The sequence below is a fragment of the Aliikangiella marina genome (assembly GCF_007004765.1).
GTDB lineage: Bacteria > Pseudomonadota > Gammaproteobacteria > Enterobacterales > Kangiellaceae > Aliikangiella > Aliikangiella marina.
Genome location: NZ_VIKR01000003.1, coordinates 1 through 57671 on the forward strand (window position 1 = coordinate 1; position 57671 = coordinate 57671).

Below are 57671 nucleotides of genomic sequence, written 5' to 3' on the forward strand. Positions count from 1 at the left end.
GACAAAGAGTACGAGCGAGTAACTGAAAATGGTCAGACAACGCACAAGGCTTATGTTGATGATATCGCAGTGGTGAGTCAGGCTGCTGGTTCAAGTTCTAAAACGACGACTTACTTCCATCGTGATCGTTTAGGTTCAATGATTGCGACGGTAAATAGTAGTGGTTATGTGATTAAAGGTCACAGCTATGACCCATTTGGTAAACCGCGCGACCAGCGAATGCGAGATAATGCTTATAGTCAGGTCAGTACTAACATACTTAGTGACACGCAAACCACTCGTGGGTTTACTGACCATGAGCATTTGGATGACGCGCAGCTGATTCATATGAATGGACGGGTTTATGATTATAACCTAGGCCGGTTTATGAGTGTGGATCCATTTATACAAGAGCCGGGAAATTCTCAAAGTATGAATCCGTACAGCTATGGAATGAATAACCCGCTAGCAGGCACGGACCCTAGTGGTTATATCTTTGAGATGTTTGCTCAACAAAGTTCTCATGATCCACATCTTTCATCCAGGGAGGAAAGTAGGCAGTCTGATATACGAGAAGCTTCAGTTGATGCGGCAGCAGAATTTATAGCACAAGCAGTTGTTATTTCTTTAGATACAGCCGATACACTATCTGACATTGGAAATCCAATTAAGGGGGGACTCAAAAAAGCTGCTGGAAACGAAGCTAAAGAAAAAGCATTGGACAAGGTTGGTGGAGCGGTAAAAGATAAAGTTAAGAAAGCCGTTAATAGTGGAAATCAAAAGTCGCAAGGAACTAGGCATAACACCAATAAACAACCATCCGAAATAGGCGTACAGAAAGAGGTGTCCCAGAAAAAAACAGGAGGTTGTAGCTTTATAGCTGGAACATTTATCGCTACACCGATTGGGTTTAGAGAGATTCAGGATCTTAAAGTTGGTGATTTAGTAAGAGCTAAAAACGACCAAACTGATGAAGTTAAAGATAAGAAAATCAATGCCGTTTTCGATGAGCTTCACAAGGAAGTGATTCAGTTAACAGTAAAATTATCTGACGGTAAAGCTGAAACAATTGTCACGACAGCTGAGCACCCATTTATGCTATATGATGGTAAATGGTTACCTGCGGGGGAGCTTGAGGTTGGAGTTTTTGTTGAGACTTTAGATGGTTTTAAAGCTGAGATTGTTGGGTTCGAGGTTACAAAAGAACAGCAAATTGCTTATAATTTTGAAGTTGATGAATTTCATACTTATGCTGTTGGCGAGAGCCAGGTTTGGGTTCACAATGAGTGTGGAAGCACGGCTAAAGAACGTTCAAAGGCAAAAAGGCGCGCTAGTAGGCAAGCCCAACGAAAGGCTGGTATCCCTACTTCTAAATCAGGTAAAAATTCGCAAAGCAAGAATGGAGTTAAGCAACCGCGCCATCAAATCAAAGAGGGAGCAGATGGTAAACCCGCTGGAGTTTTTGATGGTCGAGCAGATACGAATAACTCTGCTGAACATACGTCATATCATGTTGAAGCTGGTAAGATTAAGGAGAATGGACCAACTACTAATAAACATGGTGCACCCAGATTGAAGAATGGTAAGAGCAAAGTAGTGTATAAAGATGATATTAAAAAATAAGTTGAAGAAAGAAATGCTTTTGTTAAAGAGAGAGCGAACGGATAACTATAATTTTTTCCAAGAAAAATTTAAAAGCATGATTCCAGAGGATAGTTTTGAAATCCTTGATTGCGATTTAATGAATATTGTTTGGTTGAACTTGCTATCTTTGGGCATCGAAAGCAGAAAGAAAGCAGTAGAATTAGGAGCAGTTTCAAAAGAGATTACTGAGGAATTCCCTATTGCTTTAAAGCAAATTAGCTCCCTCATTCGAGACTCCAGGCTTGATCCTATTATCGTATTACCAGATAGTTGGCAAAGAACCGGTGGGTTTTCAATAAATTCACAGGAGCTAGCGAATTCGTTGGAGAGAATAATGTATATATACGATGATGACCTGATAGTTATATCAAATGACTTTAGTAATATACTTTACATAAGCGGTGATAGGTCAGGTGAAAAACTATATACTTTAGATGTTATTTGTTTTGGAGATAAATGGAACTCTAAACCAAACAATTAAAACAAGACAGTCTCAAATAAAATGAGACAGGCACTATTTGGTCAATCACTTACGTTGTTTTGAGTGATTGACTGGTTTTCTGTTCTACTGACCATATCCAGACCATCACCATATCCAGACAGTCACAATTTGACAACGACCGACATTGTTTTGAGCAACTAGCTCAGTATATCTATGGGTTAATAGTACGATTAATAGTAAATTCGATGATGCAACTGCTGAGATTAAAAATTTAGAACTTAGCCATGAATTTCGGGCATGGCTCTTTTTTCCAAAACGGAATAAAAGCCATATATAAATTAGTGTATCTATCCTGGAGGCAAATATAGGGAGCGAATATTTGAGATACCCTTTACCCAAGTTTGTTTGATTTTATTGGTATATTCTAATAATAAATGAATAGGGCCAATTGCTCGGTAATAATTTGACCGATAACACTTTAATTCATTTAGCCAACTATCTTTATTGAGATTTAGCCCTTCAAGAGTCGATGAAATATTGGCTGGTATTTTAGCTTTATCGGCGTGAACGATATATTTTCCGGTCCAGTCAACTAGCTCTATATAGTTCTTCAATGGAATAGTCATCGTTCGATTGCGCACTTTGCCGGCAATTGCAGCCACTGACTGGTTCAGTTTTTCCTGGCTAATACTTCTTAGCCGTTTGTGAATGCTGGTAAACTCACTATTTTCAAGGTTTGTAGTGATACCAGCTCTAACCGGATTTAAATCAACATAGGCCATGCATGCCAACGCTGCGGCTTCATCGAGTAATACTTGAGATTTAAACCGGGACTCCCAGAAGTGGCCCTTAACAAAATCTTCTTTATTGCTCCGTTTAGCGATGGGCTCATTAATACATCGCATTAGCCATGACAGCGAACCAAGGCGGATTCGGTATTCGGCAAGTTTAGAATGGTCTTCAATTAGTGCACGTAATTTCAACTCTCTTTGAAGGGCAAATTTAGGATCGTCAAGCTTACCCGGAAATAATCTCAGCCAACGTTCTGCTACCTCTTCATCCGTCCACTTCTGAGGGGCTAAAGGGTCAGAGTAAACCACCAAGTGATAGTGGTTATGCATTACCGCATAGCCATAAACTTCAATTGAAAAAATATCTGCTAGCTCAATGATTCGTTTCTCAATCCATTCTCGACGATGTTCATATGAATGCCCACTTTCCTCATCCACACCACACAAGAATGCACGACGAACGCACCGAGAAACTAAGTGATAGTAGCTTGCGTTTTCAGAGTCAATTAATTCACTGCGCTTAGTAGCCATATAACCTTCCTAGTCAATTCAAAAGATTATCATCGAATCCTTTTCACAGAAAAAGTGGGAATCAGTGATAGTTCGACTAAGACTATGGAGTTTATTGGTGTAAGTATTTGTCGATATTGTGACTGTCACTAATTGGGGAATGAGGCGATAGGGAGTTTAGTTCATGACTTTTGGCACATGTTGAATCGTTTTAGATTGATTAAACTTGCGGGTAGTCACTAATAAGGTATTCCCTATGCAAAACCGAAAAATCTGGCTAAGCGTTATTGTTATTCTCCTATTTCTAGCGACGAACCTCTTGGTCGATTATTTTAGGCCTGATTCTGGTCCATTCTGGTTCAGGTTTATGTTTCAATATTTTTGTTGGCTGCTTTGTATCGGCTTAGGGCTTCGCATCTGTGGAATTCGTCTCATAAAGTTTGCGACTGATATTGGACTCGTCGCGAAACCGCTATATTTCATATTGTGGTCCTTGTTGTTAAGCGCTCCAATGTTAATTGGATTTAGTCTCACTGCCAGTATCTCACCGTCATTAACTATTTCAGGATTTTTTACTTCTTCTGTTTTCCCAGGCTTTTTTGAAGAGATCTTTTATCGCGGGTTCTTGTTTTACTTATTATGGAAAAAGTTCAGTTGGAATTTTGTACTAGCAGCGCTAGCAAGTGCGCTAACCTTTGGACTCGGGCATTGGTATCAAGGGGGTGATTGGATTAGTGCGTTACAGATTGTATTGTTCACAGGGATTGGCGGGGTCTGGTTCGCCTGGTTGTTTAAAGAATGGAAATCAATCTGGCTGCCTATTGGTCTTCATATATTAATGAATGCCTACTGGTACATATGGGAAATATCCGACACTGCAGTGGGTAGCCAAACTGCAAATGTGATTCGCCTGGTGACGATAGTATTGAGTATCGGTGTCACTCTATGGCTTCGTTATAAAAAGCAACTTCCCGTTGCGGTAAAAGATTAAAATATGCCAATCGACAAATAACTGAGGGAAAGTTTGTGTTTGTGCGATGATTGTGTAAAAAAACGCCCCGAGAGGGTCGGGGCAAATGCCAATTAAAGTTGCTATTTTAGTTTTTAGAATTTCTTGCCGATTTTTAAAAATTTAAAAATTTAAAAATTAAAACGGAAATAATGTCGCCGCTTTATCATCCACATCTTGCTGCTCTTTGTTATCACCATATTGATCCCACATTTCCATTCTGCAGCTATTGTTTACGGTTACCAATGCATGCTCATATTGGGTAAAAACTTCGCCATCATTAAAGGTAACGGTTTCGATATATCGCATGCTAACCTGGTTTTCTGCGACATTGACCACGTGATCAAACTCTAGCTCAAAATCAATAAATAGAAACGCACCTAACCAAAAGAAATAGCCAGGACGATTGGTATCGGTGTCTAGTGTATTGTGGTATTTCGCAAAGTTCGATGCGTAACCCGATGCGGCACAAAAAGCATTTTCATTTTCGATACAATTCATAATCCGCATAACAGCAGCAGCAGGGTCATCACAGGCGGCTTGCGCTTTTGCAATCATGTTTGAGTTGATGAGAAGGATTACGCCAACCACCTGTAAGGTTTTAAATAGTTTGTTCATTAGTGTCTCCGAAATTTATTTGGGTGTTTTCTAGTGTCGTTATGGGTGAGGTATACTTTTATATACCTCACTCTATTAATCACTCAATTAATTAGCGGTATGCGAAGCTTGCAAATTAACCCCGCTGAAAGCGTCGTATGCGCGAACCATCACATACCAATCACCCGCTTGAGCATTGCCAATCGTAACCGTCTCGTTGTTACCGAATAGATAAGGACGATAGTCATAAGTCGAAGTGGTTGGTGGCGCTCCGAAGCGAACATAAATATCGGCATCTCCAGAACCACCTTCAATTGCAAAGCGAAGTTCTGCGGTTGCCGGCGGTACATTCTTCAGCACAAACATCAACTCTTCGCCGTCGGCTGCAGAAAGATTACTTTTTATTTCGCCGTTGACGATTTCTGTAATGCTACCGTCTTCCGAAACCGTGATGGTTTGTGAAACCTGATCGGTTGCGTCTTGGTCGTCAGTGACAGCCAAAGTGACGGTATAAGTTCCAGCTGAAACGTAGCTGTGAACCGGGTTTTGTTCGCTTGACTGAGCGCCATCTCCAAAGGTCCACAGTCGTGCGGTAATCGAACCATCACTATCGTTACTATTATCGGTAAACGATGCAGTTAATTCGTTAGACGCGACACTAAATGCAGCAATTGGTGCTTGATTGCCTTCCTCTTGGTAAGATGCATTTAAGGTCACCCCAGAAAAGCTGTTGTAGGCTCTTACCATGATATGCCACACTCCAGCATCCGGCGCTGCAATATTGACCGTTTCATTGTTACCGTTACGGTATGGCCGATAGTCCCATTCCGAGGTTGTAGGAACAGCACCGTAGCGAATATAGATATCTGCGTCGCCAGAACCGCCATTAATCGCAAAGCGTAAATCGCGTGCACCTGCGGCGACATTCATTTTGAAATACTCTGCGTTTCCACGAGATGCAGCCAAACCACTTATCTGTGAAGGATTATTTAAAAAGTCGTTATCAGAATTCACGTTGATCGTTTGGCTGAAAGAATCGCTTAGACCATCATTATCAGTCACTTGCAACGAAACAGTGTAACTTCCTGCTTGAAGATAAGTATGGCTGGGATTTGCTTCAGCAGAGCTTGCGCCATCACCAAAGTCCCATAGCCAGGCGGTTACCTCTCCATCGCTATCACTGCTGGTATCGGTGAAACTCACATTTAAAAAGTCTTGTGCGTAAGTAAAGCTTGCATTGGGTCCAACTGTACCGTCGTTAATCGTAATGTTTTTACTAATCGAGTCTTCATTCAGATCGTTATCGGTAACTGTTAAGCTAACGGTGTAGGTGCCTGCTGCGCTGAATGTATGGTTGGGGTTTTGCTGAGTTGATGATGAGCCGTCGCCAAAATCCCAAGCATAGCTAATGATTTGTCCATCGCTATCGCTGCTGTTATCTGAAAAGGTGACCGCAAGATCATTAACTAAATAATTAAAATCTGCGCTGGGTGGGAGCGTTACAATTGCTTTAATCAGTTCTCCATCATCGTCGGCAATCAATTGTTGGATAAGACTTCCCCCAGGGTAAAAGTCGGGGGTTTGAGTCCCATTAAACATATCCGTCGCCCAACCAGTAGTGAATGTTTTAACGTAGTTGGTATTTTTTACTTGGGGCGTACCGCAAATCCACGTCGGTAAGCCACCTGTTGAACTTCCTTCAACATCAAAGTGTTTGGAGTTATCCGTTAATTTAATACCAACGAAAGCATCCGTTAGGCTTCTTAGTGGCGTTAATGCATTATTGCTTGAATTACACGATCCCGAATTTGCTAAAATTGATAAAACGGGAATTCCTGCATCGACGACCGTCTGCAAAGGCGTTTGCATACCAGGGTTTGCATCAACTGGATCAAACAAGATCGCGCCTTTTAGTTGATCGAAGTTTCTTTCGACTAGTTGCCCACTCACATGACTGACAAAAAGCCCGCCCGCAGAATGCCCTGCAACAATCAATTGATTTGGCAAGGTGATACCATTGGGAGGTGTTGGCGGATTATCGATAATATCGTCGGCAACCTGCAATGCTAAGTTGCGGTTTCCGCCAGTCACACTGCTGTTGATCGTCAAAACGATAAAGCCGTTATCCATTAAGTGAGTTGCCATATCGTCTAGATGACCTTTGTTTCGTTGAAAGCCATGTTGCAGCAATATCCAACCCGCAGCTTGTCCATCAGGTAAGTACCAGGTCGCAGCACGATTACCACCGAGATCGAGGTTGGTATTAATCTTCTCGCCCGCATTTGCGGTGACAACCAGAAGCAGTTGTATACACAACACGCTTATGTATTTAAGAATTTTATTCATTGTTTTGGTCCCTTGAGTTGTATTCATTAATCGCTCACTACTTCAGCTTTTTATCGCATTTAGTAGATGGCGCTTTCTAGTTGTTTTAACTCAACAAGAAATGAAGCTAAAACTTAATTAAATGTTTGCGAAAAGGTTTGTCTGAAAGTTGCACAATGTTGTCCAAAAATTTCTTTCCCGCTGTTTTGACAGCTTACAGATGGAATTTTGGCTATTGTTTGTAAGAGCAACATATTTATAACGCGTGTGATCAAAATTGAACGACAACAAAAAAATATTCGTTAAACAAAAATGATCAAAAAAATAAATTTTATAACACCGTAACTGAGATTTTAGCGATAGTTTCTGCAATTTGTTGTTGACAAAAACCACACGGATTTATTATTAAATTGAGATAGTGGTTTGACCAGAAATGGAAAGTCATAGCAAACTGAAATGCGATATCGAGTCGGAGAAAATCAAAAATAAAGGACGATAAACTAACGAGACCAATAAAAGTCGATTCAAAATATTTCGTTGAATTAAAAATAACAACTCGACATTAAAACAGTCATAAAAAACATAATAAAGAGTCAAAAAAATATGAATGCACACAATCAGAAAAACAAGTACGCTGTTATTTTTATTTGTTGGCTTATCTTATGCGTTAATCAGACTACTGCACGAAATATAAATGAAGACGCTTCAGCCGCTAATGTCAATAAGCCTGCTGAGCACGAGCTGTTAAAAACAGATAGTTCTTATCATCATATTAGTTATCAGTATCGGGATAATTATTATGGCGAACCTTTAAAAGCAATCGAATATTTACAAAAAAAACGAGTTCATTTTGAGTATCCAACAGAGCAAGCCTATTTTACTGATCAGATTAAGCTCATTGAGTTGTTTTTTAAAACTGAGCAATATGCACAAGCAGAAAATATTCTGGGACCACTAGCAATAGAGTTTAAGAATAAACTGCAGTTTCATCCCAAACTTGCACTTGTCAAAGCGCATCTGATGTTACATAACCGGAACATCGATGATTTCTTAGAAACGTTACAGCCCTATGTGTCGGTTTATCAGAAAGCTGGTAACGAATCATTTAACGCTTGTTATTTGTTTTTATTAGGCGCTTATGAGATCAGAAAAAATCAGTTTTCAAATGCTTTTACCCATTTAACGAGTGGATTAGAAAATGCGAAGGGTCTTGGAATTACACATTTAGAAATTGAAATTAGAAATCAATTAGTTCAGCTTTTTTACTATACGCAACGATATGAAAAAGCACTTAACCTTAACGAAGAGATTATCGATATCGCGAGAGCCAACGATGATCGATATAGCGAAACATTAGCCCTTTCAAATAAAATGAATTTGTATTATAGCCGAGCTGTGTATTTAGCAAATTCAATGCCTGGCGAAGATGTTGCCAATAATCCTATTTACCGTTCGTATATTAAAAAAAGCCGGCAATTGCAAAAACAGGTTTACCAATTAGCGAAAGAAATTGGCGCCTACCGAACAATGATTAAGGCATTGATTCTCAAGCAAAGTCATAGCTTTGGCGATAATAACTTTCAGCAAGCGATTATTGCTGGGAAGGAGATTAGTGAAATCGCTAGGCAATTTGGTTTCGATTACGAAAATGCGGTTGCCTCAAATAATACGGCAATAGCTTATCGGGCTTTAGGTGAGTATGACAAGAGTATTCAGGCGTTGGCCGTTGCCGAGAAAAGCTACCTTGAAATGGATAACTTACAGTCTTTAACTTGGATCTATGATGATTATGCAAGAACCTATGAAGAATCAGGAAACTTTGAAAAAGCGCTAGCCTATTTTAAGAAATTCCATGATGCATCAATGAAGTTCTCACAAAAAACAAACAATGAAACATTATTAGAACTACAAGAGAAATATGCTGCCAATGAAAGATCACAAGAGATCCTTCGTCTGACTCAAAAGTCGGCATTAAACACACAACAATTAGAAACCGAAAAAATGGGCCGATGGTTATTATCAGTGATTTTGATGGCGGTTTTTCTAATAGCGCTAACACTTTTTCATAAAAGAAAACGATTAAAGCGCTTATTGAAAAATGAAGCAGCACTCAACCAAAAAATTACTGAAGCAAATGCCGCAAAGCAACGTTTTTTTGCCAATATTTCTCATGAGTTTAGAACGGCTCTCACCCTTTCTATCGGGCCGCTTAAAAAACTTATTGCCGAACCAAATTACTCAAAAAACCCCTTTATCGAGTCAGCCCTTGAAAATAATTTGCACATGATGACGCTGATTAATGAGGTGCTACATATTGAGAAAATTGGCGCAAAGACTCTTCCTATGCAAATTACTAAAATAAACCTCAGAATGGCGATTAATCATTGCTTAAATCGCTTTTTATTACAGTTTAAAGAAAAGCGGATAAATATTTGCCAGCATGGTTTTGACGAGTCGATTTATTTCTATTTTGACCCCTCTCACCTAGAAAAAATCGTCGCCAACATATTATCCAACGCGGCTAAATATTGCTTAGGCGATTGCACAATAGAACTCAGTGTTAAGGTAGAACAGGAGAGAATCAATTTAGAAATTTGTGATGATGGTCCGGGAATCGATGAAGCTGAATTGCCTCATATTTTCGAGCGTTTCTATCAAGGTAAATCCTCATCGGATCAAACTTTACCAGGAACCGGTATCGGATTGTCGATGGTTAAGGAGCTGGTAGAATTACATCAAGGTTCGGTAAAGATGTGTAGTCAAGTCGGTAAGGGTTGCTGTGTCACCATTAGTTTTAAAAGAGGAAAGTCACACTATCCTCAACAATTAATCGTTGATGCAAGAAGTCAACACGAGACCACTCCACGGATTGCTGCGAATGACCGAAAGCTACCAATACCACAGAATTTAAAACGGCACCCGACGCCGCTTAGTCGTAACGCAGGTCATACCAATGAACTGCTCGATAATCAACATCGAAAAGTTATTTTGGTCGTCGATGACAACCCGCAAATTCGCTTGCTGATCAAAAGTATTTTGCAACCAGAATTTCACGTAGTCGAGGCAGATAATGGTAAGCAGGGCTTAGAGTTGGCAGAGACTATTCAGCCAGACTTGTTAATTACTGATGTGATGATGCCTCTGATGAATGGATTCCAATTGACTGAACACCTTCGAGAGCATCCACAGTTATCCCATCTATCGATTATTTTGTTAACCGCTTTATCTGAAACCGAGCAGCGGGTCCATGGTTTAGTCTTAGGCGCTGACGACTACATTACCAAGCCGTTTGACAATGAAGAGCTTAAGGCGAGAGTTAAAGGCCATCTAGCACAAAAACAAAGGCTCTCGAAATTATTATTAAAAAAATACCAAAGTGGGTTGGAAAAGCAGCAGCTTAGTCAAACCTTTGAGGGACAGGATTCAAAGCGAAGTAAACAGTTAGAAAAACTGATTGCGAAAAATTTAAGTCAGTGCGAATTTGATGTTGAGCAAATGTATACTGCAATGAATATGACGCGCAGTTCATTGTATCGTTATACGCAAAAGCATTATGGTTGTTCACCTAAGCATCTGCTAAAAGTTCGCCGATTAGAAATTGCCTATCAGATGTTAACCGATTTACAGGGGACTATTAGTGAAGTGGCTTATGCCGTTGGCTATCAAAGTTTATCTGCATTCAGTCGTGCTTTTCGCGAGCATTTTAACCATCCGCCAACTCAGGTAAAGCAACAGTATTCAAACGAGCCTAAAGTGGAAGTTTAGCGCTGGGCGGAGGAATAAAAAAGCCTCTTTAAAAAGAGGCTTTTAGGGACGTTGAGTTATTCAACGCTAGATATCATTAACGCTCAAAGGTTGAATCGAACGCAATGTTATCAGGTGTTTTAAAGACCAAGAATTAAACGCTCAGGTTCTTCTAACAACTCTTTGATTTTGACCAAGAAGCCGACCGCTTCTTTACCATCGATCAAACGGTGGTCATAGGATAACGCTAAGTACATCATTGGTAGGATGACGACTTCGCCATCAACAGCCATTGGACGATCTTGGATTTTGTGCATACCTAAAATCGCAGTTTGTGGCGGGTTGACAATCGGCGTAGACATCAATGAACCAAAAACGCCGCCGTTTGAAACAGTGAATGTGCCGCCAGTCATGTCATCAATTGATAATTTACCGTCGCGAGCTTTTACACCGTACTCGCGGATGCCACCTTCGATTTGCGCTAAGCTCATGTCATCAACGTTACGCAGTACCGGAACGACTAATCCGCGAGGTGATGAAACAGCAACACCAACATCTTGGTAACTGTGATAAACAATATCATTACCATCGATTGACGCGTTAACCGCTGGGAACGCTTTGAGTGCTTCAACCGCTGCGCGGACGAAGAAAGACATAAATCCTAACCGTACATCATGTTTCTTTTCGAAATCGTCTTTATATTTAGAACGCAGTTGCATAACCGGTTTCATGTTTACTTCATTGAACGTCGTTAACATCGCCATATTTTGCTGAGCTTCAACCAAGCGATTAGCAATTTTTGCGCGCAATCGAGTCATCGGCTCGCGACGTTCGACTCTTTCACCCTGAGCCGCCGCAGGAGCCGGAGCTGCACTTGGTGTTGCTTTTTGGTTAGAGCGGTTTTCAATAAAAGCTTGGACGTCTTCTTTGAGGATACGGCCGTTTTTACCGGTCCCTTGAATTAAGTCAGCATTGATACCATATTCGTTGACCATTTTACGGACAGCTGGGCTAAGTACAGAATTACTGGAATCGTCGCTGGCGGCTTCTGTGGCTGGAACTTCTGCTGCTGGTGCTTCGGCAGGTGCAGCTGCTGCACTAGCGCCGGCTTCAAAGTTTCCAATAACTTCTTCGCTCAATACCGTTTCACCTTCGTCTTTAACAATAGTGCTAAGCACGCCGTCTTCAGGCGCGACGACTTCAATAACGACTTTGTCGGTTTCAATATCAACTATCAGTTCATCACGTGAGAAAGCTTCCCCGGGTTTTTTGTGCCAGGTAGCGATGGTGCCGTCGGCGACGGATTCTGGAAACGTTGGAGCCTTTATTTCGGTAGCCATATTTGTTCCTTTGTTTTGCAAATATAAATTTTTAAATTTGTTAATTAATTGTTAGTTTTTCAATTAGCCTTTAATGGCTTCATCGAGAAATTCGTTAAGTTGTTTCATATGAAGCGCCATGTAACCTGCTGCGGGAGCCGCAGATGCTTCACGACCGACAAAATCAACGTAGAGATCAGGATTATGATTACTCACGACTTCTCTCAAATGATGATGAGAGCTATACCAAGCACCTTGGTTTTTGGGTTCTTCTTGACACCAAACCGCTGACTTTAAGTTTTTGTACTGAGCAATTGCTTCACCCATTTCCTCTGTTGGGAAAGGATACAATTGCTCGATTCTGACGATAGCAATATGGTTGGCTTTTTCTTCCCGTCGCTTTTCGATCAAATCATAGTAGACACGACCTGAGCACATAATGAGCTTGGTCACTTTCTTTGGATCAAGATCTTCTGTTTCCGGAATCACATTTTTGAAGCTTCCGGTTGCAAGTTCTTCCATGGTGGAGATCGCTTCTTTGTGTCGTAATAAACTTTTCGGTGACATAACGACCAGTGGACGACGTAATGGTCGAATAATCTGACGGCGCAATAAATGGAAAATTTGTGCTGGCGTTGTCGGTACGCAAACTTGAATATTATGTTCAGCACACAGCTGCAGGAATCTCTCAAGTCGTGCAGATGAGTGTTCGGGACCTTGACCTTCATATCCATGAGGTAACAACATAGTTAGTCCACATAGACGTCCCCACTTGTGCTCTCCGGATGTGACGAACTGATCAATGATCATTTGTGCGCCGTTGGCGAAGTCACCGAACTGAGCTTCCCAGATAACTAACCGGGCCGGGTTGGTAGTCGCATAGCCATATTCAAAGCCGAGTACTGCGAGCTCTGATAAGAATGAGTCATAGATGGTGAAATCTTTTTCAACCCCTTCAAGATGTTGTAACGGGATGTAGGTCTCACCCGTTTTTTGGTCATGAAGCTGCGCATGGCGATGCGAGAAAGTACCCCGTCCAACGTCTTGTCCGGTAATTCGAACCGCGTTATTTTGTTTGAGGATACTGGCATAAGCTAAGGTTTCGGCAAATCCCCAATTGACTGGTAGCTCACCCTTTGCCATTAACAAGCGATCATCAATCACTTTTTTCACTTGGCGTTGCAAGCTGAAACCCTCAGGCACTTGGCAAAACTCTTCGGCAAGTTTAACGAGCGCTTTTTGGTCATAGGTAGTATCGGCTTGAATTGTCCAGTCGTGTCCTAAGTAAGGGGACCAATCGAAGTAGAGCGCGGTATCTGGATTTTCAACTAGCGTTTTTACGACCGCATTACCGGCATCCAAATGTTCTCGATAGTTATCGACCATTTTGGTTGACTCAGCTTTATCTAACTGAGACTCGGTGACTAATTGCTCAGTGTATTGCGACAACACGCTGGGAAGGCGCTTGATTACCCCATACATGAGTGGTTGAGTGCCAAACGGTTCATCGGCTTCATTGTGACCGCGGCGACGGTAACACACTAAATCGATAACAACATCTTTGTTAAACTGATTTCGGTAATCGGCCGCTAGCTGACTGACAAAGTAAACGGCTTCAGGGTCGTCGCCATTAACGTGAAGAATCGGCGCTTCCACGACTTTTGCCACATCAGTACAGTATTCTGTAGAGCGCGCATCTTCTTTCTTGTTCGTAGTGAAGCCTACTTGGTTGTTGATGATGATATGAATCGTACCACCCGTTTTATAGGCGCGGGTTTGTGACATTTGAAGCGTTTCCATGACCACACCTTGGCCAGAAAATGCTGCATCACCGTGAATGATAATCGGTACAACCGTGTCGTGACTGGTGTCGCGGCGTTTGTCCTGTCTTGCACGAACCGAGCCTTGGACCACTGGGGCGACGATTTCAAGATGGCTGGGATTGAACGCCAAGGATAAATGCACTTCCCCGCCAGGTGTCATCACGTTTGATGAAAATCCTTGGTGGTATTTTACATCACCTGATCCCATTGCGTATTCTGCTTTACCTTCAAACTCATCGATGAGTTCGCTGGTTTTTTTACCTAATGTATTTATCAGGACATTTAAGCGGCCCCGATGAGCCATGCCGATGACGATCTCCTTGGCTTTATAGATACCCGCTTTTTGGATGAGTTGGTCGATTGCGGGGATCAAGCTTTCACCGCCCTCCAGACCAAATCGTTTGGTTCCTGGGTATTTCGCACCAAGGTATTTTTCGAGCCCTTCTGCAGCCGTTAATCGGTCGAGGATGTGTAACTTAGTTTCTTTGTCGTAAGCTGGCTTCGATTGCACAGCTTCCAGTCTTTCTTGGAACCACTGTTTTTCTTCGCTGTTAACAATGTGCATAAACTCGGCGCCGATCGAGGTGCAATAAGTTTTACGCAAATTAGCGACTATCTCTCTCAGTTGCGCTTTTTCTTTGCCGAAATAGAGCGTGTGAGTTTGGAATTCTGTGCCGAGGTCTGCATCGGACAAACCGTGGAAATTGAGTTTTAAATCGGTGACTTGCTCTCGCTCCATTAAGCCAAGCGGGTCAAGTTTTGCTTCTTGATGGCCGCGGCTTCGGTAAGATTCGATCAGTTTCAGGACGGCGATTTGTTTGGTTTCATGCTCAAAAGAAACCGTGCCACTTTTCTTTTGGTTGTTGGCTAACTGATAAAAGTGCGCTCGAATGGCTGCGTGGGATACATCGCTGGTACCCGGACCGGTCTCATCAGCCATTGATTTGAAGTAGTCCTGCCACTCTGTGGGCACCGATTCGTGGTCATCTAAATACTGCTCAAAAAGCTCTTCAACATAAGCGGCGCTGCCACCAGAAATATGACTGGTTTTATGCATCCGTTCGATGTATTTCTCTTGCATTGTTTGTCTCGGGTCGGTTTCGTTTTAAAAGCCTGTTTATGGCGTTTTTAGCGGTTTTGAAAGTGATTCTGTGTCAATTACTAATAAGTAGTTGTTCTCTAATAACAATTGTAGATAGCATTTGATAAAATGCTCGAAAATTGCATGAAAATACGCCAAATATTGTTATAAAAAGGGTATATTTTAGAAAATTAGTTCGTTTTTACTCTCAGTTCTCAGAATATCGTCAATAATTGCCTACAGAATTAAGTGTTTAGGTGTTTTGAAACGCTTTCTTCCACGCGCGCGGATCGTATCTTTTTCGCATCATTTCGTCTAGGTTTTAATCGCTAAATCGTATAAAAAATTGAATTATTTTTGGGCACTACTCGGACACAAAAAAGCCGCACAAAATAGGCGGCTTTTCAGAGTGATTATTGAACCTTACTTTTTAGGGTTGAAGTGTCTATCGAGATAGTAATCGACGCTAAAAAACTTGCCGCCACCGCTAAAAAAGAGTGCGAGTAACATCACAAAATAGGTGACACCGAATTCAATCCCATTGTTACCGGAAATAATACTGCCTTTCTCGGTCAGCCACTCATAATTGCCGTGCTCTCTTAAAATATCTTTTGCACGATCGAGTCGCTCGAGTGCAGCCTCTGCATTGGCGTTTGCTCCCCAGCTTTGCAAGTCATGGATTGCTTGCCAGCCGTTTTCCCAGTGTACCGTAAAAATGGCGACCAGCATGGTTATCATCAGCGGAATACTTATCCAGCGGACTGCCAGCCCGATCGCCAATAAAACCGCTCCGATGACTTCGGTACCAGCAGCAAGCGCCGCCATTAATGTTGGTAATGGTAGTCCAAGCCCCCATTCATCGTTGCCGAACCAAGCGACAACATCTTCAAAGCCATTGACTTTGTTCATGCCTGCAACAAAAAATACTGGCATTAAAAAAAGTCTTAGGGCGAGGGGACCGAGCCCTGCGAGGATATCGGTCTTATTGAAAATGGCATTGTGTAACCGATAGTAACTTTCAACTAAGTTCATCTTATTTTCTCTCTATTTATAATTACTGTATAAGTCAATCAACTAGATAAGAGATGACTCAACCGAGAATTTGTTTCACTCAGCGACCTAAAGCAGGATTATTATTTGCCATACCAGCGTTCGATTGCCAGCTTATCCAGTACAGAGAGTTCAAATCGGGCGTGAATTTTCTTGCTGATGTTTTTTCCTTGGGCGATTTCCATTGGATAATTCATAATGGAGTACTCATCATAAATAGTTGAGTTTGTTGAATATTTTGAAAGAACTTGGTTGATTTCACGACATTTAGTTCTGGCCTGCTGTTCACTGTAGTCAAGTTTTATCATGCCCGGGTAGCAAGCACTAATTTGTTGTTCAATTGGTGCGTTGCCATAAGGCCAGTCTGGATTGCGAAATTCGTGCTCGAAGCCCAGCGCGTGCCCGAACTCGTGAAGTATCCAACGTTTAGCGAAGTTTTCGGGCAAATCTTCTTCATTCAATTTGGCGAGTTGTAAGGTCGGCTGTTGCGAGGAAAAGTCGCCATGATTGCCAAGAACTGATCCGGTCGTGCCTTTAAAACTGACTCTGATATGGGTTTCTGTGGGAGCCGATTTGAAATCATTATAAAAGTGAAAAGACAGGCTCGAGTTTTCCAGCCATAGCGGGGCGATCTTTTTCACAAGTTTTTTTTGTTGTGGCGTGCCATCCAAGAAAACAACGACAAGTTGACTGTGCTTAGGCCACATTTTGTCCTTCGCTAAAACCGCTGCACCAGTTTGCTGGCAATAAAAAGCAGTGCTCAACCCGACTATAAACGCTATCAATTTCAGTTGTTGATGTTTTAAGAGCATGAGGCCTTGTATGAGTTCAGTCGATTAAACCGGTCTTTCGAATTGGTTAGACGAGCTACTATACCTTAAATCGCCGAGCCTTGGGTTTAATTAAACTGAATGGGAGTAAAGTTGAGGGTCTCCGGGTTTAGCTGGTATCCATTTATCAATTAACTTGGTTCATCATGGAGTTCGACAATATTCGAGTAAATTGCCAGTTAGGCTCACAATTAATGTACAAGCTAACGAGCAATCTTATAAAATAGCGCCAAAATCAGATCTTGGGGTCAGTTTAAGCGGTAACCCCAATGAAACCACCAAGTGAGACATGCTATATGAAGTCACCAATTATTGCTCCATCAATATTATCCGCCGATTTTGCTCGTCTCGGCGAAGAAGTTGCTAATGTCTTGGAGGCTGGCGCTGATTGGGTGCATTTTGATGTGATGGATAATCACTATGTCCCTAATTTAACCATTGGGCCGATGGTTTGTCAGGCGTTGCGCGATTACGGTATCACTGCGCCAATTGATGTTCATCTGATGGTAAAGCCGGTCGATCGAATCATTCCAGATTTTGCCAAGGCTGGCGCAAGCATTATAACGTTTCACCCTGAAGCAAGTGAGCATGTCGATCGCAGTTTGCAGTTGATTCGAGATTCTGGCTGTCAGGCTGGGTTAGTCCTCAACCCTGCGACACCTATCCATTGCCTAGAGCACGTAATGGATAAGCTTGACGTAATTTTGTTGATGTCTGTCAACCCAGGGTTTGGTGGACAATCCTTTATTCCACAAACGCTGACCAAGCTACAGCAAGTTCGTCAATTGATTGATCAGAGTGGTTATGATATCCGCTTGGAAGTCGACGGTGGGGTTAAAAAAGACAATATCGGAGAGATAGCGGCAGCCGGTGCCGATGCATTTGTTGCTGGTTCGGCGATCTTCAACCAAGCCGATTATGCCGAGGTGATCAAAACCATGCGCAACAATATCATTGCGGCAACCGGCGCATAAAGACGCTAATTAGGCGGAGTTGAGCGATATGACAAGTTCTTCGCCAAAGCGGATTTTAATGCTTGATAATTATGATTCGTTTACTTTTAACCTGGTTCACTATTTACAGCAACTTGAAATAGAAGTGGTCGTTAGACGCAATGACGAGGTCTCTATCAGCGAGATTGAAGCCATTTCGCCAAGCCATATTGTGATTTCACCAGGCCCCTGTGATCCGGATAAAGCTGGCATCTCACTGAAAGTCATTGAGCACTTCCATCAGGTATTACCGATTTTGGGTGTTTGTTTGGGACATCAGGCGATCGGTCAAGTATTTGGCGGCCAGGTGGTTAAGGCCGAACGCGTGATGCACGGTAAAACTTCTCCCATTTATCATGCTAATCAGGGAGTCTTTGTCGGATTGCCTCAAGGCTTTGCGGCAACTCGATATCACTCGCTGGTTATCGATAAAGCTAATTTTCCTGACTGTTTGACCGTAACGGCGTGGACCCAAAAAACGAACGGTGATGTGAGCCATATCATGGGAATAAAGCACAAGGACTTCCCCATCGAAGGTGTTCAGTTTCATCCTGAATCAGTGCTATCAGAGCACGGTATGACCCTCTTAAAACGGTTTCTAAGTATCAAATAATGCCACGCTGAGTGGTTTCAGATACGCCTTTATTGACAACATTCGAGTTCCGCGCGGCTTCTCGTTAGTCTGCTTTTAATTAATAAAGGAGATAAAGATGAAATTTTACTTAAAACTTGTTTCGCTGGTATTGCTCACTTTGATGATGTCAGGCTGTTTGCATCAGTCTCGCTCTGGTGTCACCAGTAGCCTTTTAGATTTCCTTTACCCAGAGGGCAAAGTCGTCGATCATTCACAAGATGCGATCCCACATTTACGGTTACCTTTGCGCGTGGGACTGGCATTTGTTCCTGAAGATAATCCCCAGTCGTCTTCTTCCTTGACCGCGGTCGAGAAATCAAACTTATTGAAAAATGTGGCGGCTTCTTTTGAGGCTCGAGAGTATGTCGATCAAATTGAAGTGATTCCAGAGCTCTATTTGAAACAAGGCAAAGGATTTACCGCACTCTCGCAAATTGCCAAATTATATGCGCTCGATGTCGTCGCGTTAGTGTCTTACGATCATGTTGAAATGAGAGAGGAAAATGCTTTGGCATTGTCTTACTGGACGATAGTAGGCGCTTACTTATTGCCGGGTGAAACCTCGGATTTGCAGACTTTCGTGGATACTGCTGTATTTGATGTGGAAAGTAGACAGTTGTTATTTCGAGCACCGGGCATCGGTAAAGCCGACGCGATTCACAGCTTTGCGGGTGCTGAAAGAACTATCGCGAAAGCAAGAAACCTCTCGTTTTCGAGAGCCGTGACTCAAATGACTCAAAATCTTGATGCTGAATTGGCAAGCTTTAAAGACAAGGTCAAAACGCAAAAAGCGGCTACGGTAAGTTATCGCCCAGGTTACAGCGGTGGCGGGTCTGCGTCGATTTATGGACTGATTTTATTGATGTTTTTACTGCGTTTTGCTGCGGTAGGTCGAGGTGATGGGAAAAGTTAGACAAAATTTTTTCAATTGATTGATAGCGACTAAACTTATGGCAAACTGAAGCGAGTAGTGATCTAGTTATGTCTAATTTGCGTAATAGATTTGTATAACTTACTAACAGTTTCAGAACGGGGTTTTCTAATGATTAAAGTCGGGATCAGTCAATGTCTTCTGGGTGCGAATGTTCGCTATGATGGTGGGCACAAACAAAATCGATTTTGTCGTCACGAGTTATCAAAAATCTTTAAGTTCGTGCCGCTCTGTCCAGAGGTGGGGATCGGTTTACCGACACCACGAAAAACGATTCGGTTAGTTGGTGATATTGCCTCGCCAAGAGCGGTATTTAGCGATGATTCTAGTCAAGACTTTACCGCGCCATTGCAAGATTTCGCCGACCAAAATGTCGCGAAATTGAAGCAAATGAGTGGCTACGTGTTTTGCAAGGCCTCGCCGAGTTGTGGCGTTGAGCGGGTCAAAGTGTATAGTGAGAAAGGCGGCGCTGAGCGCAAAGGTATGGGCGTGTTTGCTGCTCGCGTGAAAGAACTGTGCCCATTATTACCGATAGAAGAAGATGGTCGCTTAAACGACCCGTTATTGCGCGACAGTTTTATCAAGAGAGTTTATGTGTACCATGAGTGGCAGAGTATGCTCGAAGGTGGGCTAACCAAGAAACGTTTGTACGAGTTTCATGCGCGTCACAAATTAACCTTATTGGCCCATAGCCAACCGATTTATCGAGAGCTAGGTCCTTTGGTCGCCAGTATTAACCAACAAAATCTTGTGGAGGTTGCTGAGCAATATATCGAGAAATTAATGCAAGGTCTTAAGAAAACAGCCACCCGGTCTAACAACACAAATGTGTTAATGCATTTGCAAGGCTATCTGAAAGATAAATTAGAATCTGAAGATCGACGTGAACTGGCTAACTGCATCTTGGAGTATCGTAAAGGCATATTGCCGATCTTATCGCCTTTGACGTTATTGAAGCATCACTTCAATCACCATCCAAATGAATATATTGCAAAGCAATCATACTTAAACCCTTATCCAAAAGAGTTAGCGATTCAAGTTGCCATGCATTAATGAGTGGTCAGTTTGATAACTGTGAAGCGGCTTTAAAAGCAACCGATGTTTGGGTCGGCGATAGTAAATTTAACAGTTGAAAAAAAGATGAATCTAATTTGGTTTCGCAATGATTTGCGCGTCAATGACAATCCCGCGCTATCCTCAGCACTCGAAAATAAACAGCGACAAGTCGTCGCTGTTTATTGTTTGTGTGCCAATCAATGGGCGATGCATGACATGGGCAATAATCAGCAATGGTTAGTGCTTCAGGCGTTAAGTCAACTTAAAGTTGCGCTTGCTAAGCTCAACATCCCGTTGGTGATCCTTGAATCGGAAACTTTTCAGCAGGTACCCAATCGTCTCAGTGAACTGTGTGGAAAGCTCGGGGTAAGCGATTTATTTTTTAATATGGAGTACCCAATCTATGAGCGCCGCCGTGATAAAGCTGTCGTAGAGAAGCTGGCCGATACGGTTAAGTGCCACCGAAAAGTGGGCCAGTCGTTAGTCGCGCCTTGGGAAATTCTTAACGGTGACGGTGGCGGCTATAAGGTTTTCAGCGCTTATGCGAGAAAGGTGCAAGTTTATCTTGATCATAATCCGCCGATTAATCCAGCACCCCCTACTGCCCGGCCCGCAGAAAATAGGCAAATTCCGAAAATATCAGGTGTGGTGAGCCAGTTGCCAAGTATCAAGCCAAGTGCAGAAGTCACCCCGGATATCAGTGAAGATTTCGTCAATAAGCAACTGCAAACTTTTTGCCGGCAACAAATCGGTGAATACAAAGCGAATCGAGACTTCCCCGCTATTCAAGGAACATCAGAGCTATCCTCTGCTCTGGCTGTCGGTACATTATCCGTTGCGCGATGCTATCAAACAGCATTGCAGGCGGGCTATCCAGCCTCCTCAACTTGGGTCAACGAGTTAGTTTGGCGAGACTTCTATCGGTCGGTGATGTGGAACTACCCTCGAGTCAGTCAGCGGCAGGCATTTAATTCGGTGGATAAGTTTGTTCCTTGGAACAACGATCGACAAGTCCTCGAAGATTGGCAGTCAGCCAAAACGGGTATTCCGATTATTGACGCAGCGATGCGGCAGCTAAACACCACGGGTTGGATGCACAATCGATTACGCATGATTGTGGCAAGTTATTTAACGAAAAATTTATTTGTTGACTGGCGGCACGGAGAAGCTTATTTCGCTCAACAATTATTCGATTTTGATTTTGCGAGCAATAATGGCGGATGGCAGTGGAGTGCTTCAGTGGGAACCGATGCGGCGCCCTACTTCAGAGTGTTTAATCCTGCAGCTCAACAAAAAAAGTTTGATCCTCAGGCTGAGTTTATTAAAGCTTGGCTACCAGAATTAAAAGCATATTCGTCTAACGCGATTCATAAATTCGAAACAGCACCGCTTGAGGGCTACCCTCGGCCGCAAGTTGATCTGAAGGCGACTCGTAAGCTCGCGATCGAGTCTTTTAAGCGTGCTAACGCTGCTTAAGTATTTAGACTGTTTGACACTAGAAAACTGACTTTAAGAGTTAGCAAGTGCTAACTCATTGTCTTCACTCTGGGTTTTAACGATCCGAATACTATCGAGAATACCGAAACGAAATTCTAGCTCGAGCGTACAGTCTTGCTTGAAACATAAGGAAAAGGATGGGCCGTAGTCACTCAGTTGAGGATCGACATCAAAGTGTTTGCCAATAAATTGAAGAACCTCTTTTTGCTTTCTACCGATCAAGCGTCGTCCAAAAAGTTCTGCTTCGGGATTATAGATAGTGATTTTGCTGAGTAGAGATTCATTGGATGCATCGAAGCCTAGTTCCATCATTAATTCATTATATTGCAGGCGACAAGCATTTTTGTCGTTCAGATAAACTTTGTCTGGAACGCCCAAGTGCTTGGTCGCATCACTCTCCGATGCGCCAAAACGAATTAAGTTAGTGCCAGTGAATGGCTCGATGATCAATGCTATCCCCAATGGATTTATCTTACACGTGTTGATTATTTTTTAGCCCCGGAAGCTTACTGTCGTGGTTAAATTTTGACAAGTAAAAAATCTCATTATGTTATTTGCTTCACAATTTGAGAAATTAAAGTGGGTGTTTTAATTAGTTGGTATGAGTATTAACCAAAAAAGCCGCATGGGAAATGCGGCTTTTAATTTGAAATTGAGGTCAAATTAGGCCAACAAAATCAACCGGTTAATGTGAGAACCAATTGAGAATTGGTCCTAAAGTACCGGTAAATTTGAGCGGGGCGTTAGTGATTGCAAGGCAAATACAGCCGTTCTCACCGGCGACTGGTGAATGCTCGTCATTTTCGTCTTGCACAATAAATGAACCTGCTTTGTAGTGACCTTGGCTATCACTAAAATCACCTTGCAACACGACTGTGTATTCATCTCCTTCGTGAGTGTGTTGGGGTATTTTAGCGTTCGCTGCAAACTTGAGTAATTCAACTTCAAAGTCAGCATCGTTCATCGCAATCGTGCTCTTCCATATTTTTGGAGAAACTCTTCTCCATTCCATGTCATCAAAGTCCTGTTTGACGAGTTTGTCAACAATGTCGAAATCAGATTCGGCAACCGCTAAGTCTTCGTATTCGCTGATAGTCGCGACCGGCTGGATTTGGTCAATAGCACCTAATAACTTATCGAAGTCTTTGAGCACGATTTGATCTTCATTGTCTGCGACGGTTGGCATAGACTCGAGAGTTTCACCGCCGACGATTTCGAGCTCTGCAACGCGTTCTTGACAAATTTTGCAGTGTTTATGGTGCAAGCCGACGGCTAAAGCCAACGATGGCTCAAGCTTACCGCTTGTATATTTCAATAATAATTCAATGTCTGGATGATACTTCATTTGTCTTCGCCTCCCAGATGGGATCGTAATACTTTTAGCGCACTGCGAATTCGAGATTTCACCACGCCGGGTGTCATGTCTAATTCAGCTGCTGCAATTTGGTGGCTTTTGTCCTCAAAATAGACCTTTTGCAGCACGTTACGTTGCTCTTCGTTTAAGTAGGTAAAAACTTGTTGAACTTGTTTCTTTTTACGTGATAAATCAACGCCTAGATCAAGTTCTCCATCTTCGCCTACATCATGAGTTTCGTCTTGACTTACCTCATCTAAGCGTCTTCGACGTAGATAGTCAATTCGTAAATTCCTGACAATAGTAAAAATCCACGTTGAAACATTCGCTTTTTCACTATTGTAACTGGCTGCTTTTTGCCAGATTTTAATAAATACTTCATGAGTCAGTTCTTCGGCTTGCCTCGCCATGCCCTGATTCAAATAGAAAGATTTTACTTTTGGTGCAAAATGCAAGTACAAAGATTGGAAGGCCGCTCGGTCTTGAGAGCTTGCCACAGCTAGCATGTGCTGTTTCCAACATTGTGCTTGGGGATCGGCAGTTTGCAAGTTTGTCATATTGACTGACTGTCTTTTGGGACTGGATACCGGCCAATATACAAGATTTGTTGCTTGTTGTCTTTCCTGCTGCATAGTTAATCTCAATAGATTGTGGGGCTCTATAGCTCTAATAGAGCCCCATTACTGTCTAAGTTGTGTCTTAGTTAACTGGCGATTCAAAGTCGTCTAGTAAGATGACTCCAAGCGGTGCGCCACCACCTTCACCGTCACGGGCAATAATGGTGTATACGCCGCCAGCGCTTAAAGAGATCGTTGCTGGGCCAATTGCTGCATCTTTAGTACCGGTCGGAGTGACGATAACGTCGTAGCTTCCTTCGGCCACCGACAAAAAGTTGGTGTCAGCTTGAAACGGAACGTCAGACAGCGTTGGTGCGACATCAGTGATATCTGTTTGCGGAGCAACAAGATAGATATCAACGTTTTGTGCAGTCGGGCTGCCATGAATCACACGAAGCTTCGCTTCAGTACCAACTCGGCGATTATCTGCAGTTAGCACAAGTGGAGTGATTTCAGCAAGGACGTCTGTTGCGATCACGTTGTAAGCGACGCCTGCATCAAGTGTCAGGTCTGCGTCAATAACAACTGGCGTTGTTTCGCCATTAGGTACCACTTTAATGTTGTAAGTGTCTGCTGGAAGATCAACATATCCCGCCCAACCAGCGAATGGGATATTGCTGATTAGCGGCTCTGCAAAGCCATCGTTAGCAATGATGTCTACTGCCGGCGCGTCAGGAGATGCATGGACAACGCGAACTGAAGTCGGTGTTGAAGCGTCGAGTAAAGAAACTGAACCCGATGCGCTGAGCAATAGAAGGTTGACCGGTTGGTCGCCAGGTCCAACGTTAGTGACTGCTGCAATCGTGAAGTCCCCACCATCAGGAAGAGTGATAGTGCCTGAATCGTAAACGACTGTTGCGGCATCGCCAGCTGGCGTAATGCGAATTTGGTAGTCGCCAGCAGGTACTTCGGTCGCGTCTAAACTGTCTTTAAAGTCGGCGGTTACTAACGGAGAGGACGTGGCTAAGTCTGCACCAGGCGCGGTGGCATAGACATCGACAATCGGCGCATTTGGTGCGGCATGGACAACTTGGATGCGCGCATTACCAGCCGTTACAGCTGTGTCTGCCCGGGTGAGAATTAATGGTTCGATGTTCTCTAGCGTATTGACCGCGAGAACAGTGTAAATAATGTCAGCCCCGAAAGGTGCTTCAACGGTCGGGAAGGCTTCGACGGTTGACCCATCAGGTAGTATCGCGAGAACGTCGGCAGTATGTGTGCCGGCTGCTAAATCAGTGACTGGAGTTGCATCTAAATAGTCAACGTTTTCAGCGAAAGTGATATCGTCGACTGCTAAGTTAACGCGAGGTGCATCAGGCGAAGCATGAACGACTTGAATCTTTGCTAGTAGAGGTGGTGCTGGAGGTGGTGGTGGATCAGGAAGATCATTGTCGCTATCACTACAAGCGACGAGCCCACCCAAGAATAAACTAAATAATATGCTGAGTTTTTTCATCGTATTGTTTCCGTTCTTTTGAGAGTGAAGTTGTGATCAGGATTACGAGCCGATAGAAATTTGGATCACCTCTTCGGTAATATTTACTTTTGATCTGAAAACAGGGGAACTGCGTAAGTTAGGAAAAAGTTATACACCCTGGAGAACGTTTTGAAATTGTTGTTTGTAGCGGGATTTTTTGTTGCAGTGCTCGGCGGATGTTCGGCATCGCTGAATAGTTATAAAAACAAATCTCCGCAATTTAAAATGAACGAGTTTTTTTCGGGCAAACTTTGTGCTTGGGGAGTGGTTAGAGATAGAAGCGGCGAAGTGAGTCGAAAGTTTGTAGCAGATATTGCTGCAACTGCGGAAAAAGACGCCGTAGTTTTAGACGAAGATTTTGTTTTTGACGACGGTGAGAAACAAAAAAGAATCTGGAAATTTGTTCGTAAAAATGAACAGTGGATCGGAACTGCAGGCGATGTTGTTGGTGAGGCCGTTGGTCGAGTTAAGGGCGATACGCTCCACTTAACCTATGAACTTGCGATTCAAGTTGAAGGAACAGAATACGTCATTGCGATGGATGACTGGTTGCATTTAATCGACAGCAAAACCCTCATGGGCTCTACTGACATGAGTAAATGGGGTTTTAATGTTGGCCGAATTGATATTAGTATTCAACAAACGCAAGTCGAGAGTTGTCTCGCGAATTTGTAGTTGAGATGTTTAGTGAAACAAAAAATGTTGAGAAGTGTGAAATAGTTTATGAAACGGTTATCTAAAAATTTTGCTTCAATCATGGCGTGGTTTGACACCACGGCAATTGGCGATCAAAAAGGCGACGCGATTGATGCAAAACGTATTATCCCATTTATCCTGATGCACCTTGCTGTGCTGGGAGTGTTTTGGGTTGGTTTTAGTTGGTTTGCTTTTTGGGTAGCCGTTGGTCTGTATGTGCTGAGAATGTTTGCGATTACTGGCTTTTATCATCGATATTTTTCGCACAAAAATTTCAAAACGAGTCGACCCCTGCAATTTATTTTTGCATTTATAGGCGCGTCTTCGGCGCAACGTGGTCCCTTATGGTGGGCATCTCATCACAGGCATCATCACGCACGAGCAGATCAACCAGACGATCCTCACTCGCCGCGTCAGAGAGGCTTTTTATGGAGTCATACGCTCTGGTTTTTATCGAATAAAAATTTCTCGACGCGTTCAGAAAAAATTAAAGATTTTGCCCAGTTTAAAGAGCTTGTTTGGTTAGACCGGTTTGATATGCTTGCGCCGTTTATATTAGCGTTATTTTTATTTGTTTTAGGTGCAATTCTTGAGATTTATGCACCATCTTTGGAGACCACTGGCGGACAACTCTTAGTTTGGGGTTTTTTTGTTTCGACTGTTGTTCTTTATCATGCAACCTACACCATAAACTCTTTGGCACATCGGTTTGGCAGCCGGCGATTTGAAACTAAAGACGATAGTCGTAACAACCCTGTTCTTGCGCTGATTACACTCGGCGAAGGGTGGCACAACAACCATCATTATTACTGCGGGACGGTTCGTCAAGGGTTTAAGTGGTACGAGTTTGATATCACTTTCTACATTTTAAAAGTAATGAGTTGGTTTGGCTTGGTCTGGGACCTCAAACCAATCCCAGAGAAAATCTATCGACAAATGGAGCAAGCTAAAACATGATTTTGGATAAGTTCAAGAAGTTGTATCATGATTTAGATAGTTCGAATATCGACATTATCGAATCGGTTTATGCTGCAGATATCGAATTTACCGATCCTTTCCATCGAGTTGATGGACTGCAAGCGTTGAAAGAATATTTTCAAGGTATGTACAGTAATGTCAAAGCAATAAGCTTTGAATTCGGCGAATCGATCGCTGAAGGAAATACTTATTTTATCCATTGGGTAATGAAATTGTCACATCCAAAACTAAATGGCGGCAAAGAAATAACGGTTCCTGGTGCAACTTACTTAAAAGTGAATGAATCACAACAAGTGATTTTTCACCGAGATTACTTTGATGCTGGAGTAATGCTCTACGAACAACTCCCCGTTCTTGGTGGTTTAGTTAAGTTAATTAAAAGGCGTTTATAGCATGGGCTACCAATTTAATAACAAGCGCGTTTGGTTAACCGGTGCTTCAAGCGGAATCGGTTTGGCTTTAGCAAAGCGTCTTCTAGAACAGGGCGCGTCAGTTGCGGTTACCTCACGAAATGAATCTCAACTGAAAGAGATTTATCAAGATTATGATAATGCTCTGGTGGTAGCCGGTGATTTAGCGCAAGAGAATACGAACCAATCGATCGTGAATCAAATCATTGAACGATTCGACGGACTTGACTGTGTGATTTTAAATGCCGGGTCGGCAGAATATATCGATGTGAGAAATTTTGAAACAGCGCCGTTTGAACGAATGATGCAAATTAATTTTATTTCTATGGTCCGCGGTATTGAAGCTGCGCTGCCGCAATTGCGTCGTTCTACCGATCCCTATCTAGTTGGCATGAGTTCAAGTGTCGCGTGGCAAGGCTTACCTCAAGGGCAAGCGTATTCCGCAAGCAAAGCCGCGATTCGGAACTTGTTTCAAGGACTAAAAATTGAACTTGAACCGGAGGACATTGCGGTCAGCTGGATATGTCCAGGGTTTGTTGAAACGCCGCTGACTGATAAGAACACCTTCGACATGCCAATGCGGATCTCGGTGGATAAAGCGACCGAAGTTCTCGTTAAACACTTACAGAAACAGACGACTGAAATTCATTATCCCAAACGTTTTACATTGATGCTGAAACTTTTTTCTATGTTACCAGCGGGATTAAGCGCAAAACTTTTAAAAGGAACGGTACCAGAAAGATGAAGATAGCGATAATTGGAACGGGTGTTGCTGGTAATGTAGCGGCTCACTACTTAAACAAAGAACACGACATTACTGTATTTGAAGAAAATGATTATGTCGGCGGGCACACCCATACGCATAAAATAGACTTCGATGGTGAATCACATAATATCGATACTGGGTTTATTGTATTCAATCATAAAACCTATCCTAACTTCATCAAACTGCTCGGTGAATTAGGCGTTGAGTATCAGAAAAGTAACATGAGCTTTTCGGTACAGTGCGAAAAAACGGGCTTAGAATACAACGGGACAACTTTGAATTCGCTGTTTGCGCAAAGAAGAAACTTATTTCGACCGAGTTTCTATCGAATGATTAAAGATATCTTAAGGTTTAATCGCGAAAGTTTAGAAATTTTAGAGCAGCCCCATGAAAAATTATCACTGGGCGAATACTTAGCCGCTAATAATTATTCAGAGCAGTTTATCCATCATTATATCGTGCCCATGGGCGCCGCAATTTGGTCAACGGATCACGATTCGATGTTTGCTTTTCCGGCAAGATTTTTTGTTCAGTTTTTCCATAATCATGGAATGCTCAGCGTCGATGAAAGGCCACAATGGTACGTTATCAAAAATGGCTCTAATGAATACGTCAAGCCATTGATAGCCGCCCACAAAGATAAAATTAAATTGTCCAGTCCGGTCGAGAGTATCGTACGGTCATCTAATCAAGTTCTAGTTAAGGCCAAGGGGCAAGGGACAGAAGCATTTGACTATGTCTTTATTGCTTCGCACAGTGATCAGGCCCTTGCAATGCTGGAAAATCCAACAGCGACAGAAAGAGAAGTACTTTCGGCAATCCCCTATTCGGACAACGAAGCCGTGTTGCACACTGATGAAAGACTTTTACCTGATAAGAAGCTTGCCTGGGCAGCTTGGAATTATCATTTGCTGAAAGAAAAGAAAGAACAAGTAGCGCTAACTTATAATATGAATATTCTTCAGTCGCTCAAAAGTAAAAATACTTTTTGCGTGACATTGAACAATACGGACGCAATTGATCCAAGTAAGATTATTAAAAAGATGGACTACATGCATCCATTCTTCACTTTGGATGGCGTGCAAGCGCAGCAAAGACACAGTGAAATCAATGGAACCCATCGTACTTTTTATTGTGGTGCCTATTGGCGATATGGCTTTCATGAAGATGGTGTTGTTTCAGCGTTAACCGCTCTGCAAGATTTCAACAAGGAAATCAATAATGAACAGCAAAATATACTTTGGTCGCGTTCAGCATAGGCGGTTTGAGCCCAGATCCCATGAGTTCAGTTATGGGATGTTTATGTTGTATCTCGACCTAGATGAACTGCCAACGCTTTTTGATAAATTTTGGCTGTGGTCAAAAGACAAGCGCAATTTCGCGAGCTTTCGAACGAGTGATTATTTTACCGATGACACTGGCTCGATCAAAAATGCGGTAATACAAGAAGTGGAATCACAATGTGGTGTCAAGCCAAAGGGTTCTATTAGAATGCTCACGCATTTGCGTTACTTCGGATATTGCTTTAATCCCGTTTCTTTTTACTATTGTTTTGATGAAGAAGGTGAGCACGTCGACTTTATTGTGGCCGAAATCAATAACACGCCCTGGGATCAACGATACCGATACGTCCTTGATAATCGTGCAACAGAAACAAAACGCACTCAAGCCGTGACAGCGGAGTTTGATAAGCTATTCCATGTTTCACCTTTCCTGCCCATGGATATGCAGTACGCTTGGCGATTTAATCAGCCTGGCGAGAAGTTAACGGTGTTTATGAAAAACATCAAAGGGGGTAAAAAGTTCTTTGATGCGACGCTATTGCTCGAGGCTAAAGCAATTAATCGAAAAAATATGGCTAAGGCACTCCTTAAATTTCCTTTGATGACCTGGCAAGTAGCCGCCGGCATTTATTGGCAAGCCCTCAAATTATGGCTCAAAAGAGTACCTTTTTATGACAATCCCCACTCTCAGAGCGATCAAAAGCTAACAAATGAATCTAGTCGATAGAAACCAACGTATAAGATTTTATTAACTGGCGTTGGCTATCGTACCAACGGATAAATAGGACAGAAAACCATGAGGAACCGGCAATGAGCTCAAATTTGTCAGTCAAAACTTTAGCTGACCAGCTAGAAGCAAAACGGCCCAAAAGAAGCGCGAGCATAATGACTCGTACCTTAAAAAATGCCATGTTAAGCCAGCTCAAGCATCTAGGATATGGCTGTTTGACGATATATGACGGTGAGCAGGTCTTTCAATTTGAAGGAAAATCACGTCATGATTTAAAAACCGACATTAGAGTTAATGACGAACAGTTTTACTGGTTTGTTGGGTTTGGTGGTTCAGTAGGAGCCGGTGAAGCCTACATGAATGGCTACTGGAGTACTTCAGATCTGACTAAGGTCATTCAGCTATTTGCCTTAAATCAATCCGTAATGGATTCGATGGAGGGGGGCCTTGCCCGATTAACGAGTCCGCTTAAGAAAGGTTTCCACTGGCTCAACAAGAACACCCGTAAAGGAAGCCGAAGTAATATTGTCGCTCACTACGACTTAGGGAATGAGTTTTTTAAACTGTTCCTTGATCCTACGATGATGTATTCAGCAGGCATATTTCACTCTGAGTCAGATTCGATGGAACAGGCGTCGCTCAATAAACTCAAACGAATTTGTGACCGCTTGAGATTAAAGCCGACCGATCATTTGTTAGAAATCGGCACCGGGTGGGGAAGTTTAGCGATTTTCGCCGCGAAAAATTACGGCTGCAAAGTGACTACCACGACGATATCGGATGAACAACATGCCCATACTCAGGCGCGAATTAAGGCTGAAGGTTTGGAGTCTCAGATTACCTTGTTAAAAGAAGATTATCGAAACCTGAAAGGCCAGTATGACAAATTAATCTCAATTGAGATGATTGAGGCGGTAGGACATCACTACTTTGACACCTTTTTCGCGCAATGCAGTAAATTGCTGAAACCAGAGGGAGAAATGCTCCTTCAAGCGATCACTATTCAAGACCAAAGGTTTGATAGTGCTAAGAAAGATATTGATTTTATCAAACGCTATATATTCCCTGGCAGCTGCATTCCTTCAGTTGATTCAATCAGCGACAGTGTGCGTAAGTCGACCGACATGCGGATGTTAAATCTAGAGGATATTGGCGTCCATTACGCGATTACATTGCAAAAGTGGCGAGAAGCTTTCTTTGAAAAAATCGAAGATGTTCGTGCTCAAGGGTTTAGTGAAGCGTTCAATCGCATGTGGGAATTCTATCTTTGCTATTGTGAAGGTGGCTTTCGAGAACGTGTTATCAGCGACGTACAAATGCACTTAGTCAAACCGATGGCAAGAGTCCCGATGAAACTTGCTTCGTTGGAGAATTAGATGCCTCTTTGGATTGGATTTGTACTATTCGAAATTGGCTGGTTAACGGTCATATTGGGAAGTACTAGTTGGGTTTATTGGGCGATAGTTCCCTTGTTGGTTGGGTTCTTAATTTGGGAATGGCGGTTTTCACAACAACCTGGACAGCGCTCATTAGGTATCGAATACTACGTAGCGCGCCTCGCGTTTGCACTTCTCGGTTTTGCTGCGGATTCATTGCTTCAGTCGCTTCAGTTAATTGATTTTGACACCAGTACTGCTGGCGCAGCCCCCGGCTTTGCCCCACTTTGGCTATTGTTTATGTGGTTGTGGTTTAGTGTGACTTTATCGGCTTGTTATCAATGGTTGGTCGGCAAAGCATACATAGCAGGTGGCTTCGCCGCGATCGCTGGTCCCTTAGCCTATTGGGGAGCGAGTAAGTTGGCTAATGTCGCTATTATTGAATTCTGGCCTTTCATGATAGCTAGCGGAATCTTTTGGGGATTGCTGTTTGGTATTGTGTTCCATATCGAGCCACTTAGCCGGCTGTTAATCATCCCAGAAGATAAATCTCCTGTGACCAATCTCGCGTAAATTCGTCGATGGCTCAGTGATGAGCCATTCTTGATTCTTGTTTTTTCCCTTGGCCTTGAATATCTCTGGGTATACACTAGCGGGCTATTCGTTTATTGGTCTAGCGTATAAAGCATGAACCCGCCCCCGCCACAATCGGTCATCTATTCCCAAGCGCTTGCTTTGCTCAAAACGCCGCAAGCCGAGCAGGGCTATCAAATGCTCAAGCAGTTGGCTGACCAAGGATTTGAGCCAGCCCAGTTACGGCTGGGTGAAATGTTTGCCCGTGGCCAGTTTGTGCCGCGCCGAGCGGACTTAGCCAAGCAGTATTTGAACCCGCTACTGAATCAACAAAGCTTACCGGCAACGCTGCTACTTTCCTGGTTAGCAATGGAAGAATTAGATAAGAAGGAGTGTCAGCGCATTCTGAATCATTACAAACCGCCCTATCATCCGAAATTGCTTCATTTGATGGGGTTGTTGATGATTTCAAGAGCGCCAGAAGTCGCATTGGACTATTTTGCGCAAGGTGTCGCACAACTCGATTTAGACTCGAGTTTTGCTTACCTTGCCTGTGGACAAGAGTTTGGTCTTCAACTCGATAACAAGCGCGCTCAAATCGCTTGGCAAAAAGTTCAAGCCAGTCATTATCCGCTCCTTCAAGAATTGAAAGTCGACAGTTGGCAAACTATCGATAAAACCGAGCGTGAACTGCAACCCATTAACCTAGAATTAGCGAGTCAAATTGGTCCTTCGCAGGTATTAAATCACGCACCAATTGTCGTATTGACGCCAAATTGTGTAACTTTAGCTGAGAGAGCTCACCTTATAAGGCTAGCATCGCCCTCAATGCAACGGGCCGAAGTGATTCGAACCGTTGGGCACAATCAGGGACAAGCTTCCAATGTACGAACAAACTCTTCGATGTTTTTGTCTGTTAAGGAAAAAGATGTTGTTGCAGCAGATATTGAACAACGAGTTGCGCAAGCCTGTCATCAACCTCATGAAAATGGCGAGCCATTCAACTGTTTGAATTACCAGGTCGGTCAAGAGTACCAGTATCACTTTGACTATTTTGCTGAAGAACTGGCCTCTTCCCAGTCATATCTTAAATTTGGCGGTCAAAGAGTGGTGACGGGCATATTGTTTTTAAATCATGTTGCTCAAGGCGGAGAAACCGAGCTGCCAAAACTCAAAATAAAGCAATCTCCTGTACCCGGCGCGGTGTTATCTTTTCATAATGTTGACGAATTAGGGCAGCCGGATGAGCGAAGTCTGCATGCTGGACTGCCGGTGATTGCGGGGGAGAAGTGGGTTGCCACTCGTTGGTTTAGGGCCAATAAGCGCGAAAATCATTAAATTGTTGTGACCCTTAATATTTTTAATCGGTCTTAAGTGTATCGATAGAATTTGAGTTGTATGTGCATTTTTAGCAGTAAGGAAGTTTTAATGCCTAAATATTTATTGACACTTTTAATCCTCTACCCGCTAGTGTTTAGTGGAACGGTACGAGCTGAGTGGCGTCTGGAAACAAGTAGTTGGCTGAGCGATGATTATTTCACTTTGTTTCGTGCAGGTGAGGCGAATAATACCGGGTTGTTTTTAACCACAAATAATATGGATAGTTATCAGTTCCATTTGCTGCTCAGCGCTAAAACCCTTGATAAAAATCAGAATGAATTTCCTTTTATTGTTAAAGGAGAAGTTTTTTTTGATAACCAAAAGCATGGTCTTTACACACTTAAGAATGCCGTTAATGTTAATCGATATAAAGGTGCTGACTACCAATTTGGAGAAGACTTTTTGGATGCCGAGGTTTATGAAAAACTTAAACACAGCAAGCAATTTGCTTTTCGCTATCAGGGGCGCCAGGGAAAGACTTATCAAATTGTTGTCGATTTAAGTGGATATTACAGCCAATTTAATCGCTTCACGACTCAGAGGATGTACGAAATTGTTCCTTCTTTTTTGGACTATCAGGGTAAACAGCGCTATCGAGAACTCGTCGGTCGGTGTATTGTAATTGCTGAGGGTCAAGTCGATGATATTAAGGCGAGAAATAATAATATCGATAAGAATACCCGCATCAAGCAAGTCATTACGCACTACAAACAACTCAAGCGAAACGCTCGCAATTCAGATTCGAGTGTAAGTCGATTGAGTGAATTTGACTTTAGTGAGCAGGCCTTGAGCGATCGCGTGAGTCGCGCTTATGAGTTTTATGGAGATACTCAGGTCCCTGAATGGCTACTCTACCCTTTCTTTTCTCAATGCTATAACAAAGCCATTGATAATTTTTCTGCGTAACTTTGATTAACTCTGGTTTCATCAGTAATTCGCAGAAATAAAGGCGGTAAAAAATCCGATAAAATTTTGAACCGAAGCCAATCCTCGCTCGACTGACCAGTAACCAAACTGAAATCGAACGAGGAATGAATCATGAAAAACAATATCTTAACAATGAGTGTTTTCGCTTTTGTCACTATTTTTATGGGGGCTCAAGCTTCTGCCGCGGCTTATGTAAAATATGACGGTGTTGATGGAGAGTCAAAAGATAGCAAGCCAACCAGCAAGGTACGTCAGCTAGATAAAGCGAGTCCAAAGGCTGCTGGATTGTTGTTGCCGGCCGTACAAAAAGTCAGAAGTAGCACAATAAAACCGAGCAAGCGAAAAGTGACTCGCAAGCCGGCTAAGTCGCAGTCGGGTAAAAAGAAAGGTAATGTCGAGTACGTTTGGAAAGTTGAAGAAGGAGAAAGTTAATCTTTCTTCTTCTCTAAATGACAAACTCGATGGGGATGGTTAAAGCCCTTGAAGGTAATTTCTTCCAACTCAGTAAATTCGAAGTCGTCTCGGCAGTGGGCGAAGATTGGGTAGCTTACTAAAATTCGCCCACCCTGAGTGTGATTTTCTAATCTTGCCGCTAAATTGATGCCGCTCCCCACGGCCCTAAAAGCAACAATATCTTGTGAACCAAAGTTACCAACGGTGGCGAAGTCTTGATGGATACCGATACGCAGTTTAACGTTATGATCAAAACCTGCTTCTAACCATTGCTCCGCTAGTTCACTCATTGCTGCTTGCATTTCAAGCGCGAGTGTTGCCGCAGATTTAGCCTGGGTGACTTTATCCATATTTTCTAGGGCACCAAATAGAACGACCAAGCCATCCCCTAATATTTCATTGAGCATGCCACCGTTCTCTTCGATCAATCTACCCATACGACCTAAAAAGCTATTTAAAATATCGGTGATCGCTTCTGGCTCAAAACGGTCAGATACTGATGTGAATCCAGACAAGTCAGCAAACAAAACAGTGATTTGTTTTCGCTTGGCGACTAATGGGTTATGAACATCGCTGGTGACAATTTGGTTAACCATTTGTTTGGGGAAGTATTTTCCGAGACGTTCACACGCTTGCTGTAAAGTAGCCGCATGTGCTTTTTGTTCTTTAGCTTCAACGAGCCCACCAAGTTGCCTCAGGGTATGAATTCGGCTTAAGAGAACTTCGCGTTCGATCGGTTTAGCGACATAATCGTTGGCACCCGCGGCAAAACCTGCGCTTATATCACCGGGTTGATTTCGAGCGCTTAATAAAAGAATGGGAAGTTCGATGGGCGAGTAACTTTTTCGCAATTGTTCGCAAACTTCATAGCCTGAAAGACCCGGCATCATAATATCAATGACAGCCAAATCGAATTGGGATTGACCAGCGAGTTTTACAGCCTCCAAACCATCATTAGCAGATTCAACCGAAAAGCCATTCATTGACAATAAATCGGATAACACTTGCAGGTTGATCGGATCATCATCGGCAATTAATACATGACCTTTCTTTTTATTTGATTTATCTTTTGATTTAGCGATAAATTTCTTATTTGGTAAACCTAAATGCCTCTCTTGTTTTATCGCGGATACTGCTTGTTTTTCTGCTTGATGAGTATCCTCGAGCCAAATTGGAATATCAAAATAAAAAGTTGAGCCTTTGTTAAGTTGCGAATCTACCCAAAGTTGGCCACCATGTTCTTCAACCAACTGCATGCTGACCGATAGTCCTAAACCTGTGCCGCGATTGCTAATTGTGTCCGGAAGGGTTGCTTGTTCAAAAGGCTGAAAAATTATTTCTTTTTGTGAGTCGTCAATTCCAATGCCGGTATCTGATACGCTTATTTCAACAAAACTTCCTCGAGTCACTGCATTAATTTCAACGCGTCCTTCATAGGTATACTTAATGGCATTACCCAGAAGGTTATGCAAGATTTGCTGAATACGATTTTCATCGGCATAAATGAGCGGTAAAGACTTAGGCAAATTATTAATGAGTTTTAAGTTTTTTTCTTCCGCTAGTGGGTTGAGCAAACTTACCACCACGTTTGCGATAGTGTATAAATCAACCGCATTACGGTGAAGTATTAAATTATGATGCGACAGCTTTTTAAAATCCAAGATATCATTGATAAGTTGCGCTAATCGTTTACCGCCATCAATAATCATTTGCAGATGATTTAAAGTATTTTGGTTTTGTAACCCAGCGACACCTTCTCGTAAGGATTCAGCAATTCCAATGATGCCATTGAGCGGCGTTCGAAGCTCGTGAGAAGTATTTGCTAGAAATTCATCTTTTAATTGGTCAACTCGACGTAAATGCTCATTGATGGCTTTTTGCTCTTGAATCTTTTTCTCATGTTTATTCAGGTAAAAGGCTAGTAATGAAATTAATAAAATAAAATAAACCAAATAAGCATACCATGTTCGCCACATCGGCGGCTTGACGGTAAAACTCACGGTTAACTTATCACTAATTTCTAAACCATCGCCGTTGAGGGCTTTTAATTCGAAAGTATATTTATTTGGATCTAGGTTGGTAAACACCGCCCGATTTAAGTTGGTCGGATCGCTCCACTCGCGATTATAGGGAACCAACCGATATTGAAATTGATTGCGATCAGGGTGTCGGAAATCCAGGGTTGCGAACTCAAAAGCCAAGTCATTGGTATCGTGTTCTAATTCAATAACTTGTGAGTCATAGGCGACACCTCTCGGGAATAAGGAATTCCCTTGCACTTGTATATCAGTCACTCTCAGCTGAGGTTGAATGAGGGTAGGGATTCCGGAAACTGGATTGACGATAGTCACCCCATTAACACTACCGAAATAAATATTCCCATCTACCGAGCGCGCAACAGAGTTCCCAGAAAACTCGTTGGCAGTTAAGCCATCATTGATAGTGTAATTTTTAAAGATACCGTCGCTTGGTGAATACTCTGAAAGTCCCTTGTTGGTACTCAGCCACAGATTCCCATTGATGTCCGACGAGATACCATTAATTGAACTATTTGCTAAACCGTCCTTTTCAAAAAAACTTTTAAACTCATAAGTTTGATCTTTGATACTATTGGCGGACAGGAAGTTGAGACCATTAAAGGTGCCAACCCAAAGATTTCCATTTGGGTCCTTGTGGAGACTTCGTACATTATTGTTCGATAGTGAATTTTCTACACCGGTTTGGTTTTCGAGTCGAACAACCGAGTTGAACTCTGGATCGAAACGCAATAAACCTTGTCCCCAAGTGCCAAACCAGATGGTGCCATCTCCATCTTGAAGCATGACCCTCACCGATGCAGAGCCAAGCGCATCTTGGTCACTAAATCGATAATCAAGCAAAATTTCTCGAGTATTCTGATCAACTTTTATCAGGCCGTCATCGGTACCGACCCAAATATTACCGAAGCGATCCGTGTCGATCATTCTGATGCGATTGTAACTGATGTACCCTGAAGGAAAGTCTCGTCGGTTAATGATTTGAGTTTTTCCGGAGTCTGGGTTTAGAACCGCTAACTGTCCTTGCGTATTTCCCAGCCACAAATTTTCCGATTCGTCGATGGCAAGGCTGTAGATATGAGCGTTAAACTCCTTACCGGTTTCGTCAAAAAATTCGTTGTAGTGATTGTAAGTATTTTTACTGGGATCGTATTGGTCGATGCCGTAGCGTGTGGCTATCCATACATAGCCTTGTTTATCAATCTCTATGTCCCAAACAAACTCATGAGATAAGCTGTCTTTATTGAAAGGATTATGATTAAGTCTCGATAAGCGATTCTCGAAGGACATCGTTAAGTTGATGCCGCCACCCGCGGTACCAACCCAAATGAGGCCGGAAGAATCTTGAAATAACGACCAAATGCCGTCAATTGTTAGACTGTGAGTGTCTGAAGAGTTTCGTTCAAAATGCAAAAAGCCATTTGCGCCTTTACGCCGAATGTTAACCCCCCCTTCATCAGTTCCCACCCAAAGATCGCCGTTTTCCATCCGTAATATCGCTCTCACATCGTTCTGACTGAGACTTTGAGGGTCGTTTGGATTATTTTGGAATTGAACAAAGGTTTTGGGCTCGGGTCGATAATGGAACAGACCATCGAGACGTGTGCCTATCCATAAACTGTTGTCGGTATCGAGATACAAATCATTAATTTGTTTCGGCGTGCCCGGTTGATTGTAAGTGGTAAAGACCTGCTGCTCGATATTAAAGTGAGCTAAGTACTCGCTGCTCGCTATCCATAAATTGCCATTACCATCATCGACGATGTCGGCAATCGGTCCTTCGGGTAAAGATTGGTTATCGAGCGGATTGTGATAAAAGTGAGCAAAAGCCTGCTTTTCGGGCAAGTACAGATTTAATCCATGGTTTGTCCCCACCCAGATTCTGCCTTTAGTATCTTGATGAATAACCGTCACTTGGGGGTGGCTAAGGCTATCAAAATCATCCTGGTTGGATAGAAAACGTTTAAATTCGCCAGTTTGTGGGTTAAACCGGTTAACGCCATTTTGTGCTGTTGCTATCCACAAGAATCCGTCGTCATCTTCGATGATTGAGACGATAACATTGTTAGATATTGAGGATGGATCTTGCGGGTTGTTTTTGAAGTTGACGAACTGGTACCCATCGAAGCGGGTTACACCGTCGTAAGTACCAATCCAAATAAACCCTTGGCTATCTTGATAAATGGTATTGACGGTGCTTTGCGGTAAACCTTGCTCGGTTCCTATCTGCAGAAAACTAATAGAACTACGACTTGCACTTGCCAAGGTTGCATAAAAAAACAACGTGCTAGCAAGCAACAGCCAGCCATTGAGAAAAGCCGATTTTAAAAGGATAGTTTTTATTAGATCGGTGTTATTTTTAATACCAAGCAACGACACAAGATTATTAGCGACAGCCAAAAAATTCCATTACACTGAAAAGTAACCTAAATTTAATGAAAAGTCATTGTTAATCAAGGTGTTTTGTACCTGAATCCTTGTGTTAAAAACGACAAATTTACTCGATTTATCGATTGCTCGGTCAAGCCTCGGCTTTTTCGTCGATTAACAACAATTAGAATCAAAATTTTATGTCACAGTTTTCCGATACTCTAACAACTGAAAGCCGTTCGCTAGACCAGGTGCCTCATGCGCCAGCGCGCAGCGAACCCATTGGTTTTTTATTGAGGCTTTCAAAAGCATTGCATACCTATGGATTACCCGCATACGAACTAGAACAAACCATGAATGGGTGTGCGGAAGCCCTCGGATACGGGATTCAGTGTATGTCACTACCCACCTCGATAAGCATGACGTTATTGCCACCCGGTCAGGAGCCACAAACTTTTCTGATTAGAGTTGCTCCCGGCGAAGTTAATTTGGAGAAATTACGCCGAACAACGGAAATTGCTCAAAAAGTTATCGACGGCCAATTATCAAATGTTGAAGGCGCAGCGCAATTAAAACAAATTTCCGACTCAAAACCGATTTATCCGGGATGGGTAATTGTCTTGGCTTTCGCATTGGTTTCCGCGAGTATTGCGAGAATATTCTCTGGCGGAATTCTCGAAATTGGTGCGGCGAGCCTGGTCGGTTTTGTTGTCGGATTTGTTGCCTTGGCGTCGAGAACTCGGCCGCTGCTGGATCACTTGCTGCCATCGAGTTGTGCCTTTTTAGCAACCGCGATTGCTATAGCTATAGGGCATTACCTCAATGACCAAATGTCTGTCTCGGTGGTCGTGATAAGTGGACTGATAATACTCTTACCGGGATTATCTTTAACCATCGCGATGGCCGAATTGGCAACACAAAATATGGTCTCAGGAACTGCACGGTTGACCGGTGCGGCGACGGTTTTTATCCAGTTAGCATTTGGTAGTGCGCTAGCGGTAGAACTTGCCAAGTTATTTATTAATGATGTTCAAGGTATCGCCGTTTCACCCGTGCCGCTCTGGAGCGTATGGATCGCCGTCGCTGTGGCTGCGATAGCGTTAGTTCCCCTATTTGAAGCAAGGAAGCGAGACACCTTTTGGTTTTTAGCGTCCGCAATGCTCGCATTTACGACGGTATTTTTTGCATCTAAGGTTTTGGGTTCATCACTTGGGGCGTTTTGTGGTGCAATTGTGATTGGCCTTTTGGCGAAAATTGCCTCGAAGTTGTTCTCCATTCCAGGCGCTATGATTATGATGCCAGGATTTATTATCTTGGTGCCCGGTTCGGTCGGCTATCGCAGTATTCTCGCGCTAGTTGATAAGGATATCGTCGGCGGTTTGCAAACGGCATTTGATGTTGCAGTGATTGGTATCGCGTTAGTGGCAGGGTTCTTGATTTCTTCGATGGTGCCGCTGCCGCAAGATAAAGCGAGAGATGAATACTAGATAGTGAATCGCGGTTTGCGGTGAAACCATTTTTACGCTGAAGCGATTATTACGATGAAAAATGCTTAAGGGTGCGGTAACCGCACCCCGTTAAATTAGTTCAGTAGGATTAAGACAACAAGTAAGAATTAAATCACCAAAGCATACCGACTAAACGACTTGGCAAACTTTAATTGTTGCCTTCAAAGTAGCCTTTAGCGTGATTAAAGGCATCGATACCCACTTTTTCTCCAATCAGTCTGCCAGGAATATCATCTGCTGGAGGATGGATGCCGCCCCAGATTCTTGACAGGCTGCTCTGGTCCGATGCATCACGATAGGTTGCCCATTGTAGGGTCATATTGACACTTGGACCCTCTTCAAACACCAAAAACTCGTTAGCAGTGATTTCAAAGCCACTCATGCCGCCAGGAAAGTATTCACTGCCTGTGAGTAAAGTGAGTAGTTCTGCCGCGGCTCTTGAATAAGTCGAGTGGCCTGAGACATAGCCCGCAAAAGGTGGTGTAACAAAGGAAGGTCTTTGGTAAGGCCACCAATTTTCAGCTAATATCCAGCCCACACCTGCGACATCAACTGCCGGGTCGTCAATAAAATCGGGGCCGCGCCATGCATACAATTTGATTTTACCAACATTTTCATTATTAGCGCCCGCGAGAGCGTCCCCGGCTTCAACCAGTTCGATCAGGCCTGTTTCTAGCGGAATACCATTTTGGTTATAGTTTGCAAGGTCAGGGTTGCTACTTTGTCCAAGGTCCGCCATTGCACGAATCGCCGAGATTGGTCTAATGTAGTCATACCATCCTTTTACTCCCCATGCGGAAATTGCCGAATCGTGCATGGCACCACCCAGTGCAAAATAGGCTTTCACATCCCACTCTAAAGGTTGTAGTTCTTCGCCTTGTCCTTCGAATCGGCGCTCAAATAAAGGGTGTTCCATCACTTCGTTCATGATAACGAACCAGTGACCAGGCGGTGTTTCCGAGTCCGGCCCATCTGCCCAAAACTCAGCAAGAACTCTTGCGTAATCGCCGCGCGGTACGATTTGAGCCGCATAGGCTTCGCCGGTAATTGGATTGACATCGTAGCCGTTACCAATATCGCCACCCTCTGCTTGATAAAACTGACGGTGGCCTTCAAAAGTCGTTGGGAAATTTGAAGAGGGGATATTGCCTTGACTTGCGGGTGAGATGTCAATCATGACGCCGTCGGCGGGATCGAGCTGCGCTGACCATTTACTTACCAGTGCAAATGACCAACGGTATTCGTCGCCTAAAGGTCCATCAAACGTCGGAGGCATTCCTGGGTCGTGATAGACCAAATAGTCATAGTTATCACGGTTGTAGACCGTTAAGTTATCGCTGGTAAGCGCAAATGGGTCGACTCGTCCCCATTCTGGACTTAAAAACTCGATAGCACCCTCGACGACATTACCTGACTGATCAATGTAGGTCCCTAAATTCAGAGACTGCCAGCGATTCATGTCCCAAATGTTTGGGTTGCCTGGTTGGTCTGGCGCCAGTGGCGGATTAACCGGCGTGTAGCTCACATTGCCATGAAGCAAGTTTTCGTTGGAGCCATCTTGAAAGCCATAATCGATGTAACACTGGGCAACATAATTCCCCAAAGCCGCAGGATCGCCGCTGTTATAATCGACACTCTCGTTTGATGTGTCATAGTTATATTCGGCCATTAGTTCGTCGGCGAGTCTGAATGTGTCTTCTACATCGGGTGAACGAACGAAACGATGGCGAATCAAGCGGTACATGGCAAAGCTAATTGCTTCTTGTCGCTTCCAAAACGCATCATCAAGACTAAATTGACGATTAAAATCGCAGTTGAATCCACCGATTGTTTTGCCGAGTAGGTAGGGCGAAGCGTCATTAGAGAAAGCCGCCCAAATATCGTACATAGCGGCGGAAGTGTGAAACAGGTTGCGCGCGTGGACCGTCGGTCGGGCAAAGTCGTTTCTGATCCCTTCTAGTACCACTTTATTCCATTTTTTGGCAATCGTGGTTTCAGGTTGTTGGAAGTCGCTTCCACCGCAGCTAATCATGGTAGTCGCTAGAACAACTGTGGCGAGTGAGGTGTTTAGTGTTGTTTTCATGGATTTAATACTCAGAGTTTCTTATCAATGCGTGAAGGCTCATTTCGAGTGATAGTTATAAGTTGTAATTATTGTCGGTTTTTGCCCATTGGTTTTATTGTTGTCAGTTCATTTTGGCTTGTCGGTTATTCAGTCTCTCAAGTCTTTCCACCGATATCGGTCGAATAATTAAGTTGTTAGAGTGATGAATATAACCAGTCAAATTAGCTGGGTGCGTAGTCGATTATAAAGGGCTGGTGATTCTTGGTTCAAGATTAATAATGGTTTACTGGCGGCATTTTCAGAGAATAATTTAACTTCTTTGATTTAACTCAAGCCCAACGGACAGTGTTTAAACTTAAGAATTTACACCTGTAAGTTCTCTAATAGTACTTTTTGAGTAAATGATGGGCGCAAATAAAACCCCCGAGGAAGTGTTTCGATTTGCTTTCCTTCGCTGTTATAGGTACGAGTTAAGGCTCTAGAGTTGGCTGCTTTTGGGCGAACTTGGAGGTATTCACCTTGACGAGCATTGAGTTGATCGACCCGACCTAGGGATACCATTTCCATGGCATTCTCCCAGTCTTGGCGGATAATATCAAAGTCGGTTCGCGATGGGCGCCAGAGAAATGGTGTTGCGATTTTTGACTCGACAACACTCTGATTTTTATCGCGAGCAATTGGCACCCAAAGCACATGTTGAAGTTTGCGAAACACAGGGCTGTCTGGCCAAGTTTGAATTGTCGTGTCGGCAAGATTGAGAACGCAAACATAAGTCGACTCTAGGACTTTACCTGCGTAATCAATCGGTAGCGTTTTTAGTTCGATGTTAAGATCGATAAAGTCGGGTTGTGATAAGTTGCCGGCATTGGCCCCCAGTGCCAGCTCGATAAACTGTCCTTGCCAACCTTTTTTACGGCGTAAATTCTCGGGAACTTCAATCGCCAACTCTTCGGCAACTTGGCCGATGGTTTTTCCTGCCATGCGTTCAGCACGCCGAGACAACTCGTCGTTGGTTTTGGGAGGCGATATTTTGGTTGAAAACTGGGACATTGATTACCCGCTTAATTTGAGACGGTTTTGAGATAAAGCCTCGCTATCTTCAAAGAAATTTGCTGAATGGTCAAATGTGTGATTGAATTAGTTCATAAAAAGTTTTAATTGGTATCGATAAGTGATTGATTCAGAGGGATTTCGAGCCAATATCGGCATGATAGTATGTAACGATTTTGGCAATCTGCTCTGGACCAGACGCATAGGACAAAACTCCTGGCAGTTCCCCCAAGGGGGGGTGGACGCGGGTGAATCCGCTGAACATGCATTGTTCAGAGAGTTGAAAGAAGAGATTGGGTTAGAAAGACAAGACGTAAAAATCCTTGGCTCAACCAAAAATTGGTTGAAATACCGTTTGCCTAATCGCTATATCCGTCAGGATAGCTTTCCCCTGTGCGTGGGCCAAAAGCAGAAGTGGTATATGTTGCGACTGACTAGTCATGAGTCGCGAATTCATTTTGATGCAACAGGACACCCAGAGTTCGACCATTTTATGTGGGTGAATTACTGGTATCCATTGCGACAAGTTATTTCATTTAAACAAGAAGTTTACCGGCAAGCACTTAGTGAGCTGATGCCTTTTGTAATGGAACAGCAATTACGTCAGCGCAAAGGTCGTGGACGGCGTAATAATCGGAAAGGTAAATCGCAAGACAAAGAATAAAAAATAACTTGATCTACTGAGGAGACTTTAAATTGCTCGAGCAACTTCGGCGCGTTACTCAAGCGGTTAGTTTGGCACAGGGGAAGCAAAATACGCTCGATGTGATAGTCACCGAAATTTGCGATGTGCTCGAAGTGGAAGTTTGTTCAGTTTATCTTGCGGATTATCAAGCCAATCAATTTGTATTAATGGCCAATCGTGGGCTCAATGCTCAATCGATTGGTCAAATCAAATTAGACTTTAATCAAGGTTTGGTCGGCCTAATCGGGCAACGCGAAGAACCCATCCATTTGCAGCAAGCGAAAGATCATCCCGCTTTCGCTTATATTCCTGATGTTCATGAAGACGAGTATAACGCGTTTTTGGGGGTGCCTATTATTCACCAGCGTAAAGTGCTCGGTGTATTAGTGATACAGCAGAGAGACCCTCGGCAATTCGAACTCGATGAAGAAACGTTTTTAATAACGTTAGCCGCTCAACTTTCAGTAATACTCTCAAATAGTCAAGTCGATGAAATGTTTGAAGCGGAAGACGATGAGCTATTTGTGAGAATGATCCGTGGTGTGCCAGCCTCCTCTGGACTTGCGACTGGTGCAGCGAAAGTACTTTTTCCGAGTGAAGACATCCACAGTGTTCCCGATAGAAAGACTGATGATATCAAAGCAGAACTAACCAACCTTAACCTCGCGGTAAAGGAAACTTTGCGTCAACTCAAGCAAATGTCACGACGAATGCAAGGCTTGGTATCCGAGCAAGAGCTTTCTTTGTTTGATGTCTATCAGCAGATTTTGGGCTCGAGGGGGTTGAGTAAGGAAGTTGAAGCCGAAGTGCGCAAGGGGATTTGGGCTGGTTCAGCCTTGAGAGTCGTTGTTCAACGACATCTCAATGCTTTCCGATCAATGCAAGATCCATATTTGCGAGAGAGAGCCAATGATATTGAAGATCTGGCAAACCGAGTGTTGAGTCATTTACTCAAGGGTAACCAGGCCGTGCAATCAATTCAGCCGGGTACTGTCATCGTTGCAGAGACCATTACCGCATCCATGCTCGCAGAACTCCCGGTTCAACATGTGGTTGGGATTGTCTCTTTGCGTGGCTCATCGACTTCCCACGCTGCAATTCTCGCGAAAGCGCTTGGCATACCTGCCATAATGGGGATGGAGGCTTGCCCCGTCCATCGTATGGAAAATAAAACACTGATTGTTGATGGTTATAACGGGCAGTTGTATATCAACCCGAATCAGTCTTTACTGAAGCAATACCAGAGTTTAATCGCCGAAGAAGAACAACTTCAGTCCGATTTGAGTCACGATCATGGATTACCCAACGCGACTCGAGACGGTCAAAGAGTTCGTTTAATGGTCAACAGTAGTCAGGGTGCGGATTTTTCTCAGGCAAAAAAGTTTGGGGCTGATGGGGTTGGTCTCTATCGTACGGAAATTCCCTTTATGCAATTGGAACAATTTCCCTCGGAAAAACGCCAGGTCGCTATTTATAGAGAATTGTTAGAAAGCTTCAAAAATAAACCTGTCGTTATCCGGACGCTCGATATTGGTGGAGATAAACAGCTAAGTTATTTCCCCATTGAAGAAGAAAATCCCTTTTTAGGGTGGCGTGGGGTGAGGGTGACCCTCGACCATCCAGAGATCTTTTTAGTACAACTCAGAGCGATTTTTAAGGCGTCTGCGGGTCTCGGGGAAGTCAAACTAGCGCTGCCTATGGTAACGACCCTAGAAGAGTTGGATGAGAGTTTTCGTCTGATTAATCAAGCGTTTGCGGAAGTAGAAGAAGAGTTAAAAGATGAAGACACTAAACTTTACCGGCCTAAAGTCGGATTGATATTAGAAGTCCCTGCAACCTTATTTCAGTTAAGCGTGTTTGCTCAACGAGTCGACTTTGTCTCGGTTGGAACCAATGATCTCATTCAATATATGATGGCGGTCGATCGCAACAATATGCGCGTTAAAAACCTCTATAGTCACTTTCAACCCGCGGTTTTAAGCGTTTTAAAACAGATCGCGAGTGAGTGCAAAAGAGCTAATATTCCGCTGCAGATCTGCGGTGAAATGGCAGCGGATCCGCTGGCGGCTTTGATTTTAGTCGGCATGGGATACGATGAGCTGAGTATCAATATGAGTTGTTTGGCAAGAGTTAAGCGAGCGATATCCCGTTTTGATCTCGTGGAGATGCAACAAATTGTCGATACCCTATTAACCTATGAAACTGAGGCAAAAGTGAAAGATCATATGCTCAAGATTATGGAAAAAAGAGGCTTGGGTGGCTTAGTTCGAGCGGGTATTTAATAGTCGACGATCAAAAGTTTCATTTCCAGAGATTATAATTCGAGACTCTCGATTGAGCATTTTGTTTTCAGCACTAAGAACTTGGAACTTAGAACTTAGCCAAGCTTTCCGTTACAATCTCTCGCAAGAATTAATAAGATTTTGGTTCATTCATTGGAAATTTGGGCAATCTTTATTGCTGCAGGTCTGCTGGCGGGGTTTATGGCGGGTTTGTTGGGCATCGGTGGCGGTTTTGTGGTGGTACCGGTGTTAGTTTTGGTGTTACCGAGAGTTGGCGTTCCGTTCGAATTGGTACCTCATATTGCCATCGGTACATCCTTGCTATGTATCTGTGTGACAGCGGTTTTCTCAGCCCGAGCCCACCACAGCAAAAATGGAGTTGATTGGAATAGTTTTAAGTTTATTGCCCCTGGGTTGATCATTGGAGCCCTGTCGGGGGCAGGGCTTGCTTCGCTCGTATCCGGGAAACTATTGGTTGTGGTTTTCGTTTTCGGTGCAATATCAACGGCGATATATCTTTTATCGGGTCACAAGCCAGAACCGCGCCCCAACTCCGCTCATTGGCCTTTGTTCGGTTATGGGGGATTCACTGGAGTTGTTTCGGCATTAATCGGGATTGGCGGTGGTTCATTGCTAGTACCTTATCTAGTCTATCGTGGAAAAGCGATGGTTGAGGCTGTGGGAACGGCTGCTGCGTGTGGGTTTCCGATTGCATTGTTTGGCGCGATCGGTTACGCAATCTCCGGTTGGCAAGAAACCCAATCAATTCCCTGGACTATGGGGTATTTATATTTACCTGCATTTATTGGGATCGTTGTTTTTTCATCATTCAGTGCACCGCTAGGGGCGAGAGTTGCTCATTTTATTTCAGAGAGACGGTTAAAACAGGTTTTCGCTGTTTTTTTGTTTCTCACCAGCGGGCAAATCCTTTATAGTCAGTGGTTTTAAGACTCCCAATTTCTTGCCAGTTTTAGTCACTGAAATTTCGGACACATAATAACAACCAGGCGGTTAAACAGCTTTTATGGAATTTCCAAATATTAACCCAGTAATCTTCGAAATATATGGTCCGGTGGGACTCAATTGGTACGGCTTGATGTATTTATTGGGCTTTGCTGGGGCTTGGTTGATGGGGACGATACGCAGTAAGGCTCCTGGTAGTCCTTATAACGCTGAGCAAGTGAGTGACTTCCTGTTTTATGGCTTTTTAGGCGTCGTTATCGGTGGTCGGCTCGGTTATGTGATTTTTTATATGCCAATGCAAGTGCTCGAGGATCCGCTCTATCCGATCCGAATTTGGGATGGCGGAATGTCATTTCATGGTGGGTTACTGGGCGTTTTGGTCGCCTTTTGGTACTTTGCGAAAAAATCGAACACCACGTTTTTTACTATTGCTGACTTCTTTGCACCCATGGTGCCGATCGGGTTGGCAACGGGGCGCTTTGGCAACTTCGTCAATGGTGAGCTTTGGGGAAGGGTGACTGATTTACAGTCCACTCCTTGGGCGATGATTTTCCCGAAAGCTGATGGTAATTATCGCCACCCATCCATGTTATATGAATGCATTCTCGAAGGTATCGTATTGTTCTTTATCCTGTATTTTTACAGTCGCTCACCAAAACCTAAAATGGCAGTCAGCGGATTGTTTTTACTGGGTTACGGCACTTTTAGATTTATTGTTGAATATTATCGAGAACCGGATAGTCATTTAAAAGAGCTCGCTGAGTTTTTATCGATGGGGCAAATCTTATCGCTACCAATGATTATCGGTGGTGCAGTTTTGATGATCTTAGCTTATAGGAACCAACACAAAACAGCGAATGCTGTTTAACCAAGCTAACTCGATTGAGATTTATTGAATAGATACGAATAGAGATATTGAATGAAGCAGTATTTAGATCTTTGCCAAAGAATTATTGATGAAGGAACCTGGGTTGAGAATAAGCGGACCGGAAAACGGTGTTTAACGCTCATTAATGCCGATTTAACCTATCATGTTGATGAAAATAAGTTTCCATTGGTGACGACCCGTAAAAGCTTTTGGAAAGCGGCAATTGCGGAAATTATTGGTTATTTGCGTGGTTATGACAATGCTGCTGATTTCAGGCAACTCGGAACCAAGACTTGGGATGCAAATGCGAACTTGAACGACGCTTGGTTGAACAATCCGCACCGTAAAGGTGAAGATGACATGGGCCGTGTTTATGGTGTACAAGGACGTAGTTGGATGCGTCCAGATGGCACAACGCTCGATCAACTACAAAAAATAGTTGATAACCTCGCTAAAGGTATCGATGATCGCGGAGAAATTTTAACTTTTTATAATCCTGGTGAATTTGAAATGGGATGTCTACGACCGTGTATGCATACCCATAATTTTTCTTTGTTGGGCGACACATTATATTTAACGAGTTATCAGCGTTCTTGTGATGTGCCATTAGGCCTTAATTTTAATCAGTTGCAAGTGTATGTGCTGCTTGCATTGATGGCCCAAATTACTGGTCATAAACCCGGTAAGGCTTATCATAAAATTGTTAATGCTCATATTTATGAAGATCAACTAGCGCTAATGCGAGACGTCCAACTCAAGCGTGAGCCTTTTCCTTCACCGCAGCTTAAGATTAATCCGGAAATTCGATCATTAAAGGATATTGAGACCTGGGTGACAATGGATGATTTTGAGGTCGTTGGATATCGATATCATGATCCCATTCAATATCCTTTTTCGGTGTAGTTGATGAGTGACGCATAGTACAAATTAACCAGTAAAAATTTAAACTGAATATTTGGTGGGAATAAATAAATGGCTGAGCCGATTATTTCATTAGTAGCTGCAATGGCGAAAGATCGCGTGATTGGCAAAGACAATAAAATGCCATGGCATATGCCGGCTGATTTAAAGCATTTCAAAGCGGTAACCATGGGTAAACCGATTATTATGGGACGCAAGACTTATGAGTCAATCGGTCGTCCTTTGCCGGGAAGACAAAATGTCGTGATAAGTCGAAATCCAGATTATCAGTTGCAAGGTTGTGACACCGTCACCTCATTTGAGTCAGCACTAGCGGCGGTTGGTCATGTAGCGGAAGTGATGGTTGTCGGCGGCGGCTTTTTGTACGAGCAAGTACTCCCTCAAGCCGATAGACTTTATTTGACTTTTATTGATCTTGAAGTTGCCGGGGATACTCAATTTCCCCAATTTGAACAGCTAAATTTAAGAGAGGTTAAACGGGAATCTTATCAAGCAGATGAAAAAAATCCGTATAACTATGAGTTTGTTGATTTTCTGGTAGATAAGTAAAAGTTTCTTTAACATTATAAAAATTTCAAGTAAAAAACAGGAGACAAAAATGGCGGGACAAGGATCAGCGGGTAATGTAATTGCGGCATTATGCAGTTTTTTTATTCCTGGATTGGGACAGCTTATTCAAGGCCGACTTTTAATGGCTATTTTTCAGTTTTTAATGGCCGGAATTTTGTGGTGGTTCTTACTTGGTTGGATTATCCACCTTTGGTCAATTATTGATGCGGCGATGTTTAAACCTAAGAATCATTAGAGTCTAATGTTTTTAGATTAGTATGGTTGGTTTTGGAAGTCCGTCGGCGAAGTTAAAAGTCTATTTTCAAAACCGGCCTCCTCTAGAAGCGTATCAGCAACTAGAAATAGTCAAGCCGCTAGGGTTCGGTGAAATTAAATTTATCACTGAACAAACAGGCAATCATTGGCGAAAAATTTTTAATTGTTATGCGAAATTCCTCTTCGCTCTTGATCCAAGTATCGCTAAATCTTGGCAAGACTATCGCGATCAAACGCTTCTCCAAAAGCAATCTAATGAACAGTTGCTGTTCTCCTCACGTGATCTAACCATTCAAAATTCATTACATATTGTTGCTGGACGAACTTACTTTCGCTCGCTTAAACTCGACTCAAGCTGCCAATGGCTCGATGAGCATTTTGCGATAGATGTGAATAGGCGATTAATTGTTAGCCCTTATTTTGATTATCGACAGCTTTCAAATAGCCGTATCTTACAATTGGTGAGTTTAGTTAAAGAGCTTGAGTGACTGCACACTGATTTCCGACGAGTACAACCAAACCACAGATAAGATTAATGAGCGATGATGATATTTACAAAGCACCAAAAAGCCGAATAAGGTTGAAAGACTCGGGCGACTTTTGGGTAACGCTCTCATGGAGCTTGTTCAACCTGTTAACCATTATTGCACAAATCGTCATTGCCATTGGTGTTAGTTTTGTTCTGTTCGAAGATTTTGCAGAACAACTACCGGTGGTTATTTATATGCTTTTCATCGTTTTCCTCGTTCCCGCGGGTTTCTCTTGGTTGTTTATTCGAAATAATGCCTTCGTCAGTAAAGTGCAAAAATTGCAAGTCTTCCTTATAGCGTCCTTTATCGTGATGTTCTTTCAAATCTTATTTCTCGTCTATGCTTACGGGCTTTAGTCTCAAATAACTCTTTTTGAGATATGTAAGACCATATGATTATTAGTGCCCGACAATCTAAATTAATTTGAACTAGTTCCGGTATTTAAAGCGTTAACTTGGCTAGTATGCGTGTCGACTACAACAAAATAAATATAGAGGGTTAAGTCATGAAAAACACGATCAAATCATTAGGTTTAGCATTATTGGTAGCTGGTGCGTTCAATTTAAATACTGCAGTAGCTGGAGACAAAGACAAGGCAGAAGCTAAAGAAGCGGTTGCAGCAAAAGCGAAAGAGCTTGATAAAGCTTCGCCAAAAGCTGCGGCAGCTAAAGAAAAAGCGGAAGCTAAAAAGAAAGCGGCAAAAGCTAAAGTTTTAGAAGCAAAAGCTGACGCGAAAGAGAAAGTAAAAAAAGCAAAAGGTGATAGTAAGTAGTTTTATCGCCTAAGATTAGTCGATTAAAACGAAGAAGCCTTTCTAACAGAAAGGCTTTTTTGTTTTTAGCCCACACATTATTCTGTAACTGAAATATTTAGTCGACTTTCTAATATCGACTGTTTAGACTCAAAGCTACGTTTGGTAGATATGATGAGTTAACAACAACATGACTCGACTTCGTTTTATTTTATATTTCATTTTGACGCTGTCTTTGTCGATGACTGCGCTTTTATCTAACCGAGCAAACGCAGCAGAGACTAAAACGATTTATTTAGTTCGTCATGCAGAAAAAGAAGCCGACGGAACCAAAAATCCTCATTTAACGCAACTGGGGCAAAAGCGAGCACAGCATTTCGCGTTATTGCTCGCAGAAAATAACATTACCCACATATATTCAACCGATTATCATCGAACGCAAGAAACGGCAAAGCCTTTAGCGGATAAATTAGGCGTTAAAATACTCAGTTATAATCCAAGAAGACTAGAAGCGTTCGCAAAAGAATTGCTTCAGCAGAAAAACAATGTATTGGTTGTGGGTCATAGTAATACAACACCACAACTCGTTAGTTTGTTGGGTGGAAATCCTTATGGTGAGATCGATGAGTCAGATTACAATCGGTTGTATCAATTAACCTATAGTCACGAAAATGTTGATACCCAGCTGATGACCATTGAAGTAGCAGACTTTAAGTAGCCTGGCACTTTTATGGCAATTATTTGAGTGAATTATTATGAATCCCAATGATAAAGCGCAAAACATCGAATTTAGAGAGAATTACCGTCAAACCCAAATTGGCCCCTACTATCGTGGTTTAGTCCATTTTGGATTTACCATGACTTTTGCTTGGTCAATTATTATTTATTCCATTTTCCAGCTAGAGAATGTTCAGCCGTTAGAATACTTAACGGTTTTGGTGACATTTTTATATGCTAACTTTGTTGAATATATCGTTCATAAAGGACCTATGCATCGACCTTTTAAAGGTTTGAATATTATCTATAAACGCCATGCGACTCAGCACCATATTTTTTTTACCGACCATCATATGCAATTTGACTCAATAAGAGATTTTAAAGCGGTATTGTTCCCACCAATATTAATTGCTTTTTTCTTTGTGTTCTTCGCACTTCCAGCGGGTGTGTTAATTAATTGGCTTGTAAGTTCCAATGCCTGTTTTTTATTCATAATAACGGCATTCTTTTATTTTGCACTATATGAAGTTTTACATACGACTTACCACTTAGCTGATGATCATTGGGTTTATCGATTTGCGGTATTCAGAAAGCTACGTAAACTTCATCAAGACCACCATCGGATTGACTTAATGGCGCATAACAACTTTAATATCACCTTTCCGATTTGTGACTGGTTATTTGGTACCTATTATCGAGAAGAAGCGATTGACAGACAGGGTGAAGCTTCTTCCAAAACTTAATTCCGAGGAATTTATGAATAAAAATATTCTTAGTCTGCTTGTTTTGTTGACTTCAGCATTTACTTTGAATGCGAGTGATATGGAAACATTTTATAGTGATGTTGAGAACGAGAGAAAGTTTTTACTGAGCCAACAAAAGGGCATGATAAAAGAAGTGAGAGAGCAAGCCTCTGCATTGTGTAACAGTCAACCTGCCAAGTCTCCTGAAAATAACCCAAATCAAAAAATAGACTGTCAGTGTTTTAGTAGTCAATTGAATAAACTTTCCGATAGAGAAATCTATTACGAGTCGGTAAGTGCCTACTTGATTTTCCAAAAGATGGTTGCGGCTAAGCGTGATGAAGATGTGAAGGAATATATGCGATTGAAGGAAGAAAAAAATAATATGCAAGGGTTTGCTGAGCGGTTGCAGTCTGTATGTAAAACGTCATGACATGACGATGCTAACCAAGTGATACGTAGCTTACCGCCAACGGCCGCTCAAATAAATTCTTCAGCGACATTTTTTATTGTTTGTTCAAACTCCGTGAATTGCAGCCAATATTTAAGACGCTAATGGACTCTGAGAGTACTTGTGACTGTTGAACTTTAGTTGTTCGATATTATCTAACTAGATAATTTCAAACGTCGGAGCGATGCATGCTAAACATTAGCACAGATACCCATCTTATTGCCTTGGCTTTCTCCTCCTTATTCTTGTTCTCTTGCACCACAAATAAACCAGTAGTCCAAGCGACCATTGATGAGAAAATCATTATTGTTGGAGGAAGTCGGCCTATTGATAAGCAATATGTTACTGAAGAGAAAAAACAGTGCATTCTCCACAGGGTTACTTGGAAAAAAATAGAGTTACAAAATGATCATGCTTGGTTGCGACAAAGCGTTCCTGAAATCATCGATTGTGAGCACTACAAGGAAGAAACTCATCACAACCAAGCTTAATGTAAGTCACAAAATTAAAGCTGACGTGGTGTCAGGGGTTGATATCATTCCGTCGCAGTTGCAATAATCGCTTTTAGTGCGATTTGATAAATATTACCTCGACCGTTTTCTATACGAGTAAAAAATAGATATTGGCCATCTGGACTAACGATTGGAGTGAATTCGTGATCAGGCGTGTTAACTTTATTACCCAGAGATTTAGCAATCGACCATCTATCGCCTTTTTTAAAGGAGATATATAAATCCCCTTTGCCCAAGCTATCTGCTCTGCGCATGCTGAAAATTATCGTATTTCCATCTTTGAGGACAACTGAATCGCCGATTTTGCCACCCTCACCAAACATGTAATCCGGGAGTGGTGTTGGCTTGGTAAAACCGCTTGCGGTTGCTCTGGCCACATAGAGCAAACGTTGGTTATTTCTAAATGAGGGAAAGTATAAATCACCGTTGCTGGTGAGTGATGGGTAAAGGTCATCAGCTGTGGAGCTCAGTTGTTTTAAATATTCAGGTTCCCCCCAAGTTCCATCACTGAGTCTGACCCGCCACAGATTGACGGACTTTGCTTCGGCTTGGTTATGATTTATTGGTCGCTTGGAAACAAAGTAAACATATTCATAATTCGGCGAATAATAAGGGTCTGCCTCTAAATAGCCGCCAGAAAAAGGCAATGCTTTTGGCGTTTGCCAGCTACCGTCAATATAGTCTGACTCCATCATCGTACATTGTTTGAAGTCATCACTGCAGCGTGCAAATAGTACCTTATCGCCCGATGCGTTAAATACAGAATTGATCTCAAAGTGGGCTGATGTTGATATGATTCCTGGTGCGAACTTAACCGCCTGAGTTTGTTCTTCTGTCAATGCATAAGGCATGGTTGCTGCCTGGACAGTCGAACCAAGTAAAAATAAGGCTGAAACCCAATTAGCTAGTGAAGTCATGTTTTACCTTTAAATTGATGTCTTTGTTGCAATCAGGCGCGACTATAATACAAAACGCCTCAAATGTGAATTCTGATTCGCATTTTCCTTGGCGTTAAAGTTGAGTTTGCTGAAATGCTCAGGAAATTGGGCTGCAGATAGGAGTTTTTGTTACACAAAAAACGAATCACTAGGTAAATCACGCCGCTTCAGGGGTTAAAATCGTCTAGTAGCGAGAATACAGTGGTAGCGATGAGGCCTTACCCGGCAATCAAAACTCCCTATTTCCTGACATGGGTCTGGCGTATTATTCAATAGAGTCATCATAACCTCCCTTGATAGGTGAGGATTTGCTTTTTGTAATCCAACCGTTAGCGATTGATAACAAATTTCGTAGGCGTCCTGAATGTCACGGTTAGTTGAAATCTGCGCTGGTTTGGGTTCAATCGGATTGCGGTAGACCCAGCTATTAGTCTGCATAGACTCTAGTTTGTCCACGACAAGCAACATAAAGAGGAGGAATAAACTATAACTCAACCAGCGCATTGATAATCATTGAGTTCGACGAATTTATTGCGTCACTTCTTTTAACCAGTTGATAGTCAACTCACCGATTCTTTTATCAAAGTGCTTCCCAGGGTTTACGGCGGAAGGTCTTCCCTCTCGAGATGCTTGCATAAGCGCTTCTCGGTTTTTGTAGCGCATAAATCCATGTTCTGCACCGTCGATAACTATCGCTTTTGCTATCTTCTGCTCGCTATTTTGATTGACCCACCTGGCGATTTGAAAAGCCCAATCCTCACTAATGGCTTGAATATCGAGCGAACCATGCATCATTAGTGTCGGCACTTTGATATTTAGCCACATTGATTGAAAGTCTTGCTGGTTAATGCTGCGGAAAAATTCATAGTGACGCGTTAAAACGTAGTCACCGTTTACCGCAAGCAGTTCGGCTCTGGTTGATTCTTTGAAAGACTTTGACTGAGTTATGGTGTGCCAGTCCTTATTAGATTTGAGCCAGTCCGCCAACATGGGCTTAATCATTTGAGTGTTGCGCTCAGCTTGCTCTTGAGAAAGTCCCCAAAATTTTGTCGACTGCTTGGCAAACAAGTCGACCATGTAGTCATACCATGGCTTGGCAACGCCACCGTATCCAATAATACCGGCCACGTTTTGTTGAGAGGCCATTGCCGGTGCGTATAGTACCCCCAAACTATGACCCCACAAATAGACCTTTGCAGGGTCGATAGCATGGTGGGATTTTAAAGCATCAAGTCCAGCAACAAAGCCTGTTAATTCAGTGTTAAAGTCGACATCTCGACAGTGTTGAGATGATCGGCTGTCTCCGACGCCCAGCTTTTCAACCCGGAAAACCGCATAACCCGCGATGACGAATTGATCTATCATCTGACGTGTTGTCACATTGGGAATTAAGCCGTAATCGATTGAGTCGCAGGTATAACCTTGAATGAAATAAATCGCAGGTACTCCATCCTGGGTTGAATGGATGGATTGCTTTGGCAAGTGAAGAATTGATCGTAACCGATTATTCGCGTAATCGACGCTTCGGTACTCAATGTTCGCATGTTGGCTTTGCTCTCGTTGTCTTTCTTGCATAAGCCCACTGAGCTTTAACTTTTTCTTTTCACGAGTGACCTCTAAGGCAATGTGGTCTCCAGCATAAAGGTTTGCCAATAGTGGAATGAGATCATCGAAACTTCCGACCGTTTGATTATTCAAAGTTTGTATTGAGTCGCCTACTTTTAAACCGATTGTCTCAGCAGTGCTGCCGGGGAGAATTTGTGCAACGAGCAATGGTCCGCTCCTATCAACTGGCATCAAGCCAAGGATACCCTTGCGTTTCAGTGAAGCGCTCGCTTCAGCTGAAGGCATCATCATGCCCAATAAACTGACAATTAGTATTAAACTAGTAATCCGCCAACCCATAAAAAACTCCTTCATTATTAAAGACCATGCTCTCATTGTTAAACTCACTGTGACGAGTTTAACTATTGGCCAAGGTGGTATTGATAAACTCGACCGAAGTTAACAATTTTAAGGTTGAGGTTGAGGTTGAGGTTGAGGTTAAGATTTACGAAGCGAGTCTTATCTGTTTTCTAAACGCAGAGGGGGTGCAGCCTTCTAACGATTTGAACGCTTTATTAAAAGTAACTCGATTTCCAAATCCAGATTCTAGCGCGACTCGCTCTAAAGGCCAGCTAAT

The 57671-nt window shown here is 42.8% G+C and carries 52 protein-coding genes (1 of these 52 running past the window's edge); 35 read left to right on the forward strand and 17 right to left on the reverse strand.

Annotation, left to right across the window (positions count from 1 at the left end):
* Positions 1 to 1602: polymorphic toxin-type HINT domain-containing protein (locus FLL45_RS22775; RefSeq protein ID WP_281282207.1), on the forward strand; the 1602-nt coding region annotated here is incomplete at its 5' end.
* Positions 1586 to 2104: a hypothetical protein gene (locus tag FLL45_RS11905; RefSeq protein WP_142942279.1), complete on the forward strand. Its 519-nt coding sequence runs from the start codon at positions 1586 to 1588 to the stop codon at positions 2102 to 2104. The genes FLL45_RS22775 and FLL45_RS11905, both read left to right, overlap by 17 nt.
* Positions 2105 to 2412: 308 nt before the next feature.
* Here the strand turns inward: FLL45_RS11905 and FLL45_RS11910 are convergent, their stop codons facing one another.
* A complete protein-coding gene (locus FLL45_RS11910) occupies positions 2413 to 3387 on the reverse strand; it encodes a transposase (protein ID WP_142942280.1) in 975 nt (324 codons plus the stop codon).
* Positions 3388 to 3622: 235 nt separating this feature from the next.
* Here FLL45_RS11910 and FLL45_RS11915 point away from each other — a divergent pair, with 235 nt between their 5' ends.
* On the forward strand, positions 3623 to 4357 hold the full coding sequence (locus FLL45_RS11915; protein WP_142942281.1) for a CPBP family intramembrane glutamic endopeptidase: 735 nt from the start codon (positions 3623 to 3625) through the stop codon (positions 4355 to 4357).
* 156 nt (positions 4358 to 4513) lie between these two features.
* Here FLL45_RS11915 and FLL45_RS11920 read toward each other — a convergent pair whose 3' ends face one another.
* Positions 4514 to 4993: a hypothetical protein gene (locus FLL45_RS11920; RefSeq protein WP_142942282.1), complete on the reverse strand. Its 480-nt coding sequence runs from the start codon at positions 4991 to 4993 to the stop codon at positions 4514 to 4516.
* 87 nt (positions 4994 to 5080) lie between these two features.
* Positions 5081 to 7318, reverse strand: a complete 2238-nt coding sequence (locus FLL45_RS23010) for a PKD domain-containing protein (RefSeq protein WP_246075821.1) — start codon at positions 7316 to 7318, stop codon at positions 5081 to 5083.
* A 582-nt stretch (positions 7319 to 7900) separates the two neighbouring features.
* Here FLL45_RS23010 and FLL45_RS11930 point away from each other — a divergent pair.
* On the forward strand, positions 7901 to 11062 hold the full coding sequence (locus tag FLL45_RS11930) for a response regulator (RefSeq protein WP_142942284.1): 3162 nt from the start codon (positions 7901 to 7903) through the stop codon (positions 11060 to 11062).
* 119 nt (positions 11063 to 11181) lie between these two features.
* Here the strand turns inward: FLL45_RS11930 and odhB are convergent, their stop codons facing one another.
* The 4 genes from odhB to FLL45_RS11950 form a co-directional block, all read right to left on the reverse strand.
* Complete coding sequence (gene odhB, locus FLL45_RS11935) at positions 11182 to 12381, reverse strand: 2-oxoglutarate dehydrogenase complex dihydrolipoyllysine-residue succinyltransferase (protein ID WP_142942285.1); 1200 nt, start codon at positions 12379 to 12381, stop codon at positions 11182 to 11184.
* A gap of 63 nt (positions 12382 to 12444) precedes the next feature.
* Entirely contained in the window at positions 12445 to 15264 is a 2820-nt protein-coding gene (locus FLL45_RS11940) for a 2-oxoglutarate dehydrogenase E1 component (RefSeq protein WP_142942286.1), read from the reverse strand.
* A 423-nt stretch (positions 15265 to 15687) separates the two neighbouring features.
* The gene (locus FLL45_RS11945) at positions 15688 to 16296 is read right to left on the reverse strand and encodes an HvfX family Cu-binding RiPP maturation protein (RefSeq protein WP_142942287.1); all 609 of its coding nucleotides are present in this window, start codon (positions 16294 to 16296) and stop codon (positions 15688 to 15690) included.
* A gap of 101 nt (positions 16297 to 16397) precedes the next feature.
* A complete protein-coding gene (locus FLL45_RS11950; protein WP_142942288.1) occupies positions 16398 to 17078 on the reverse strand; it encodes a zinc metalloprotease in 681 nt (226 codons plus the stop codon).
* A 362-nt stretch (positions 17079 to 17440) separates the two neighbouring features.
* Between FLL45_RS11950 and rpe the strand changes: the two genes are divergently transcribed.
* The 5 genes from rpe (at position 17441) to FLL45_RS11975 (ending at position 22233) form a co-directional block, all read left to right on the forward strand.
* Entirely contained in the window at positions 17441 to 18118 is a 678-nt protein-coding gene (rpe, locus tag FLL45_RS11955) for a ribulose-phosphate 3-epimerase (protein ID WP_142942289.1), read from the forward strand.
* A gap of 28 nt (positions 18119 to 18146) precedes the next feature.
* The gene (locus FLL45_RS11960; protein ID WP_246075822.1) at positions 18147 to 18749 is read left to right on the forward strand and encodes an anthranilate synthase component II; all 603 of its coding nucleotides are present in this window, start codon (positions 18147 to 18149) and stop codon (positions 18747 to 18749) included.
* A 97-nt stretch (positions 18750 to 18846) separates the two neighbouring features.
* On the forward strand, positions 18847 to 19683 hold the full coding sequence (gene rhlP / locus FLL45_RS11965) for a rhombotarget lipoprotein (RefSeq protein ID WP_142942290.1): 837 nt from the start codon (positions 18847 to 18849) through the stop codon (positions 19681 to 19683).
* A 129-nt stretch (positions 19684 to 19812) separates the two neighbouring features.
* A complete protein-coding gene (locus tag FLL45_RS11970; RefSeq protein ID WP_142942291.1) occupies positions 19813 to 20754 on the forward strand; it encodes a YbgA family protein in 942 nt (313 codons plus the stop codon).
* Positions 20755 to 20841: 87 nt separating this feature from the next.
* Positions 20842 to 22233, forward strand: a complete 1392-nt coding sequence (locus FLL45_RS11975) for a cryptochrome/photolyase family protein (RefSeq protein WP_185964433.1) — start codon at positions 20842 to 20844, stop codon at positions 22231 to 22233.
* Between the two features lie 33 nt (positions 22234 to 22266).
* Here FLL45_RS11975 and FLL45_RS11980 read toward each other — a convergent pair whose 3' ends face one another.
* The 4 genes from FLL45_RS11980 to FLL45_RS11995 all read right to left on the reverse strand — a co-directional run bounded on the left by FLL45_RS11980 (position 22267) and on the right by FLL45_RS11995 (position 25681).
* Positions 22267 to 22704, reverse strand: coding sequence for a hypothetical protein (locus tag FLL45_RS11980; protein WP_142942293.1), 438 nt, complete (start codon positions 22702 to 22704; stop codon positions 22267 to 22269).
* Positions 22705 to 22939: 235 nt separating this feature from the next.
* Positions 22940 to 23599, reverse strand: a complete 660-nt coding sequence (locus FLL45_RS11985; protein ID WP_142942294.1) for a ChrR family anti-sigma-E factor — start codon at positions 23597 to 23599, stop codon at positions 22940 to 22942.
* The gene (locus FLL45_RS11990) at positions 23596 to 24240 is read right to left on the reverse strand and encodes a sigma-70 family RNA polymerase sigma factor (protein ID WP_142942295.1); all 645 of its coding nucleotides are present in this window, start codon (positions 24238 to 24240) and stop codon (positions 23596 to 23598) included. Before FLL45_RS11990 ends, FLL45_RS11985 begins: the two co-directional genes overlap by 4 nt.
* 67 nt (positions 24241 to 24307) lie before the next feature.
* Positions 24308 to 25681, reverse strand: coding sequence for a DUF4397 domain-containing protein (locus FLL45_RS11995; RefSeq protein WP_142942296.1), 1374 nt, complete (start codon positions 25679 to 25681; stop codon positions 24308 to 24310).
* Positions 25682 to 25831: 150 nt separating this feature from the next.
* Here FLL45_RS11995 and FLL45_RS12000 point away from each other — a divergent pair, with 150 nt between their 5' ends.
* The 11 genes from FLL45_RS12000 to FLL45_RS12050 all read left to right on the forward strand — a co-directional run bounded on the left by FLL45_RS12000 (position 25832) and on the right by FLL45_RS12050 (position 35253).
* Positions 25832 to 26377 carry a DUF3833 domain-containing protein gene (locus FLL45_RS12000; protein ID WP_142942297.1) on the forward strand — a complete coding sequence of 182 codons (546 nt, stop codon included), beginning with the start codon at positions 25832 to 25834 and terminating at the stop codon, positions 26375 to 26377.
* 48 nt (positions 26378 to 26425) lie between these two features.
* Positions 26426 to 27355: an acyl-CoA desaturase gene (locus FLL45_RS12005; RefSeq protein ID WP_142942298.1), complete on the forward strand. Its 930-nt coding sequence runs from the start codon at positions 26426 to 26428 to the stop codon at positions 27353 to 27355.
* A complete protein-coding gene (locus tag FLL45_RS12010) occupies positions 27352 to 27768 on the forward strand; it encodes a nuclear transport factor 2 family protein (protein WP_142942299.1) in 417 nt (138 codons plus the stop codon). The genes FLL45_RS12005 and FLL45_RS12010 overlap by 4 nt, the downstream gene beginning before the upstream one ends.
* Before the next feature lies 1 nt (position 27769).
* Positions 27770 to 28531: an SDR family NAD(P)-dependent oxidoreductase gene (locus FLL45_RS12015; RefSeq protein ID WP_142942300.1), complete on the forward strand. Its 762-nt coding sequence runs from the start codon at positions 27770 to 27772 to the stop codon at positions 28529 to 28531.
* Positions 28528 to 29811: an NAD(P)/FAD-dependent oxidoreductase gene (locus FLL45_RS12020; RefSeq protein WP_142942301.1), complete on the forward strand. Its 1284-nt coding sequence runs from the start codon at positions 28528 to 28530 to the stop codon at positions 29809 to 29811. Before FLL45_RS12015 ends, FLL45_RS12020 begins: the two co-directional genes overlap by 4 nt.
* A complete protein-coding gene (locus FLL45_RS12025; protein WP_142942302.1) occupies positions 29774 to 30562 on the forward strand; it encodes a DUF1365 domain-containing protein in 789 nt (262 codons plus the stop codon). The genes FLL45_RS12020 and FLL45_RS12025 overlap by 38 nt, the downstream gene beginning before the upstream one ends.
* Before the next feature lie 83 nt (positions 30563 to 30645).
* Entirely contained in the window at positions 30646 to 31941 is a 1296-nt protein-coding gene (locus FLL45_RS12030; RefSeq protein WP_142942303.1) for an SAM-dependent methyltransferase, read from the forward strand.
* The gene (locus FLL45_RS12035) at positions 31942 to 32514 is read left to right on the forward strand and encodes a DUF2878 domain-containing protein (protein WP_142942304.1); all 573 of its coding nucleotides are present in this window, start codon (positions 31942 to 31944) and stop codon (positions 32512 to 32514) included.
* Between the two features lie 114 nt (positions 32515 to 32628).
* A complete protein-coding gene (locus tag FLL45_RS12040; protein WP_142942305.1) occupies positions 32629 to 33852 on the forward strand; it encodes a 2OG-Fe(II) oxygenase in 1224 nt (407 codons plus the stop codon).
* A 90-nt stretch (positions 33853 to 33942) separates the two neighbouring features.
* Positions 33943 to 34800 carry a hypothetical protein gene (locus tag FLL45_RS12045; protein WP_142942306.1) on the forward strand — a complete coding sequence of 286 codons (858 nt, stop codon included), beginning with the start codon at positions 33943 to 33945 and terminating at the stop codon, positions 34798 to 34800.
* Between the two features lie 132 nt (positions 34801 to 34932).
* A complete protein-coding gene (locus tag FLL45_RS12050; RefSeq protein ID WP_142942307.1) occupies positions 34933 to 35253 on the forward strand; it encodes a hypothetical protein in 321 nt (106 codons plus the stop codon).
* Here the strand turns inward: FLL45_RS12050 and FLL45_RS12055 are convergent.
* Positions 35250 to 39710 carry a two-component regulator propeller domain-containing protein gene (locus FLL45_RS12055; protein ID WP_142942308.1) on the reverse strand — a complete coding sequence of 1487 codons (4461 nt, stop codon included), beginning with the start codon at positions 39708 to 39710 and terminating at the stop codon, positions 35250 to 35252. The genes FLL45_RS12050 and FLL45_RS12055 overlap by 4 nt on opposite strands.
* 170 nt (positions 39711 to 39880) lie before the next feature.
* On the opposite strand from FLL45_RS12055, the gene FLL45_RS12060 reads away from it, so the two are divergent.
* Positions 39881 to 41167 (forward strand): threonine/serine exporter family protein, encoded by a 1287-nt coding sequence (locus FLL45_RS12060; protein ID WP_142942309.1) that lies wholly within the window; start codon positions 39881 to 39883, stop codon positions 41165 to 41167.
* 169 nt (positions 41168 to 41336) lie between these two features.
* On the opposite strand, the gene FLL45_RS12065 is transcribed toward FLL45_RS12060, so the two are convergent.
* Together FLL45_RS12065 and mutH are read right to left on the reverse strand one after the other, a co-directional pair.
* Positions 41337 to 43271 (reverse strand): vanadium-dependent haloperoxidase, encoded by a 1935-nt coding sequence (locus tag FLL45_RS12065; protein WP_142942310.1) that lies wholly within the window; start codon positions 43269 to 43271, stop codon positions 41337 to 41339.
* Between the two features lie 345 nt (positions 43272 to 43616).
* Positions 43617 to 44303, reverse strand: coding sequence for a DNA mismatch repair endonuclease MutH (gene mutH, locus FLL45_RS12070; RefSeq protein WP_142942311.1), 687 nt, complete (start codon positions 44301 to 44303; stop codon positions 43617 to 43619).
* A 121-nt stretch (positions 44304 to 44424) separates the two neighbouring features.
* On the opposite strand from mutH, the gene rppH reads away from it, so the two are divergent.
* The 14 genes from rppH (at position 44425) to FLL45_RS12140 (ending at position 54530) form a co-directional block, all read left to right on the forward strand.
* Positions 44425 to 44967 (forward strand): RNA pyrophosphohydrolase, encoded by a 543-nt coding sequence (gene rppH, locus FLL45_RS12075; protein ID WP_142942312.1) that lies wholly within the window; start codon positions 44425 to 44427, stop codon positions 44965 to 44967.
* A 32-nt stretch (positions 44968 to 44999) separates the two neighbouring features.
* Positions 45000 to 47270 (forward strand): phosphoenolpyruvate--protein phosphotransferase, encoded by a 2271-nt coding sequence (ptsP, locus tag FLL45_RS12080; protein WP_142942313.1) that lies wholly within the window; start codon positions 45000 to 45002, stop codon positions 47268 to 47270.
* A gap of 153 nt (positions 47271 to 47423) precedes the next feature.
* Positions 47424 to 48218 (forward strand): sulfite exporter TauE/SafE family protein, encoded by a 795-nt coding sequence (locus FLL45_RS12085; RefSeq protein WP_142942314.1) that lies wholly within the window; start codon positions 47424 to 47426, stop codon positions 48216 to 48218.
* A gap of 76 nt (positions 48219 to 48294) precedes the next feature.
* Positions 48295 to 49101 carry a prolipoprotein diacylglyceryl transferase gene (gene lgt, locus FLL45_RS12090; protein ID WP_142942315.1) on the forward strand — a complete coding sequence of 269 codons (807 nt, stop codon included), beginning with the start codon at positions 48295 to 48297 and terminating at the stop codon, positions 49099 to 49101.
* A gap of 51 nt (positions 49102 to 49152) precedes the next feature.
* Entirely contained in the window at positions 49153 to 50004 is an 852-nt protein-coding gene (locus tag FLL45_RS12095) for a thymidylate synthase (protein ID WP_142942316.1), read from the forward strand.
* A 69-nt stretch (positions 50005 to 50073) separates the two neighbouring features.
* Entirely contained in the window at positions 50074 to 50571 is a 498-nt protein-coding gene (gene folA / locus FLL45_RS12100; protein ID WP_142942317.1) for a type 3 dihydrofolate reductase, read from the forward strand.
* 49 nt (positions 50572 to 50620) lie between these two features.
* Entirely contained in the window at positions 50621 to 50827 is a 207-nt protein-coding gene (locus FLL45_RS12105) for a hypothetical protein (protein WP_142942318.1), read from the forward strand.
* Positions 50828 to 50849: 22 nt separating this feature from the next.
* Positions 50850 to 51335 (forward strand): DUF6942 family protein, encoded by a 486-nt coding sequence (locus tag FLL45_RS12110; protein ID WP_142942319.1) that lies wholly within the window; start codon positions 50850 to 50852, stop codon positions 51333 to 51335.
* A gap of 47 nt (positions 51336 to 51382) precedes the next feature.
* Positions 51383 to 51733 carry a hypothetical protein gene (locus FLL45_RS12115; protein ID WP_142942320.1) on the forward strand — a complete coding sequence of 117 codons (351 nt, stop codon included), beginning with the start codon at positions 51383 to 51385 and terminating at the stop codon, positions 51731 to 51733.
* 149 nt (positions 51734 to 51882) lie between these two features.
* Positions 51883 to 52149 (forward strand): hypothetical protein, encoded by a 267-nt coding sequence (locus FLL45_RS12120; protein WP_142942321.1) that lies wholly within the window; start codon positions 51883 to 51885, stop codon positions 52147 to 52149.
* 169 nt (positions 52150 to 52318) lie between these two features.
* Positions 52319 to 52846, forward strand: a complete 528-nt coding sequence (locus FLL45_RS12125) for a SixA phosphatase family protein (protein WP_142942322.1) — start codon at positions 52319 to 52321, stop codon at positions 52844 to 52846.
* Positions 52847 to 52883: 37 nt separating this feature from the next.
* Complete coding sequence (locus tag FLL45_RS12130) at positions 52884 to 53588, forward strand: sterol desaturase family protein (RefSeq protein ID WP_142942323.1); 705 nt, start codon at positions 52884 to 52886, stop codon at positions 53586 to 53588.
* Positions 53589 to 53601: 13 nt separating this feature from the next.
* Positions 53602 to 54021, forward strand: coding sequence for a hypothetical protein (locus FLL45_RS12135; RefSeq protein ID WP_142942324.1), 420 nt, complete (start codon positions 53602 to 53604; stop codon positions 54019 to 54021).
* 206 nt (positions 54022 to 54227) lie between these two features.
* Positions 54228 to 54530, forward strand: a complete 303-nt coding sequence (locus FLL45_RS12140) for a hypothetical protein (RefSeq protein ID WP_142942325.1) — start codon at positions 54228 to 54230, stop codon at positions 54528 to 54530.
* Positions 54531 to 54574: 44 nt separating this feature from the next.
* Here the strand turns inward: FLL45_RS12140 and FLL45_RS12145 are convergent, their stop codons facing one another.
* The 3 genes from FLL45_RS12145 to FLL45_RS12155 form a co-directional block, all read right to left on the reverse strand.
* Positions 54575 to 55468, reverse strand: coding sequence for a TolB family protein (locus FLL45_RS12145; RefSeq protein WP_142942326.1), 894 nt, complete (start codon positions 55466 to 55468; stop codon positions 54575 to 54577).
* A 549-nt stretch (positions 55469 to 56017) separates the two neighbouring features.
* Positions 56018 to 57394 carry a PDZ domain-containing protein gene (locus tag FLL45_RS12150; RefSeq protein WP_185964434.1) on the reverse strand — a complete coding sequence of 459 codons (1377 nt, stop codon included), beginning with the start codon at positions 57392 to 57394 and terminating at the stop codon, positions 56018 to 56020.
* Positions 57395 to 57539: 145 nt separating this feature from the next.
* Positions 57540 to 57671: the end of a helix-turn-helix domain-containing protein gene (locus FLL45_RS12155; protein WP_142942328.1), read on the reverse strand. The gene runs 1107 nt beyond the window's last position; 132 of the gene's 1239 nt are visible here — the last part of the coding sequence; its start codon lies off the right edge, out of view; its stop codon occupies positions 57540 to 57542.

Bases quoted from the DNA above. Each gene is read 5' to 3' on its own strand.
- FLL45_RS11990 (WP_142942295.1), bottom strand. From the start codon at position 24,240: ATGCAGCAGGAAAGACAACAAGCAACAAATCTTGTATATTGGCCGGTA.
- FLL45_RS23010 (WP_246075821.1), bottom strand. From the start codon at position 7,318: ATGAATAAAATTCTTAAATACATAAGCGTGTTGTGTATACAACTGCTT.
- FLL45_RS11960 (WP_246075822.1), top strand. From the start codon at position 18,147: ATGACAAGTTCTTCGCCAAAGCGGATTTTAATGCTTGATAATTATGAT.
- FLL45_RS12035 (WP_142942304.1), top strand. From the start codon at position 31,942: ATGCCTCTTTGGATTGGATTTGTACTATTCGAAATTGGCTGGTTAACG.
- odhB (WP_142942285.1), bottom strand. From the start codon at position 12,381: ATGGCTACCGAAATAAAGGCTCCAACGTTTCCAGAATCCGTCGCCGAC.
- FLL45_RS12025 (WP_142942302.1), top strand. From the start codon at position 29,774: ATGAACAGCAAAATATACTTTGGTCGCGTTCAGCATAGGCGGTTTGAG.
- FLL45_RS12135 (WP_142942324.1), top strand. From the start codon at position 53,602: ATGAATAAAAATATTCTTAGTCTGCTTGTTTTGTTGACTTCAGCATTT.
- FLL45_RS12015 (WP_142942300.1), top strand. From the start codon at position 27,770: ATGGGCTACCAATTTAATAACAAGCGCGTTTGGTTAACCGGTGCTTCA.
- FLL45_RS12020 (WP_142942301.1), top strand. From the start codon at position 28,528: ATGAAGATAGCGATAATTGGAACGGGTGTTGCTGGTAATGTAGCGGCT.
- FLL45_RS12110 (WP_142942319.1), top strand. From the start codon at position 50,850: ATGGTTGGTTTTGGAAGTCCGTCGGCGAAGTTAAAAGTCTATTTTCAA.
- FLL45_RS12050 (WP_142942307.1), top strand. From the start codon at position 34,933: ATGAAAAACAATATCTTAACAATGAGTGTTTTCGCTTTTGTCACTATT.
- FLL45_RS12125 (WP_142942322.1), top strand. From the start codon at position 52,319: ATGACTCGACTTCGTTTTATTTTATATTTCATTTTGACGCTGTCTTTG.
- FLL45_RS12040 (WP_142942305.1), top strand. From the start codon at position 32,629: ATGAACCCGCCCCCGCCACAATCGGTCATCTATTCCCAAGCGCTTGCT.
- FLL45_RS12145 (WP_142942326.1), bottom strand. From the start codon at position 55,468: ATGACTTCACTAGCTAATTGGGTTTCAGCCTTATTTTTACTTGGTTCG.
- FLL45_RS11970 (WP_142942291.1), top strand. From the start codon at position 19,813: ATGATTAAAGTCGGGATCAGTCAATGTCTTCTGGGTGCGAATGTTCGC.
- FLL45_RS12115 (WP_142942320.1), top strand. From the start codon at position 51,383: ATGAGCGATGATGATATTTACAAAGCACCAAAAAGCCGAATAAGGTTG.
- FLL45_RS11915 (WP_142942281.1), top strand. From the start codon at position 3,623: ATGCAAAACCGAAAAATCTGGCTAAGCGTTATTGTTATTCTCCTATTT.
- rpe (WP_142942289.1), top strand. From the start codon at position 17,441: ATGAAGTCACCAATTATTGCTCCATCAATATTATCCGCCGATTTTGCT.
- FLL45_RS12140 (WP_142942325.1), top strand. From the start codon at position 54,228: ATGCTAAACATTAGCACAGATACCCATCTTATTGCCTTGGCTTTCTCC.
- FLL45_RS11910 (WP_142942280.1), bottom strand. From the start codon at position 3,387: ATGGCTACTAAGCGCAGTGAATTAATTGACTCTGAAAACGCAAGCTAC.
- FLL45_RS11995 (WP_142942296.1), bottom strand. From the start codon at position 25,681: ATGAAAAAACTCAGCATATTATTTAGTTTATTCTTGGGTGGGCTCGTC.
- FLL45_RS12095 (WP_142942316.1), top strand. From the start codon at position 49,153: ATGAAGCAGTATTTAGATCTTTGCCAAAGAATTATTGATGAAGGAACC.
- FLL45_RS12130 (WP_142942323.1), top strand. From the start codon at position 52,884: ATGAATCCCAATGATAAAGCGCAAAACATCGAATTTAGAGAGAATTAC.
- FLL45_RS12045 (WP_142942306.1), top strand. From the start codon at position 33,943: ATGCCTAAATATTTATTGACACTTTTAATCCTCTACCCGCTAGTGTTT.
- rhlP (WP_142942290.1), top strand. From the start codon at position 18,847: ATGAAATTTTACTTAAAACTTGTTTCGCTGGTATTGCTCACTTTGATG.
- FLL45_RS11940 (WP_142942286.1), bottom strand. From the start codon at position 15,264: ATGCAAGAGAAATACATCGAACGGATGCATAAAACCAGTCATATTTCT.
- FLL45_RS12010 (WP_142942299.1), top strand. From the start codon at position 27,352: ATGATTTTGGATAAGTTCAAGAAGTTGTATCATGATTTAGATAGTTCG.
- lgt (WP_142942315.1), top strand. From the start codon at position 48,295: ATGGAATTTCCAAATATTAACCCAGTAATCTTCGAAATATATGGTCCG.
- mutH (WP_142942311.1), bottom strand. From the start codon at position 44,303: ATGTCCCAGTTTTCAACCAAAATATCGCCTCCCAAAACCAACGACGAG.
- FLL45_RS12060 (WP_142942309.1), top strand. From the start codon at position 39,881: ATGTCACAGTTTTCCGATACTCTAACAACTGAAAGCCGTTCGCTAGAC.
- FLL45_RS11920 (WP_142942282.1), bottom strand. From the start codon at position 4,993: ATGAACAAACTATTTAAAACCTTACAGGTGGTTGGCGTAATCCTTCTC.
- FLL45_RS12030 (WP_142942303.1), top strand. From the start codon at position 30,646: ATGAGCTCAAATTTGTCAGTCAAAACTTTAGCTGACCAGCTAGAAGCA.
- FLL45_RS12120 (WP_142942321.1), top strand. From the start codon at position 51,883: ATGAAAAACACGATCAAATCATTAGGTTTAGCATTATTGGTAGCTGGT.
- FLL45_RS11985 (WP_142942294.1), bottom strand. From the start codon at position 23,599: ATGAAGTATCATCCAGACATTGAATTATTATTGAAATATACAAGCGGT.
- FLL45_RS11975 (WP_185964433.1), top strand. From the start codon at position 20,842: ATGAATCTAATTTGGTTTCGCAATGATTTGCGCGTCAATGACAATCCC.
- FLL45_RS11930 (WP_142942284.1), top strand. From the start codon at position 7,901: ATGAATGCACACAATCAGAAAAACAAGTACGCTGTTATTTTTATTTGT.
- FLL45_RS11905 (WP_142942279.1), top strand. From the start codon at position 1,586: ATGATATTAAAAAATAAGTTGAAGAAAGAAATGCTTTTGTTAAAGAGA.
- FLL45_RS12005 (WP_142942298.1), top strand. From the start codon at position 26,426: ATGAAACGGTTATCTAAAAATTTTGCTTCAATCATGGCGTGGTTTGAC.
- FLL45_RS12150 (WP_185964434.1), bottom strand. From the start codon at position 57,394: ATGGGTTGGCGGATTACTAGTTTAATACTAATTGTCAGTTTATTGGGC.
- FLL45_RS12105 (WP_142942318.1), top strand. From the start codon at position 50,621: ATGGCGGGACAAGGATCAGCGGGTAATGTAATTGCGGCATTATGCAGT.
- FLL45_RS12065 (WP_142942310.1), bottom strand. From the start codon at position 43,271: ATGAAAACAACACTAAACACCTCACTCGCCACAGTTGTTCTAGCGACT.
- FLL45_RS11945 (WP_142942287.1), bottom strand. From the start codon at position 16,296: ATGAACTTAGTTGAAAGTTACTATCGGTTACACAATGCCATTTTCAAT.
- folA (WP_142942317.1), top strand. From the start codon at position 50,074: ATGGCTGAGCCGATTATTTCATTAGTAGCTGCAATGGCGAAAGATCGC.